This window comes from Glutamicibacter soli, from assembly GCF_003309065.1.
GTDB classification, from domain to species: Bacteria; Actinomycetota; Actinomycetes; order Actinomycetales; family Micrococcaceae; genus Glutamicibacter; species Glutamicibacter soli.
Genome location: NZ_POAF01000005.1, coordinates 282,755 through 338,551, shown reverse-complemented (window position 1 = coordinate 338,551; position 55,797 = coordinate 282,755). Strand labels below are relative to the sequence as shown.

Below are 55,797 nucleotides of genomic sequence, written 5' to 3'. Positions count from 1 at the left end.
AGGCCAGGTCGAAGAAGGAGAAGAAGCGCGAGCAGGTGTCGATTGCCCCGCCCCAGGCGTGGGAGAACTTCACCTCGCGCAGCTGAGGGAAGCTGCCGAAGAAGTGCGAGGCGAGCTTCTCGAAGGTTTCCTGGTTGGTGTCGTAGCTGGAACGCACCTTGCCGCCGAAGTGGTAAACCGCGTCGTAGCCGCCGTACAGGATGCGGAATCCGCCCTGCTCGTCGATGGTCGGGCGGGAGTAGTGGAAACGGTTGTTCATGTCAGCCAGTCCCACCATCGGATCCCAGCCGATGGCGGCACGCTGTTCTTCGGTCAGCGGCTCGGTCATCAATGCGTAGTCGTAGACCGGGATGACGTGGGCGCGGTGGCGCTTGAGCAGCGAGGGGAAGACGTTGGTGGCCAGTGCGACGTGCTTCGCGGTCACCTGTCCGTCGGCAGTCAGCGCGCGCATGGTGGCGCCGTCCTCGACCAGCTCGGTGACTTGGGTGTGCTCGTAGATCTTCACGCCAAGCTCGGTGCAAACCCGGGCAAGTTCCCAGACCAGCTTGGCGGGGTGGACCAGCGCGGAGCTGTCCTTGTCCCAGGCGCCGGCCAGGAAATCGGGGGAGTTGATGAGCGTGCGGGTACCGGCGGCATCCAGGACCTCGACGCCCTCGGATCCGGCTTCCTCGGTGACCCATTCGATCTGGTGGGGTTCGGTGGCAACGTTCAGCACGCCGTCGCGGGTGAAGTCAACGTCCATGGTGTAGCGTTCGACGGTTGCCTGCAGCTCGTCGAGGTTCTGCGCGCCAAGCTTTGCCAGCAGCGCGTTCTCCCTGGGCAGGTGGTTCTCGCCGTTGGTTTCGCCGTGGACCAGCGAGGCTTCGCAGAAGCCGCCGTTGCGTCCTGAGGCGGCCCAGCCGATGCGCTGGCCCTCGAGCAGCACGACCTCGCGTTGCGGGTCGCGCTCCTTGGCCTGCAGCGCAGTCCACAGGCCGGTGTAGCCGCCTCCGACCACCAGCAGGTCGGTGTCGACGCTGCCGTGCAGCGCGGACTTCGGCGCCGGGCGCTTGTCCGTGTCCAGCCAGTAGCTGGTGTGCTTGGCGTCGGCCAGCGAGGCGGAGATGTGCGCGCGCGAGGCCTTGGCCTCGTGGCGGTCGAATGAAATCGGGTTGGTGATAGCCATGGATGGTCCTTGGTCTGAAAGGTATGGGGTCGGGAAGGAATGCGGGTTCAGGCGCGGTGCGTGGCGCATTCCAGTGGTACGACCAGGGGACCTTGGGCCTTCGCGGTGAACTGAGCGCGGGTGATCTCGGAAGATTGCCAAGGGGCAGTCAAGGGTATCCCTCTTCTCAAGGTCAAGATCACGAATAGAATGTGATTCATTACATATTCAATCGTTCCGCGGTAGCGGTGTCAAGCCAAACCCGACCAACTGGTCGGTTTGTGACGAGCCAGTCTTTTAGCGACTTCAGATGTGCCCTGTTGCAGGCAGGCAAAAGCCCCCGGGCTGTTTCGAATGAAACAGCTCGGGGGCTTGGGTATCAAGGTCGGCTGAGCGCGGCGGGAACCGGAAGATTCGCCGCGTTGGCCGCCCCGGCATGCCGGCGGCGGACCACTAGCGCCGAGGCGAACATGAGCGCGAACTCCATGAGCGCGATCAGCAGCATCGGGACCGCATGGCTTCCTGGGTGCCCCGAGTGCCCATCGTGATGCCCGGTGAACCAAGGCATCCCGACAACCATCGCGATATGCGCCGCTCCCATGGCCGCGCACATGCCCAGCAGTTCCAGCGCGTTCCCGCCGCGCAGCACGCACCAGGCGCACTTAAGGCACCAGGCGGTCATGGCCAGCAACAGCGCCGTCCACAGCGGCGCGTGCGGGATGAGCGCCAGTACCGCCAGATGCACTACGGCCGAGCCGAGCACGGCCGCGCCCAGCACGCGGTTCCCGAGCTGCACCCGGGCCGGTGCTGCCGGGGCGGCGCTAGCCGTTAGAACCGCAGCAGCCATCGGCTTCGGTGGTGGCGCAGCAGCCGTGCTTGGCAGGCTCCGGGACATCCAGCACCGGCGAGCGGTCGAAGAAGCCCTCGGGGCGGATCTTGAAGCCGACGGTGTCCACCGGCATGATCGGCCAGTCCTCGGTGCGCGGGAAGTGGGTCAGCGCGAAGGTGTGCCACAGGCTGATCTTCTCGCCGTCGATGCTCTTGTCGTCCTCGATCCAGGAGCCGATGCCGTCCACGCCCGGGTTCTGGTTCACGAAGTCGCCGGTCGGGTAGCGGTGGGCGGCGTTGCGCTGGGTGACCCACAGGGCCTTGGAGGCGAACTGCGCGCGCTGATGCACCGAGGAGCCTTCGGCGGCCAGCAGGGTCGGCAGGCCCTGGGGCAGCAGCTTGAAGCCCACCGGCTTGCCCAGGTAGTTCTTCTTCTCCGGGTTGGTGACCACCCAGGTGCGCCCGGCGGCCTGATTCGCGTCGCGCACCGCCTGCTTCTCGGTGGCTAGCACGGTGTGGCTGCGGGTGAAGGCGTTGCCGCGCGGGTTCTCCTCGCTGATCGGCAGGCGTACCGCTTCTTCCTCGATGACCTGGCTCGGCCCGCCGTCCAGCGAAAAGTCGAGGCGGGCGCCGAACAGGTGCTGGTGGAACGGCGCACCCAGGCCCGGGGCCATCTCCGAGGCGAAGCGCTCGTCGCGCATCGCGGAGGTGAACACGATGCCGGTGGCCTTGGCCTCGAACTCGATGGTGCCGTCCAGGTACAGGTACCAGTAGAAGCCGTAGTCGTAGTTGCCCACGGTAGTGAAGAAGCTGATCACTAGGCGGCGGTTGCGGCGGGTGTACTTCACGCCCGACCAGTCGTCCGAGTGCTTGGAGAGGATCGAGGCGTCTTCCTCGTGCATGCAGATGCCGTTGGTGATTCTCTGCGCGTTGCCGTCGGCGTCGGTGATCACCGGGGAGATGTAGTGGATCTCGCCCAGGCAGTCGCAGCCCAGTTCCAGGGAGTTGGCGAAGCGGCCGACCAGGTACTCGCCGGTGTCGAAGTAGTTCTGCCAGCTGCGCACCGGCGACGGATCGCCGTAGGGGACCACCATCTCGGCGATGGACGCGCGGTCAAGGATGCGGCGGCGCTCGCCCGCATCGTCGAAGCCGATGTTGTAGAGCACCAGGCCTTCGCGCATGTCGAAGCCGATGTCCAGCGACCACTTCTCCCACTCGACGTGGTTGCCCTCGGTCACGGTGAAGCTGGCGCCCTGCGGCTGGGTGATCTCGATCGGCTTCTGGGAGGTGCGGACCGGGCCGGTCAGCTCGGGATCGGTGTAGTTGCCGTGGGTGGCAGGGATCTCGACATTGCCGAAGTCCAGCAGCTGGTCGACCTTCGCGGCGATGGTGTCGATGTAGACGACCAGGCCGTCGATCGGGTGCGCCCAGGCGGAGTCCTCGGCGAAGTCCTGGCGGAAGGCCAGGCCGCGCAGGATGCGGCGCCCGGATTCCTCCGGGTACTCGAACACGCCGGCGGACAGCGGGGCGACGCGCACCTGGTCGGTGCGCAGCCCGCGCTTGGCCAGCGCGGCGGCCCACTGCTCGTCCTCGGCCAGGATCGCTTCCATCATCTCGAATTCCTCGACCAGCACCGGCAGCTGTCCCACCGCGGCCGGGTCGAGGTTGATGACCGAAGCGACCTCGCCCCGGGTCAAGTCCAGCACCACGTCCTTGGGTTCGTTGCGCAGCTTGTCCATGAGCATGACGCGCACCAGGCGGTCGGCGTTCTGCTCGCTCGGGTCCTCAAGGCCCATGTAGGCGATGCGGGTGTGCTCGGTGAACAGCCGGTTCTCGACCAGCAGCGCCTTGGCTGCGGCGATTTCCTGCTCGGCGAGCAGGGTGAAGTTGGTGTCCACGGAGGTGGTTTCAGTCATGATGCTGGAGCCCTTCGGTGATGGGATGTGATCCACAACATTTTTTGTTCTCTGGGTGTAGAGAATACGGTGCTGTGACCCACGACGCAAGCCCTGCGGTGAAACGCGTCATTGCGCCTAGGCTTAAGCCATGCCGAAAATCGTCGACCATGACCAGCGCCGTCGCGAGATCGTAGAAGTCACGTGGAGATTCATCGCCCGCGAGGGCATCGCGAAGCTGAATTTGCGCGACCTGGCCGCGGCCGCCGGTTACGCCAACGGCGGGCTGAAAATCTATTTCCCGACCAAGGATGCGATTCTCGCGGCCACCTTCACCTACGTCGCCGAGTCCACCGATGCGCGGATCGAGCGCAGCGCCGGCTCGCTGGAAGGGCTGGCGGCCATCGAGGCCTTCGCCCACGAGGTGCTGCCGCTGGACGAGCTGCGCCGCGACGAGGCCCGGGTTGCCGTGCACTTCTGGCACCTGGCGCTGGGTGATCCGGCGCTGGCCGAGGCCAATGCCCGAACCATGCAGGGCTGGCGCGACGCTCTGGATGCCTGGCTGGAGCAGCTGCTGGGCGCCGGGCACCCGGAGGCTTCGGCGGCGCGCGATGCGCTGATCAACTTCCTGATGGGCGCCCAGGCCGGAAGCGTGCTCGACGAGCAGGCCAATACCGTGCAATCGCTGCTTGAACAGCTCGAGCACCATCTGGCCGGGCTGTCGCGGCTAGCCGAAGCCCGCTGATCTTTCCTCTACGTAGGAAGAAAAACCGTGACTTTTCGGTCTTTGTGGGCTACCCTCGAACGTGTCGCCCGGCACAGTCGCGGGCGCAGAGCACAGGGGGCGTGGATGTATCAGGTGCAGCATGTTGACTCGTTTTCCGCATGGTCGGCGCTGATCTCCGACGCCTTCGTGCAGCTGCGCAGCGAACAGGTCTCCCGCGGCCACTTCGCCGCCACGCTCGGGGCCAACATGCTTGGGGACATCGGCCTGATGCGCATCACCGCCAAGCCGCACGCCGTGCTGCGCACCGAGGACTTGAGCACCAGCGGGGACGGGGACTACTACAAGGTCTCCTACCAGCTCGACGGGCACGGCCTGCTCATCCAGGACGGGCGCGAAACCGTGCTGTCCCCGGGGGATCTGGCCATCTACGACACCCAGCGCCCCTACACCCTGTCCTTCGACAAGCCTGCCTCCGTCATGGTGGCGCTGGTGCCGCACGACCAGTTCAGGCTGTCCCCGCAGCAGGTCGGGCAGATCACCGCTGTCGCGCTGAAGCACGAGCACCCGCTGGCCGGCACCGTCACCCCGCTGCTGCGCCACCTGGGCAACAACCTGGCCGCCTGGGACGAATTCGGCGGCTACTCGCTGGCCCGCAACACCGTTGACCTGATTGCCACCGCCCTGGCCGGCGCGCTGGGCGGGGAAAACCAGGCCGACTCCAAGGCCGCGCAGCGCCAGCGCATCACCGCCTACATCGACGCGCACCTGGACGAACCCGAACTGGATCCGGCGCGCATCGCCGCCGCGCATTTCATTTCGGTGCGTTCGCTGCACGCGCTGTTCGAGCACGAGCCGCGTACCGTCGCCGCGCTGATCCGGCACCGCCGGCTGCAGCAGGCACGCACGCTGCTGCGCGATCCGCTGCTCGGGCAGGTCTCCGTGCAGCGCATCGGCGCGAAGGTGGGCATCCCCGACGCGGCGGGCTTCAGCCGCATGTTCTCCCGTGAATTCGGCCTCACCCCGGGCCGCTTCCGCCAGCAGCAGGCCGCCTGAACGCACAGGCGGCGAACCTGCGCCCAAGCGCAAGAGCGCTGCACGCAATGCCAAGGTGATCCACGCCATACCGGGGGATCCTAGAGTTACCTACTCGTAATGGGGGATCCAATGGGACTCGAACAACGCAAACTGGGCGTGCCGGCCCTGGTCGTGATGATCATCGCGGCCAGTGCACCGCTCACCGCCGTCGCCGGCGGCGTCACCACCAACTATGCGGTCACCGGCATGCAGTCCGTGCCGCTGTCATTCCTCGTGGTCGGCGCGATCCTGTTGGTCTTCAGCATCGGCTACACCGCCATGAGCCGCCACATTCCCAACGCCGGCGCGTTCTATGCCTACATCGCCCAGGGCCTGGGCCGGGCCTCCGGCGTGGGCGCCGCGATGATCGCGGTTGTCAGCTACAACCTGATGCAGATCGGCATCTACGGCATGTTCGGCTTTGCCGCTTCCTCCTTCGCGAATTCCATGATGGGCACGCAGATCCCCTGGTGGGTCATGGCCTTGGCGGCCTGGGTGCTGGTCGGCCTGCTGGGCGTGAACCGCGTGGACTTCTCGGTCAAGGTGCTGGGCATCGTGGTGGCCGCCGAGTTCCTGGTGGTTGTCATCTACAACGTGATGGCCTTCGTCATCTCCCCGGAGGCCCCGGCCCCGGGTGCCGCCTTCGACCTCTCGGACGCGATCGCACCCGGCATGGGCGCTGTCATGGCGTTCACCATCGCCGCGTTCATGGGCTTCGAATCCGGCACCATCTACAACGAAGAAGTCAAGGACCCCAAGCGCACCGCCCGCACCGCCACGATCATCGCAGTCATCGTGATCGCCTGCTTCTACGCCTTCTCCGCATTCGCGATCTCCGTGGGCGAGGGCGCCTCGAACGTGCTCGGCGCCTCGGCCGAATTCGGCCCGGATCTGATCTTCGTCTTCTTCGCCACCCACGGCCCGGCCTGATTCGTGGACCTGGCCAACCTGCTGTTCATCACCAGCCTGTTCGCCGCGCTGCTGGCGTTCCATAACGTGGTTGCCCGCTACTTCTACTCCATGGGCCGCGGCGGCGCACTGCCCGCCTTCCTGGCCGGCACCTCCCGCCGCACCCACGCCCCGGTCGCCGGCTCGCTGGCCCAGTCGATGCTGGCGCTGATCGTGATCGCGGTCTTCGCTGTCATCTCCACCGGCGAAGACCCGATGTTCATCGTGTTCACCATGTTCACCTGGCTGACCAATTCCGCGGCCTTCGGCCTGGTGCTGCTCATGGCGCTGACCTCCTTCGCGATCATCGGATACTTCGCCACGCACCGCACCAGCGATTCGCTGCTCACCCGGGTCATCGCCCCGCTGCTCTCCGGAGCCGCACTGGTCTTTATCTTCATCCAGATCGTCATCAACTTCGACGTTTTGCTCGGCATGGAAGAACCGGGCATGCTGGGGTACATCCTGATGGCCATCGTCATCGTGCCGGGCATCATCGGATTCCTGGTGACCACCGCGGCCCGATCCAAGGCCGTCATCAAGACCGACGCCGACCAAGTCCCAGTCCTCTAACCACACCACCCACGTAAAGGAGCCAAATCAATGGCCTACGCAAATGCCCAGGAACTGCTCGCGGCAATCTCGCCGGCGACCGGCGGCACCGAAGTCCTCGACCCGGCCACCGGCGAGCTTGTCGGCCGCGTGGCGGAGAAGTCCGTCTCCGACCTGGACTCCGCCGTCGCCGCGGCCCGCGCCGCCCAGCCGGCCTGGGACGCGCTGGGGCACGATGAGCGCAAGCGCCTGCTGAACGCCGCCGCGGACAACATCGAGGCCAACGCCGAGGCCCTGGCCGAACTGCTCTCCCGCGAGCAGGGCAAGCCGTTGAACGGCCCGAACGCCCGCTTCGAGGTCGGGGGAGCAGCCGCCTGGCTGCGCGCCGCCACCGCCTACGACGTGGACCCGGAAGTCGTGGTCGACGACGGTGAAACCTACGCCGCCAAGCACTACCGCGCCCTGGGCGTGGTCGGCGCCATCGGCCCGTGGAACTGGCCGATGATGATCTCGATCTGGCAGCTGGCCCCGTCCCTGCGCATGGGCAACACCGTGGTGATGAAGCCCAGCGAATACACTCCGCTGTCGGTTATCGCCCTGGGCCACATCCTCAACGAGGTCCTGCCGGCCGACGTGCTGCACGTGGTGGCCGGCGGGCGCGAGGTCGGCGAGAAGCTCTCCGCCCACCCGGACATCGACAAGATCATGTTCACCGGCTCCACCCGCACCGGCAAGGCGATCATCCGCTCCTCGGCCGACACCGTGAAGCGCCTGACCCTTGAGCTCGGTGGCAACGACGCCGGCGTGGTCATGGAGGACGCCGATCCGCAGGCCATCGCCCAGGACCTGTTCTGGGGCGCCTTCATCAACACCGGCCAGACCTGCGCCGCCCTCAAGCGCCTCTACGTGCCGGAATCCATCTACGACCAGGTCTGCTCCGCGTTGACCGAGGTCGCCAAGGCCATGCCGATGGGCGTGGGACTGGACGAGAACAACGTGCTCGGCCCGCTGCAGAACAAGGCGCAGTACGACATCGTCGCCGACCTGGTGAAGGACGCCGTGGACTCCGGCGCCACCGTGCTGCTCGGCGCCAACCCGGATGATTCGGCGGCCGGCTACTTCTACCCGACCACCCTGATCAGCGACATCGACCCGGGCAACCGCCTGGTCACCGAGGAGCAGTTCGGCCCGGCGCTGCCGATCATCAAGGTCAAGGACAGCGCCGAGGCCATCAAGCACGCCAATGCCCTGGAGGTCGGCTTGGGAGCCTCGGTCTGGGGCTCGGACCGTGCCAAGGCGTTGGAAGTTGCCGCCCAGCTGCAGGCAGGCACCGTGTGGATCAACTCCCACGGCACCATCGACCCGCGCATCCCGTTCGGCGGTGCGAAGCAGTCCGGCTACGGCCTCGAATTCGGTCTCGACGGCCTGAAGTCCCTGGCCCAGCCGCAGGTCATCAAGGGCTAGCAACCGCTGCCAGGGCGCCGCACCGCAAGGTTCGGCGCCCTGGCATTTTTTAACGCGTCATCCCCGGGGCTTCGGGTGGTAGTGGTACCAGAGGTCCTCGATGAATGGCTCGTTGCCTGCGCGGACGTCCACCCGCGCATTGCTGAAGCTCGTGCCGTCATCCAGCGTGATGTCCGCACTCATCCACGAGCCGTTGAACGTGCCGAGCTCGAGTTTCGCCGGATTGTAGAGCTGCTCGATGTTCGACTGCAGATTCCGGGCCGATGAGGTGTAGCCGAGCACCGCAAAAATGCCGAGTGCCGCCATCAGTGACAGCACCAACCCGCCAGCGACGAGTTCGGCACGGATGGAAGAGCGCAACTTGTAGGTCTGGTAGCCATCTGCCAGCTGCTCGAACTTCTTCCGACGGTACCAGCCGTGCAGCAGCAGCGGCACGCCTCCGATGAGCAGCACGGCGGCCACCCCGAAGCCCAGCACCGGGGTGATGAAATCCACGTTCAGGTATCGCTCCTCCATAACCCCACGTTATGACGGTACTTTCCCTTGTGCGACCTCATTTTGGATGATTTCTCCGCTGGCATCGAAAGTGCCCGGAGGCGATCGGACCTTTCCGGCGCGTGCCGAGCATGCCGAAGAGCTGCCGTTTCTCGGTGGCAGGCGCAGACAGCCGAGCAGCATCCGGGTTATCGGTCTTCGCGCCGTGGGGTATGGATGTTCTCACGGAATTCGAGTTCCCCGGTCGCGTCATGAACGAAGATTTCGCCCGAACCGAGCTCCTCGGCTTTTTTGCAGGCAATGTCATAGGCTTCGGCTCGTGAGTGGCAAGTTGCCAGGTGCTTCCCGCTGAGAGTCACGACCCAGGCCTCGCTGTTGGCCAGAATTTGGAAGTGGTTGGCGCTCATGCTCTTTCCTTTCTCGGGGGCCATGGGGAAGCGTTTGCTTCGATGTGAGATCTGGTCACTGGTTGGGACGGCGGAAAAGATCGGCCTTGCCTCCACCATTCCATGCTGATTTCCGGGCTTCCAGATGGTTCAGGGAATATCCAGAGTAGACCCCTCGCGCGATGATCGGGGATTCTGGATATTTCCTCTGATATCCAGATCGGGCATGAACTGTCTCGCTTTCCGTCCTACATTGAGCACATCACCGTTCGGTCGCTACTGGACGGCACGAGAAGGAGAGAAAGTAGTGCGGGTTAAGACAAGGACATTGCAGAAACTCCTACCGGGCATGGCCGTGCTGCCCTTGCTGGCCGGCTGCGGCGCACAGATTCCCGTGGATCCCGAGGGAACGCTTGAGGACGTCAGATCGGGGACCATCAGCGTCGGAGTATCACCGAATGCGGACTTCGTGGAGGTTTCGAACGGGCCGTTGCAAGGTTCCGAAATCCAGATCATTCAGAATTTCGCCGAAAACCTCGATGCTGAGGTGGAATGGACGGTGGGAGGCGAGGAACAACTCGTCGAAGCTTTGGAAAACGGTGATCTGGACCTCGTGGCCGGAGGGATCAGTTCCAAGACTCCGTGGGCCGAACAAGTCGGGATGACACGGCCCTATACGACTCACGTGGATGTTGATGGCAAGGAAAGCAAAATCGTGATGCTGGTGCCGCCCGGCGAGAATGCTTTCCTCTTTGAAGTGGAACGCTTTCTCGACCGGACACAGATGCCATGAATAGCTCGCCCGGAACCCATTTGCCCGAGGAACAGAAGCGACTGATGCGCCGCGCCGCCAAGCTGGAGTGGATCAGCGTTGGATACGCGGCTTGCACGATCACAGTGGTCGCCCTGGTTGTTGGGAATTCGCAGGCTATGAGGACGGCTTGGGTTGAGGACATGCTCTCGGTGCTTCCGCAGCTTGCCTTCCTCATCGCTCTGCGCTGGACGCGCAAGCCACGCAAGCCACGCCAGCCGTACGGCTATCACCGTTCCATGGGTGCCGGACATCTCGTCGCAGGCGTGGCGTTGCTGGTGGTAGGCGCCATGCTGGCCTACGAATCGATTACCGCGTTGGTTAAGACGGAACATCCCACCATCGGAACGGTCAATCTGTTCGGCCACACAATCTGGCAGGGGTGGCCGATGATTGCGGTGATGACGGTTATTGTCATCCCCGCGCTCATCCTCGGTCGGCTGAAGATCAAGGTCGCCAAGCCACTGCACAACAAGCTGCTGTACGCGGATTCAAAGATGGCCAAGGCCGACTGGCAGACCAACGCGGCTTCCATCGTGGGCGTTGCCGGAATTGGTCTGGGAATCTGGTGGCTGGATGCCGTGGCCGCACTGGTCATCTCGCTCGGAATTCTCAAGGACGGCTGGGACAGCACCCGCTCAGCGACCTCCGACCTGCTCGACAGCCGAGCATCCGACCTTGACGGCACCGATCCGCATCCGCTGGTGTCGCGGATCGAGGAGCAGCTGGCCCGAATGAATTGGGTCGAGGAATCAGCGGTCAGGGCTCGTGAACTAGGCCAGGTTCAGCACATCGAGGTTTTCGTGGTTCCGCATTCGGGGCAGGTCGGTGTCAAGCAGGTCGCTGAGGCCTGTGCTGAGCTGGAGGAGCTCGATTGGCCGGCCTACGACGTAGTGATGATCCCCGTGAGTTCGATCCCGGACTATTTAAGCGAGGCTCCGGCCAGGGTGTGAAGCCCTGCTAATGGGCACCCGTGGCACGAATGCCGTGGTCCTGCAGGGCGGCGAACGCGGCATGCCAACCGCCCATGCCGTGAACGCCCCCTCCTGGGGGCGTGGACGAGGAACAAAGATACAAGCCGTCCGGGGCCAGACGATAGGGATTGAGGGAGACGGTAGGTCGCAGGAACTGCTGCAGTCCGCGCAGCGAGCCTCCGCCGATATCGCCGCCGACGAGGTTCGGATTCCAGCGCTCCAAATCCGCTGGGCTGCTCTCGCGGCGCGAAATGACGCGGTCGGTAAATCCCGGGGCGAAGCGTTCGATCTGCGCATCGATAAGAGCACCGGCACGGCCTGCATAGCCATTGGGCACGTGCGCGTACGACCAGACGACGTGCTTGCCCTCGGGAGCGCGGGTGGCATCCGCGCTGGAAGGCTGGACAACCATCACGAACGGCTTGTCCGGCATGCGTCCCCGGTTGACCTCTCCCTCCGCCCGGGCGATCTCGGGTGCATCGCCGCCGACGTGCACCGTGCAGGCTTGTTGTGTGCGCTGATCGGTCCACGGAATTGGTCCGTCCAGCAGATAGTCGACCTTGTATACGGCAGTTCCGTATCGCCATCGGGACAACTGTTGGGCATAACGCGCAGGCAACCTGTCGCGTGCGATCGACAGGATCTGTCGCGGTGTCAGGTCCATGATCGTGATGTCCGCGGGCGGAAGCTCGCCGAGACTCCTGACTTCATGACCGGTATGGATGCGTACCGAGCGGGATTTCGCGGCGCGGCCCAGGGCTTGGATAATCGATCCGGTGCCGCCATGCGCTACCGGCCAGCCCCAACTTGAGCCCAGCGACCCGAAGATGATCCCGAACCCCGAGGTGAATGGATGGGATTGGGGAAGCATGGAGTGCGCACTGGTTCCGGAGAAGAGGGCCCGGGCTTGTCGGCTGCGCAAGACGCTGGAGGCCATGACGGCCGTTGGAGGTAGTGAGCGCAGACCGAAGCGTGCCATCAGCACAGGGTTCGGTGGCACGCGCAACAGCGGGCCGGTCACGTTGTCCAGCAGCTGCTGCGCACGCTTGACGAAGGGGCCGTGCAGGGCCGTCCAGATTTTCCGATCCGCTGCGAATTGGGCGGTGGTAGCCGCGAGCGTTTGGTGCAGGAGCACGCTCGGTGCGTCATCGAGCGGATGAGCCAGCGGCATGTCGTGGAAATCCCAGCTCAGGCCGTGGCTTTGCAAGTCCAAGTGCCGGAACGCCTTGCTGCCGTAGGCAAAAGGATGGGCCGCCGCACCCAGATCGATCAAGGCCTCGCCATCAAATGCCCGGGCGCTTGCGGCGGCACCCCCGATCTCCTCGTTCCGTTCGTAGACATCCACTTCGATTCCGTTTTCGGCAAGGATCGCAGCGGCGGTCAGGCCATTGGGGCCGGAGCCGATAACATGGGCGCGCAGTGTCATATAACTTGTTTCCGTATCTCAGTTCGGTCAAACTCAGCGAAAGCGCTCGGCCCATGAACTGTCGCTGAACTCCGATAGTTGGCGAATCTGCGATTCGGCACGCAACTTCAGATCGCTCAGCAAGGCTTGGTCCAGCGTCGGCTCTTCACCAACCATGAGCAGCAGGGTGCGCCACATGCTGTGCTTGGCATTCAGCAGGCCGGTCAGCACATCGAGCTGTGTCTGAGCCAGCGTCTTGCGGCGCTGCCGCAGGGGATTGAGCAAGTTGATCTTGCCCAGAAGCTTAGCCCATGGCTCGGCAAGCAATGCAAGGCCGTGGGGCTCACGGCCCAGCTTTTGCAAGATGCGCTCGAGATCCTGCTGGTCTTCCTTAACCTGCAACCAGAGGGAGTGGAAGACGTCCGCATGTTGAGTATCGGCCCACATCCGTTTGGCGCTGGCGAAATGTTCCAGCCCGGCAGCGGAACCCAAATGGTGTTCACTGAGGTATTTATGCAATTTCTCGTGATCAATTGGCTTCTTCACTACGTGGCATCCTCAAGAAACTAGGCGATTTCATCCACCCGGAAAGCTTTTAATCCGGTCCCTTGTGCACCAGCGTAGGGAGAGTCCGGTGGCGATGTTATGCATGCGACGCGAACTCATGGGAAATCACCAGAAACCCGTGGCAGCTCTGGTGGAATTCGGGCGATGTGGAGGAAGACGCAGTTCGCGGAAATGTTGCGTTCTTCTTTGCGTTTCCTGTGATTCGGAGCCGGCATGCCGAGCCGAGCCGCAAGCCCGCATAAACTCCAGCTGAAGCAGAATCGACATCCCGGAAGGATAGTGCATGCCCAGAACTTTCGGGATCGAGGAAGAGTTTTTCCTCGTGAATCCCCAGACCGCGACTTTGGCCACGGTCCCGCCCGGCTTACTGGGGGATCTGCAGGGCGAGAACCTGGCTGGGGCAACGCTTGTCCCGGAGCTCCTCCGTCCCCAGGTGGAACTTGTATCCGGAATTTGCACCAGGGCATCCGATGCCTTGGAAAGCTTGCTGTTGGGTCGACAGAAGCTGCAGGAAGCGTGTGCGGGTGCAGGCCTGGCGGCAGTAGCAACTGGCACGCCGCCCTTCCTTCCCGGAGCGACGGAGGTGTCCGAAGGGCAGCGTTACGAGGATATCCGCCAGTTCGTGCCGGGGATCGTGCGCGAGCATTACATCAACGGGCTGCATATCCATGTGCATATCCCTGACGCCCCAACCGGGCTGCAGGCCATGAACGTGCTGCGCCCGTGGCTTCCAGCACTGACTGCCATTGGGGCGAACTCGCCGGTCTGGAACGGTGAGCTTTCCGGATTTGAGTCCTGGAGGATGGTGCATTACCGCCGTTGGTCCGTGATAGGCGTTCCTCCGGCGTTCGACTCCATGGAGCACTACCAGCGGATGCGCCGGATAATGCTCGATTCCGGCGCCCTGCTCGACGCTGGACATATCGGCTGGGCCGTGCGCCTGTCCGAGCGCAACCCCACCATAGAGGTGCGCACGGCCGACGGGCAGTTGACGGCCGACGAATCGGTGGCCATAGCCATGCTGGTTAGGGCTCTGGTGGATACCGGTCTCGCGCAGGGAGGCGTGGCCAAGACCGTGGAGGACCGGCTGCTGGATCTCGGTCTGTGGCATGCCTCCAAAATGGGCCTGTCAGGACCGCTATTCGATGCGGGAACCGAAACCAGACTGGAGCCGGAGCAAGTGCTGGGGCAATTGCTCGACTATGCCGGCGAACATCTGGCGGACAACGGCGATCTCGATTTCGTGCAGAACTACTTCGCGCGGATCACCTCTGTCGGGAACGGCGCGCAACGGCAGCGCGCAAGCTGGGCACGCGGGGGAGGCACGGCACTCGTCCACTACGCCCAGCAGGAATTCGCCCGGGAAACGATTTCGGAACTCCGCAGCAACCCATGACTGGCTGGCGCGTTTCGAGCTGGCTCGAATGCCTCGTGTGAATTCTCTGGTAATCCGTACCCCGGCCCGGTCAACCGGTTGGCCATTGCCTATAGTCGTTTTTTCAGTATGTGTGCATTAAGGAGCAGGTGGAGAAGTGGAGCTTCCAGAAGACCGCGGCCGGATCAGCGAATCTCTTTTCGAGGTGCTGAGAACCTACGACCCCGATGTCGATCTGTCAGGTTTGGAACATGAGGCCTTCAAAGTCCTGGACTCGGAAGACATCCTCCATAGCGAGGACATCCAGATTGTCCTATTCGTCCTCTACGAACTGCACTACCGCGGGTTCGATGGCATCGATGCACGCTGGGAATGGAACCCGCCTCTGCTGGGCCTTCGGGCAAAGATCGAAGAACAGTTTGAGGCACGATTGCGGCAGATCGCCGGGGATCCAAGTTTCTCGCTCGGATCTGCCCAGGATACGGCTCGACAACTTTTCGCCCTTGCCAGCGCGGACGACGGACCATCGGTCTCGACCTACATATCCCGGCATGCGACGGTTGAGCAGGCGCGTGAATTCCTGATGCACAAGTCCATCTACCAGCTCAAGGAAGCCGACCCGCATTCGTGGGCGATTCCACGCCTGACAGGGCGCGGAAAGTCCGCATTGATGGAGATCCAGTTCGACGAGTACGGGGCAGGCAGGCCCGGCGCCATGCACTCCGAGCTGTTCGAAACCACCATGCGGGGGCTGGGGCTCGACTCCGAGTTCGGAGCCTATATCGAGTCGTTGCCTGCCATCACGCTGGCGTCGGTCAACATGATGTCGTTCTTCGGCCTGCATCGTCGATTGCGCGGCAGCATCGCCGGCCACCTTGCCATCTACGAGATGACATCGTCGATCCCCAATGCCAGGTATGCACGCGGATTCCGGCGCCTGGGCTTCGACTCCCCGGTGACAGACTACTTCGATGAGCATGTGGAAGCCGATGCGGTCCACGAGCAGATCGCCGGTCGCGATCTGGCGGGCGGATTGATCGAGCAGGATCCCAGCATCGCCGAAGCGGTGTTCTTCGGCGCGCAGGCGGCTTGCGCCATCGACGCGCTGGTGGGAGCCCACCAGCTTGAGGCGTGGGGCCGGGGCCGTTCGTCCCTGCGCCAGCCGAAAGTAAAGGTCGAGGCATGAGCGCGGAGGGAGCGCAGATCGTGGTCTGCCCGCAGGGGCCGCTGATTCTCCGTGGCGACTTCGAGATTCTCGACGCGGAGGGCGAAGCTGTTCCGACAAGCCGTGAAACCGTGGCGTTGTGCCGTTGCGGAAGCTCGGCCATCAAACCGTTCTGCGACGGCACGCACAAACTCAAGAAGTTCGAAATGCCACGTGACTGACGGCGAGTCCCCTCCAAGCCCGACGGAGCTGATGCGGCCAGATCGATGGAGCCGGAGGACTCGGAGCGCAAAAAACATCTTTAATGCCCCGGGGTCGCTTGCAGCCGCCGTATATTAGGTGAAGACCTCGTCCCCCCGACTCCGGAAGAGCTCTGCATGCCCATCCTGAATAAAGACATGACCCTGTGCATCTCGCTGTCCGGCCGGCCGTCGAATATCGGCACCCGCTTCCACAACTACCTGTACGAGGAACTGGGGCTGAACTTCATCTACAAGGCGTTCTCCACCGACGACTTGGCCGGTGCGATTGCCGGCGTCCGCGCCCTGGGCATCCGCGGCTGCTCGGTGTCCATGCCTTTCAAGGAGGACGTCATGGCGCTGGTGGACACCATCGAGCCTTCGGCGGCGGCCATCGACTCGGTGAATACCATCGTGAACACCGACGGCCACCTCAGCGCCTCCAACACCGACTTCGAGGCGATCGCCACGCTGATCGGGCGCCACGAGCTGGACCCGTCGGCGAACGTGCTGGTCCGCGGTTCCGGGGGCATGGCCAAGGCGGTGGTCGCGGCATTCCGCGATGCCGGCTTCGAGAACCTCACGGTGCTCGCGCGCAACATCGCCGCGGGAGGGGCGCTGGCGCAGAAGTACGGCTACGCATTCATCGATGCCGATCCGGAACCGGGCCACCAGGTGCTGGTCAACGTCACGCCGCTGGGCATGGACGGAGAACAGGCCGCTATCCAGTCATTCAGCGATGCGCAGATCGCCGCGGCGGAAACGGTGTTCGACGTGGTCGCGTTCCCCAGCGAGACCCCGCTGGTCGCCGCCGCACGGGAGCACGGAAAGCAGGTCATCACCGGGGCCGAGGTGATTGCCCTGCAGGCCGCCGCGCAGTTCGAGAAGTACACGGGACATGGGCTCAGCGAGGATCAGGTCATCCGCGCCTCCGAGTTCTCCCGACAGTAGGAACTGAAAAACCCTGCACCGCGCGTGCGGTGCAGGGTTTCCCTGTAATAGGCGTTTTCTAGCCGCGCAGGGTGACTTCGACTTCTTCCATCGCCTGCCCGGCAGGGTACTGCCCGTTGAACATCTTGGAGCCGTCTTCAGTCACCACGGCCGAGAACCGGGTTCGGGTCATGCCCATGGCGTGCGAAACTCCGGTCTCGGTCAGTTCCGCGATGGCAGTGCGGCCCTCGGGGGTGTCGATGGTCAGGAAGATCGACTCGCCCTGGTTCTCGATGCGCGGTTCGTTCAGCTCGAGCTTCATCATCCCGCCGTGGCCCGAGAAAGACACGCGCCCGTTGAACCAGATCTCGTTGTCGGGAACGTCCACCGCCGGGTGCACGGGGAAGGCCAGCGCGTTGCCGACCTGCCACACGCCATTCGAGGCCTCGATGCGGCCGTCAGCCAGCGATGCAATGTATCCAACGAACGAGGCCTTGACACCCCACTGAAGATGCGGCTGGAAAGCGTCGCCTGCCATGAGTTCCTCCATAAAGATTTGCGGTTGACCCCAGTATTTCACAGCACCAGCGGGAGCCTGCGGCCCATTCATCTGCCAGCGAATTGTTAATACCGAATATTAAAAAGCACAGCTGGCAGGGGGATTCCTGCCAGCTGTGCGGGGTCGGCTACTTGACGAAGCCGTCGGCGACGACGAGCGCCTGTTCCAGCTTGTCCAGCGCCTCGATGAGCACGTCGTCCGGGATGTTCAGCGCCGGCACCACGTGCAGGCGGTTGAAGTTCGCGAACGGCAGCAGGCCTGCGGCGCGGGCCGCGGCGATGACCTGGTTCATTTCCGGCGAGCTGCCGCCGTAGGCGGCCAGCGGTTCGCGGGTTTCGCGGTTGGTGACCAGTTCGATCGCCCAGAACACGCCGGTTCCGCGCACGTCGCCCACCGACGGGTGGTCGGCCTTGAACTGCGCCAGGCGCGGGCCGATGATCTCATCGCCCAAGCGCTTGGCATTGGCAACCAGGTCCTCTTCCTCCATCGCTTCGATGGTGGCAACCGCTGCCGCGCAAGCCAGCGGGTGGCCCGAGTAGGTCAGCCCGCCCGGGTAGACGCGCTCGCGGAAGGTCTCGAAGATCTGCGGGGAGATCGCCACGCCGCCCAGCGGCACGTAGCCGGAGTTCACGCCCTTGGCAAAGGTCATCAGATCCGGAACAACGTTCCAGTGGTTCACCGCGAACCATTCGCCCGAACGGCCGAAGCCCGCCATGACCTCATCGGCGATGAACACGATGCCGTACTTGCGGGTCAGCTCGCGCACGCCTTCCATGTAGCCTGCCGGCGGCACGTAGATGCCTGCGCTGCCCGGGATCGACTCCAGGACCAAGGCGGCGATGTTCGATGCACCCTCGAGGATGATCGTGTCTTCCAGGTGCTTCAGCGCGCGCTGGGTCTCTTCGGCCTCCGTGGTGGAGTTGAAGTAGGAGCGGTACGGGTAGGCGGGGAAGAAATGCACGACGCCGTCGGAGGCGTTGTCCGAGGCCACGCGGCGCGGATCGCCGGTGACGTTCACCGCCAGGTGGGTGCCGCCGTGGTAGCTGCGGTACGCGGAGAGCACCTTGTGCTTGCCGGTGTGCACGCGGGCCATGCGGATGGCGTGCTCGTTGGCGTCGGCGCCGCCGTTGGTGAAGAAGATCTTGTCCAGGTCGCCCGGGGTGTGCGAGGCGATCAGCCGCGCCGCCTCGGAGCGAGCGTCGTTCACGTGCTGCGGGGCGATCGTGGCGATCTTGCCCGCCTGCTCGATGATCGCCGCGACGACCTTCGGGTGCTGGTGGCCGACGTTCGTGTTCACCAGCTGGCTGGAGAGGTCGATGAGCTTGTTGCCCTCGCCGTCCCACACGTACGAACCCTCGGTCTTCAGGATCGTCATCGGGTTGAACGGGCCCTGCGCCTGCCAGGAGTGGAAAACGTGCTCGCGGTCAAGTTCGTGGGCACGCTGGCCGGCTGCGATCTGCTCGCTGGTGATGTCGCTGATTTCGGTAGTCATTGGTCCTAGTCGTTCTGTGGGAAGCCGAGGTTGATGCCGCCGTGGCTCGGGTCCAGCCAGCGCTTGGTGACAACCTTGTTGCGGGTGAAGAACTTGAAGCCCTCCGGGCCGTAGGCGTGCTGGTCGCCGAACAGCGAGGCCTTCCAGCCGCCGAAGGAGTGGTAGCCCACCGGTACCGGGATCGGCACGTTGACGCCGACCATGCCCACCTGGATGCGGTTCTCGAAGCGGCGGGCGGCGCCGCCGTCGTTGGTGAAGATCGCGGTGCCGTTGCCGTACTTCGAGGAGTTGATCAGCTCGACGCCCTCGTCGAATGACTCCACGCGGACCACGGACAGAACCGGGCCGAAGATCTCGTCGGTGTAGATGCTCATGTCGGTGGTGACGTTGTCGAACATGGTCGGGTGCAGGAAGAAGCCTTCGCCGTCGGCGTCCACCGTACCGGTGCGGCCGTCCAGGGCCAGGGTGGCCCCGGCGGCGATGCCGGCGTCGATGTAGCCTGCGACCTTGTCGCGGTGCTCGCCGGTGATCAGCGGGCCCATGTCGCAGCCGCGGGTGCCATCGCCCACGCGCAGGGTCTTGGCGCGCTCGGCGATCTTGGCGACCAGCTGATCGGCGATGCCCTCCAGCGCAACGACCACGGAGATCGCCATGCAGCGCTCGCCGGCGGCGCCGAAGCCGGCGTTCACCGCCATGTCGGCTGCCAGGTCAAGGTCTGCGTCGGGAAGCACCAGCATGTGGTTCTTCGCTCCGCCGAAGGCCTGCACGCGCTTGCCGTTGGCAGTGCCGGTGGAGTAGACGTACTGGGCGATCGGGGTCGAGCCCACGAAGGAGACCGAGGAAATGCGCTCGTCGTTCAGCAGGGTGTCGACCGACTCCTTGTCGCCGTGCACGACGTTCAGCACGCCGGCAGGCAGGCCTGCCTCGGCGAACAGCTCGGCCATCCAGTTGGCGGCCGACGGGTCCTTCTCCGAAGGCTTGAGCACCACGGTGTTGCCCGAGGCGATGGCCACCGGGAAGAACCACAGCGGCACCATGGCTGGGAAGTTGAACGGGGAGATGATGGCCGAGACGCCCAGCGGCTGGCGCATGGACTGCACGTCGACGCCGGTCGAGGCGTTCTCCGAGTACTCGCCCTTGAGCAGGTACGGCGCGTTGCAGGCGAGCTCCACGACCTCCAGGCCGCGGGCGACCTCGCCCAGCGCGTCGTCGAGCACCTTGCCGTGCTCGGCGGTGATGATCGCCGCCAGCTCGCCCTTGCGCTCGGTGAGCAGCTCGCGGTAGCGGAACATGATGGCGGTGCGCCGTGCCAGGGAGGTGTCGCGCCAGCCCGGGAAGGCTGCGTGCGCGGAGGCGATCGCTGCCTCGGTGGTTGCCTTGGAGGCCAGTGCCACCTCGCGGGCGACCTCGCCGGTGGCAGGGTTGTAGACCTTGCCGGTGCGGTCGTCTGCAACGTAGTTGGCGTTGTCGATCCAGTGCTGCAGGGTTGATGTCAGCGTCGTGTTCATCGTGGCTCCTTGTTGTCCTCGAATGGATTCCTGAATTCATCATCGGGCACGAACATGGCCTGCGACACAGGCAGTATGTAATGATTTATCGTGACGCTGCGACGATGTGTAAAGGTGCGAGGATGCTGACTGTCAACGACGTGCTGGCCCTGCCGGTGGTGCAGGAGGCCGATCCGCAGCTGCTGTGCGCCGACGGGCTGGACGCGGAGCTGCGCTGGGTGCACGTCACCGAGTCGGAATCCAACGTTGACCTGCTCTTCGGCCGCGAGCTGGTGCTCACCACGCTGCGCAACGTGACCGACGTTCGCGGCTTTTTGGAACAACTGCGCGACGCCGGCGCGGCGGGCGTGATCATCGAGGCACCGGGCGAAGCGGAACTGCAGGTGGCAGGGCTCGGGTTCCCCGTCATCAGGCTGCGCCGCAAGGTCCGTTTCGTGGCCATCACCGAGGTCATCCACCAGAAGCTGGTCGCCCAGCAGCTGGCAGACCTGCAGTTCTCGCGCAGCGTGCACGAGATCTACACCGAACTCTCGCTCTCAGAGGCCGACGAGCAGGCCATCGTCGAGCGCACCGCCGAGCTGCTTGACGCTCCGGTGGTGCTCGAGGACGTGCGCCACCTGGTCCTCGCCCACGCGAACGCGGATCTCGACGACTGGATTTCCCGCTCCCGCTTCGTCGGCTACCTGGAGCACACCGGGCGCTCGGCGGGCGCCGAGAACTGGCTGCAAACCCCGGTGGGGGCGGCCCGCCGCCGCTGGGGCCGGCTCATCGTCCCGGCCGCGCTGGAGGACGATGCCAACGCCGCGCTGGTGCTGGAGCGCGCCGGCCAGGCGCTGACCATCGCCCGGCTTTCCGGGCGCGACGACCGCGAACTGCTCTACCAGGCGCGAACCTCGATGCTGCACGAGCTGCAGGCCGCGCACGGCTACGGCGACAAGGAGATCGCGGTGCGCGCCCAGTCCCTGGGCTTGGACGCCGCGCCCTACTACGTTCCGCTGGTGCTCTCGCTGGCTGCCGGGGAGCGCACCCCCACGGAGACCCAGCTGGCCGAGCGCGCCGCGCTGGAAGTCATCGAGCAGCTGGCCGACACCCTGCACCTGGGGGTGCTCGCCGGGTCGCTGAAACCCGGCTACCTGGCGGTCATCCTGCCGGTGCGCGCCCGCGAGCTGGTGGACTCCGCGTTGCAGGGCTTCACCCGCCGGCTGGCCGAGCAGCTGGCCGAGCCGGTGGCGATCGGCGTCGCCGCGGAGGGACCGCTGGCCGCCTGCCTGGCCCGGCTGGACGAGGCCGCCCACGTCGCGCACATCGTCCCGCACCTGCCCACCCGCGCCCAGCCCTACTACCGCTTCGCCGACCTGCGCCTGCGCGGGGTGCTCTCCGCGATGGGCGCCGATGCCAGGCTGCGCGCCTTCGCGCACACCGAGCTGGACGGCCTGCTTTCCCCGCTCGACGAGGACGGGCTGCAGCTGCTGGAGCTCTACCTGGCCCACGGCGGCAACAAGTCCGCCCTGGCCAAGGCCGGCTATTTCTCGCGCCCCACGCTCTACGCCCGGCTGGCCAAGCTGGAGGACAAGCTCGGGGTCTCGCTGGAATCCGCCGAGTCCCGCGCCAGCTTGCAGGTGGCGCTGCTCTGGTACCGCATGCACGGCTAAGCGTACGTGTCCAAGCCCGCACGCCTGTTACAGGGCGAGGCACGCCGGAAATCACCGTGCACCGGTTTATCCCCACCGTGCAGTACTGTCGCCCCGAGCCTGCCGCCGCCCGGGCACGCTGGATCCATGAGCACCAGCAGCGAAGCACTGATGAACCTGTCCCAGGCGGACAGGCTGCTCGGATCGGCGGTGAGCGCCCTGTCCGACCCCGACGTCCCCGCTGGGCACGCCGCCTATGCGGCGCTGCTCATCGAGCACCTCGCGCAGCAGCTCAGCCGCGCCCAGCTGCGCGCCGCGGAAGCCGTGCGCCGCACCGGCGCCCACAAGCTCGACACGGACTCGCTGCAGGCCATCGCCGACGGGGGCCTGGAGCCCACGCCCCAGGACGTCGAGGCCGCCGCCGGCCGCACCACCGTCGCACGCACCCACTTCAAGAAGGCGCTGGACCTGCTGGCCGGCTGGCTGAACGTGCCGGTCTCCACCGCCCGCGACCGCCTGGCCGCCGCCGACAGCCTGATCGCACAGGTCACCGACGCCGGCGAGCCGGCCGGCCCCGCGCTGCCGGTGCTGGCCGCAGCTTTCGACGATCCGGACACCGACCCACGCCTGGTCATCTCCGCTGCCCGCAAGATCAGGGCCGCGGACAAGGACCTGGGGACCGGGCCCGAGGCGGAGCAGACCCGGGCCGAACTCCAGGAGCTCTCGCTGGAACTCATCCGCAGCCAGCCGGCCACCGCGCGCAAGCACATCTCCGCGCTGGTCGCCCAGGCGGTGGGGGAGCGGCGCCCGCCCGAGGCCCTGCTCTCGCAGATCGGTGTCTACCCGCTGGGCATCCGCAACGGGCTGGAGCGCTTCCTGGTCAAGCTGCTGCCCTCGCAGGGCGAAACCATGCACGCCATCTTCCGCGCCGTCGACAACCCTAAAACCATGGCCGGCAACCGCGACGCGCTCGCCGAGCAGGCCGCCGCGCTCACCGACGACGACTCCGCCCCCGGCTGGGACGACGAGTCCACCATGCCGGACTGGGCCAAGGCCGGCTCCGCAGCCGACGACTCCGCTGACGACGACCCCACCGGCGACCACTCCGCCGGCGACCACTTCACCGACGGCACCGGAGACGAAACGCCCGACGACGACTGCCCCAGCGGCTTCGATGCGGATATCTGCCCCGAGGATGACGACAACGAGTGCGGAAACCGCCGGGAAGCAGACCGCGAACCCGGCACGGACGCCGAGGCACCTTCCGGAACCCCGCCCGGCGCAGTTGGCGGCACGGCGCGAACGGCTGCGAATGACGCGGCGGTTCCCGGTCCCTTCGAGGATCTGCGCCCTGAATTGCGGCATCTGCTGGGTCTGATGGCGGTGCTGCAGGCCAACGGACCGGGCGCCCTGGCGGCCGACGGCCACGCGGTGATCACCCCGCAGATCGGTGTGCTGCTGGACTACGACAAGATGCTCGAAACCGGCCGGGACTTCGCGGTCAGCACCTCAGGCATCCCGATTCCGGCGGGCCAGGCACGCGCCATGGTGTGCAACGCCGGGCTGTACCCGGTGGTGCTCAACGGCAAGAGCCGCATCCTGGATCTCGGGCGCACCCAAAGGCTGTTTTCCAAATCCCAGGCCCGGGCGATCCGCGCCGCCTACCGCGGCTGCGCCTATCCGGGGTGCAGCATGCCGGCGCACCGCTGCGAGCTGGACCATCTGGACAAGTGGGAGCTCGGCGGCCGCACCGACATCGAGACCAGCGACCTGTATTGCGAAATCCACCATATCGCCCGGCATTGCGGGCTGTTCCACGCGGTGAAGGTCAAGGGCTCGCGTCCCATGGTGCTGCTGCCCAGGGAGCTGGACCCAGAGCAGCGCCTGCAGTTCAACACCTACTTCTTCTCGCCCTCTGAAGCCCTGCGGTTGGCCGAGTGGGCGCGGCAGGCCACGGTGCTGTGGCGGGCGGGCAGACTGGACGCCAGCATCGCTGACCCGTAGGTCCTGAAAGGATCGCTGACGTTGGCCCCGCAACGGAACCGGGGTTGCACGGCCGGACTCGGAAAATCCCGGATCAACTTTTCAGAAGGGACCCGGCGCTCGTGGTCATGCCGGTGCCCTCGAACCCGTCCAGCCATTCGGGGGAATGCCCGTGCACGTCGTCCGGGCGTAAATTGGTCCGACGTCGCGGCAGTGAATCGGTGCACGAACACATCGCGCCCAGCTACCGCCCCGGCCGAGCAAAGTCGAAGGCGCAAAGCTTGACCGGCTTCGAAGGGCACAACAGCCCGCATGGCAGTGGGTGTGGATACCATCGACGGTGCGACCCCAAACGCCGTCTGGAAGCCCGAAGCGGTAGAAGCTGCCGATTCGGTGAGTGCGGTGCTAGTCGGCCGCAAGACGCTCTCAGTCAGTGCAAACCTTGCTACGGAGCGGGCATCCCGAATAGATCGTTCGATTGCCGGACACGGGCATATGCTCCTGAAGACGGGACGATGGCAGTGATCCGAGGCGCCCCCGGGAGAACGTGACAACTCTGGCGAGAACCGAATCATCCAGCGAAGCAATGACGATCAAGGAAAGTCGCGCGAGCGGAGAACCGCTAACCTGCCTATTCCCGCCGGTAGCTCGCACAAACGGACACCGACCCACTATCTTGTTTTTCTGAAAAGTTTACTATTCCGATCAGATGGCGGCTGGTTAGAACTACGGGGTGACCGCGTCCCAGGCTGTGGCCAAGGCATTCGTTAGTGGTTCGCCGAGCCCGGCCGAAGATGTTCCACGGCCATGGCGGTCCAGCTTTGCGCGGTGAGAACCGCCAGCCGTTCCTCATTGACCGGCGTGCCGAACGCCCGTCGCCGGAAAGCAATGAACAGCGGTGCCATGAAAACCATGGCCATGGCGTCGGCGGTCGATTCATCGGGGCACACCTCGGCATCGACCAGGGCCCGGGCCAGCGGCTTCGAGCCGGGAAGAGTCTCCGGCAGCAGCTGTTTGGCCAGCATCCGGTCCTGGTCTGCGGCGTCGAAGACCGGGCGCATCAGTACCGCTGCTTCGGACCAGCGGGACAATCCCCGGAGCAGCCACTGCTGGATTTCTTCAACCCGGGGATCGCGCAGCAGCGAAACAAGTTTCCGGTAGTCAGGTTCGAAATCTTGTTCCGCTCGGTGTCTCAGCTCGAAAAGCAGATCGCTCTTGCGGCGGAAGTGCAGGTAGAAAGTCGCCCGGCTTGTTCCGGCGCAGGAAGCCACCTCGTCGATCCGGCTGTTCTCATAGCCCCTGGCAGCGAAAACCACCACTGCCGCGTCGATGATCAGCTCACGGGTCGCTGCCTTCTGGCGTGCGCGCAGGGACGGAGTCGCAACGGCATTTCGGTACGGTGACATGACCCCATGCTAGACAAATTCCGGTTTTCGTCTAGTCACTCGACGCCGCGCCGGGTGGATTGACCGTGTCTCAGGTGGATGGTTTGGTGGAACACACCCCGTGCCCGGACGTGCGGAACCGGGAGACGGCGGGCGTCCTTCCCGCTGCAGGGTTTTCCGGTGCCGCCAAGGACCGGACGGGCGCCGGGCCTTCCCTCCGGAACGACGGCAACTCCACACGGAAAGAAGCAACGCATGAGACTTGCAGGAAAACGCGCACTGATTACCGGAGCGGCTTCGGGGATGGGTGCCGCGCACGCACGCGCCTTCATCGCGGAAGGCGCCACCGTGCTGCTCGCTGACATCAACGACGAAGCAGGACGTGCGCTGGCGGCCGAGCTCGGAGACCGCGCCAGCTACGCGCACCTGAACGTGGCGGACGCCGGGGACTGGGAGGCCGCGGTGGCGCAAGCCGTGGCGGAATTCGGCGGGCTGGACGTGCTGGTGAACAACGCCGGTATCCACGACGACGCGCCGCTGGAAGACACCACGCTGGAAAGCTGGAACCGGGTCATGGACATCAACCTGACCGGCGCCTTCCTGGGCATGCGCGCGGCGGTGCGCGAGCTGAAGAAGTCAGGAGCTTCCTCGATCGTGAACGTGTCATCCACCGCCGGACTGGAAGGCTACCCGAACCGGCACGCCTACTGCGCGTCGAAGTGGGGCCTGCGCGGGCTGACTAAGTCCGCGGCGCTGGAACTGGCCGACTTCGGTATCCGGGTCAACTCGGTGCACCCCGGCGCGGTCGCGACGGCGCTGACCCAGGCGCTGCGCCCGCTCACCGAGGAGGACCTGGCCGGCAACTCGCTTGAGCGCTTCGCCCGGCCGGAAGAGGTCAGCGGCCTGATCCTCTTTTTGGCCAGCGACGAATCGAGCTTCTGCACCGGCGGAGAGTACGCGGTCGACGGAGGCATCTCCGCCGGGACCAGGTACTAGCCGGCCAGGGGCGTGGCAGCTAGTCCGCCGTTCCGTAGAGACGGCGGACGTCCGCGCGCCCGGACTCGGACCACGGCGCAATCCATGGGCCGGTGCCCTCGGACACGTCGCGCACACCCTCCTCAAGCCAGAGGTAGGCCCCGTCGAGCAGGTCCTCGGCGACCTTGTCGTCGTGCGAGGTGCCGTCCCACAGGTGCTCGAAATGGTCCTCGCAGCGCCGGGTGGCCTGTTCGCAGAACGCCTGCGCCAGGGTCTCGGCGGAGAAGCGCTCGGGGGCGGTGGAATCCAGCAGAGCTGAGGTCTTGGCGATTACCGCTGCCATGGCGAACAGCTCGGCTCCGATGTCCACGATGTGCCCCAGGAACACCTGCTGCTTCTCCAGCCCTGCCTGCCAGCGCGCCATGCCGGCGAAGGTCTGCCGGGCCAGCTTGCGGCTGGTGCGCTCGATGTAGCGCAGATGCTTGGCCAGCGGGCCGTGCTCCGAGTAGGTGCCGGGCAGGCTGCCGGCGCCGGCGACGAGCTTGGGCAGCCAGCGGGCGTAGAATCCGGAGGCCTCGCGCGCCGCGGCGGCCTTTTCCGCCAGCGTGGAGTCGGCCACCGCCAGCGCGCCGGCGGCCTGCAGGTGCGCGTCGACGGCTTCGCGGGCGATGAGCAGGTGCATGATCTCGGTGGAGCCCTCGAAGATGCGGTTGATGCGCAGATCGCGCAGCAGCTGCTCGACCGGGACCGCGCGCTCGCCGCGGGCGGCCTGGGAGGCGGCGGTCTCGTAGCCGCGCCCGCCGCGGATCTGCACGAGCTCGTCGGCGATCCGGCAGGAGACCTCGGAGGAGTACAGCTTGGCCAGCGCCGCCTCGATGCGCACGTCCTTCATGCCCGCGTCCGCCAGCAGCGCGCTGACCTCGAACACCGCCTCCAGCGCGTAGGTGCTGGCGGCGATGTAGGCGAGTTTGGAGGAGACGGCCTGGTGCTCGCCGATCGGGTGGCCCCACTGCACGCGGGCGGCGGACCATTCGCGCGCGATCTTCGTCGCCCACTTGCCGGCGCCGGCGCACATCGCGGGGATGGACAGGCGCCCGGTGTTCAGGGTGCTCAGCGCGATTTTCAGGCCAGTGCCCTCGCGCGAGAGCCGGTTGGCGGCCGGCACGCGCACCTGCGCGAAGCGGGTCACGCCGTTCTCGATCCCGCGCAGGCCCATGAACGCGTTGCGGTTCTCCACGGTGATGCCCGGCGCGTCGGCCTCCACGATGAACGCGGTGATCCCGCCCTTGCCGGCCGGGACCTCGCCGCAGGCCTCGTGGGGTTCGACGGCGGCCATCACCACCAGCAGCTCGGCGACCACCCCGTTGGTGGTCCACAGCTTCGCGCCCTCCAGGGTGTAGTAGGCGCCGTCCTCGCTCAGCGTCGCACGCGTGCCCAGCCGCGCGGGGTCCGAGCCCACGTCGTTCTCGGTGAGCAGGAAGGCGCTGATCGCCCCGGCGGCGCAGCGCGGCAGGTACTCGCGCTTCTGCGCCTCGGTGCCGAAGGACTTGACTGGCTCGGGCACGCCGATGGACTGGTGGGCGGAGAGCAGGGCGCCGACCGCGGGGCTGACCGAGCCCACCCGCATCAGTGCGCGGCCGTAGTCCAGCAGGCTCAGCCCCAGCCCGCCGTACTCGGTGGGGATCTTCATGCCGAACGCGCCCACCTCGCGCAGCTGAGCGATGTATTCGTCGGGCACCCGGGAATCCGCCTCGATGCGCCCGGGGTCGAACCCGTCCAGCACCGTCTCCAGCTCGGCGATGAAGGCCGCGCCGCGGGCGGCGGCTTCCGGATCGGGGGCGGGCAGCGGTTCGATGAGCGAGAAGTCGACCTCGCCCATGTAGATGCCCTTGGCGAAGCTCGGCCGCTGCCAGCCCTGTTCGCGGGATTCTTCGGCCAGTTCGCGGGCCTTGGCGGCGTTGATGTCCATGGCAGTACCCTTTCGAGACCGGGCGGCAGGCCACCGCCTGGAATGCCCAGCCTAGTCCGGGCAGGCATGCACCGCTAGGGTGGCGCCCGCGCTAGGACAGCGCGCGCAGGTGACCGGGCATGCCCCGCGGCGCGGCGTCCCGCAGCCCCGGCAGCACCATGAAGGCGTGTCCGAAGGTCAGCTCGTGCAGGGTGCGGGCAGGCACCCCCAGGGTGTCGGCGATCCGCGCGGTATCCAGCCGGTCTTCGCCGCGCAGCGACGGGAACACCAGGGAGAACACCCGCGAGGCCAGCGGGGCGCGGCGCGGCGCCGGTTCCAGCGCCAGTTCCTGCACCAGCCAGCTGTAGCTGGCGTCGCCGAGCATGCCGCATTCGCGGGCGTGGGACAGGATGATCCGGGCCGGGACGCCGAACAGCTCCTGCAGGTCAAGCAGCTGCGGCAGTTGCAGGGTGTCGCCCATGCGCGCCTGCAGCGATAGCGCCGGCAGCAGCAGGCGCGCGGCGAACTGCTCCGCCTCGGCTTCGGCCGCCGCATGCCCGTCGGCTCCCAGCGCGCTGTGCAGCAGCAGGTGGCCCAGCTCGTGCGCCAGCTGGTGGCGCTGTTCGGCGCGGTCCCCGGCGGCCAGGAAGATGAACGCCTGCCCCTCTTCCCAGAAGCTGAAGCTGGTCCCGGATGCCAGGCTGAGCACCCGCACGCCGCGCGATTCGAGCACGTAGATCAGGTCGGGCACCGGCCCGCAGCCCAGGTTCCAGTCCAGGCGCAACTGCGCGGCGGCGGCCTCCGGGTCGAACCCGGTGTAGTCGGGCACCTCGGTGTCCGGCAGCGTGTAGTCGGCGGTGATCAGGTTGTAGAGTTCGACCCCGGTGCGGCCCAGCGCCGAGCAGGCGGTTTTCTGCGCCCGGCTGATGCGCCGCGGGGTGCGGAAGAAGATGCGTTCGACATCGATCCCGGCAGCCGGCGGGCGGTGGAAGTAGCCCGGGGCGCAGCCCAGCGCGCCGGCCAGCTGCCCGGCCAGAGCCTCGGGGGCGCCGCAGGTTTCGTAGCGGCGGACGGTGGATTCGCCGACCTGAACCAGGCGGGCGAGATCCAGGGTGCTATACCCCGCCGCGTGGCGGGCGAGCGTGATTCGGGTCGGTTCCAGCATGACGTTCCTGCTTCCATGGCTGCTTAATCCACACAGTAGTGTCACAGGCCACAAAGCACCAATCGGGCGCAGCCAGGTTACACCGGCCGCGCCCGAAGGGTGTGGAAACTAGATCTTGCTGGACGCCTCGGAGAGCACCGAGCGCAGGATCGACTCGATCTGGTCGAACTCGGGCTGGCCGATGGTGATCGGCGGCGCGAGCTGGATGACCGGGTCGCCGCGGTCGTCGGCGCGGCAGTACAGGCCTGCCTCCCACAGCGCCGGGGTGAGGTAGTCGCGCAGCAGCCGCTCGGATTCCTCGTCGTTGAAGGTTTCCTTGGTGGACTTGTCCTTCACCAGCTCGATGCCGTAGAAGTAGCCGGCGCCGCGCACGTCGCCCACGATGTCGATGTCCTTGAGCTTCTCCAAGGTGGACTTGAAGGCGTCGGCGTTGCGATGCACGTTGCCGTTCAGGTCCTCGCGTTCGAAGATGTCGAGGTTCGCCATCGCCACCGCCGCGGCCACCGGGTGACCGCCGAAGGTGTAGCCGTGGTAGAAGGTGGTGTCGCCCTTGGTGAACGGCTCGAACAGCTTCTCGGAGGCGATCATCACGCCCAGCGGGACGTAGCCGCTGGTCAGCGCCTTGGCGGAGGTGATGATGTCAGGGGTGTAGCCGAAGTCGTTGCAGGCGAACATGTCCCCGATGCGGCCGAAGGCGCAGATGGTCTCATCGGAGACCAGCAGCACGTCGTACTCGTCGCAGATCTCGCGCACCCGGTCGAAGTAGCCCGGGGGAGGCGGGAAGCAGCCGCCGGAGTTCTGCACCGGCTCCAGGAAGACCGCGGCGACCGAGTCGGCGCCCTCGAATTCGATGGCCTCGCGGATGCGCTCGGCGGCCCACAGCCCGAAGTCCTTCTCGTTCTCGGAGAACATCTCCGGCGCGCGGTAGAAGTTGGTGTTCGGCACGCGGAAGGTGCCGGGAACCAGCGGCTCGAACGGGGTCTTCATCCCCGGCAGCGAGGTGATCGCCAGCGCGCCTTGCGGGGTGCCGTGGTAGGCCAGCGCGCGGGAGATGACCTTGGTCTTGCCCGGCTGGCCCTTGAGCTTGAAGTACTGCTTGGCTAGCTTGAACGCGGATTCCACCGCCTCGCCGCCGCCGGTGGTGAAGAAGACGCGGTTCAAATCGCCCGGGGCGTAGCCTGCCAGGCGCTCGGCCAGGTCGATGGCCGGCTCGTGGGCGTAGGACCATAGCGGCATGAACGCCAGCTTCTCCGCCTGCTTGGCCATGACCTCGGCCAGCTCGGCGCGGCCGTGGCCCGCGTTGACGACGAACAGCCCTGCCAGGCCGTCGATGTAGCCGCGGCCGGCGTCGTCGTAGATCATGTGTCCCTCGCCGCGCGAAATGATCGGCACCTTGCCCCCGTTGTGCAGGCCGGAGTGCCGGGCCATGTGCATCCAGAGGTGGTCGCGGGCGGCTTGCTGGCGGTCGGTGCCAAGTGGAGTATTCATCGTGTTCCCCAGTTGTATTCCTGTTTTTTGAGTGAAAGGTAGGTGAAGGTGTTGGTGCTGAGCACACCCTCGATGCCGCGGATGGTGCTGATAACCCGCAGAAGGTCTTCGTCGCTGGAGCAGATCACCTCGGCCAGGATGTCCGCATTGCCGGCGGTGACCACGCAGTAGTCGACCTCGGGCAGTTCGGCGATCCTGTCGGCGGTGGAGCTGATGTCCGATGCGGCGACGATGCTGATCATCGCCTGCCGGGTGAAACCCAGCTCCAGCGGGTTGGTGACGGCCACGATCTGCATGATCTGGCTGTCGGCGAGCTTCTGCACACGCTGGCGGACGGCCGCCTCGCTCAGGCCCACCGCCTTGCCGATGGCGGCGTAGGAGCGGCGTCCGTCTTCCTGCAGCTGCTCGATGATCTCCTTGGAAATCTCGTCGATGCCGGCGCTCGCCGGTGGCGGCAGTGTCATGATCATCCTCGTCTCAACAGCGTTAGCCACGACACTACCGCCACCGAATCAGTTGCGAAAGGGGTTTATCAATAAAGTTTTCGACGCTATGGGGAGGATTTTAATGTGGAATCTTTTGCCGGAGTCTTGTCAGCGCCACCTCGACCTGACAGGATGTTCCTCAACACGAATCGTGTGATCGATCGCACATGCAGCGATGAGAAATGGGGGAGATGGTCCGATGTCGCACTCGCACAAGACGCCGCAGGATCCACAAATTCGAGCACTGGTCAACGCCATGAGCCAGCGCAGCCTCAGCCGCCGTTCGGTGCTCGGCGCCGCCGGCGCACTGGGCCTAGGCGGGCTGCTTGCCGCCTGCGGCACCGGTGGCGGCGGAGGTGCCACGGCGGGCCCTGCTCCGGCCGTGACCGACGTATCCGCATCGGATCCGACGCTGAACTGGGCCAACTGGACGCTCTATCTGGACTACGACGACAAATCCAAGACCTATCCGACGCTCGAAGCCTTCAGCAAGCAGAGCGGCATTACGGTGAACTACTCCGAGGACGTCGACGGCAACGACACCTACTACGGCAAGGTGCAGGCCCAGCTGAAGGCGGGGCAGGACATCGGCCAGGACATCTTCACGTTGACCGACTGGATGGCCGGGCGCGTGATCCGCCAGGGCTACACTCAGGCGCTGGATCTGGCGAACATCCCCAACAGCTCCAACCTGCTGCCGAGCCTGCAGGGCGTGGACTTCGATCCGGGCCGCGAGCACTCGCTGACCTGGCAGTCCGGCTACGCGGGCATCGCCTGGAACAAAGCGAAGTACCCCAAGGGACTGAAGAGCGTCTCGGATCTGTGGGATCCGGCGCTGAAAGGCCGGATCACGGTGCTCGACGAAATGCGCGACACCATGGGCCTGCTGATGCTGCAAGACGGCGTGGACATCTCCGGCCAGTGGGGCCAGGACGAGTTCCAGAAGGCGCTGGAGGTGCTGCGCGCGAACATCGACAGCGGCCAGATCCGACAGGTCAAGGGCAACTCCTACAAGGAGGACTTCATCTCAGGAGACGCCATCGCCGGCATCGTATGGTCAGGGGATCTGGTCCAGATGAACTTCGAGAACGACGACCAGTGGGAATTCGTGATCCCCGAGGCCGGCGGCACGCTGTGGAGCGACAACCTGATGGTTCCCGTCGGCTCCCCGCGCAAGGCGAACGCGGAGAAGCTGATGGACTACTACTTCCAGCCGGAGATCGCCGCCCAGGTGGCGGCCTATGTGAACTTCATCTGCCCGGTCACCGGAGCCAAGGAGGCGATGGAGAAGATCGATCCGTCGCTGATGAAGAACCCGCTCATCTTCCCGGCCGAGGAGGATCTGGCCAAGGCCCACGTCTTCCGGTCGCTGGAGGCGGACGAGGAATCGAGTTTCGCCGCAGATTTCCAAAGTGCCATCGGCGCATGATTCATAGGAGCATGGCATGACGCGCCAACGCGCTATCAATAACCAGCGCCGACGGCTGTTGCAGGGCATCGAGCAGGCGCAGGCTTCGCGCCGCTCGGTGTTGGCAGGAGCGGCGGGCCTGGCCCTGGCCGGGCTGCTGTCCGCCTGCGGGACCAAGGGCACCAGCTCGGGCAACGCCGCGGCGCTGGCCCCGGCCACCGACCTGTCGGACAGCGAAGCCGTGGTGAACTGGGCCAACTGGACCCTGTACCTTGACTACGACGAGAAGGCCAAGAACTACCCGACGCTGCAGCGCTTCATGAAGGAAAGCGGGCTGAAAGCAAAGTACGCGGAGGACATCGATTCGAACGACTCCTACTACGGCAAGGTGCAGGCCCAGCTGGCCGCCGGGCAGGACATCGGCCAGGACCTGATGGTCTTCAGCGACTGGATGACCGAACGCATCATCCGCCAGGGCTACGCCCAGGAGCTGGACCACAACAACATCCCGAACATCAAGAACCTGCTGCCGGCGCTGCAGGAGGTGCGCTTCGATCCGGGGCGCAAAAAGTCCCTGACCTGGCAGTCCGGCTACACCGGCCTGGTCTGGAACAAGGAGGCGTTCCCCAAGGGGCTGCGCAACGTCGAGGACCTGTGGGATCCGGAGCTCAAGGGACGCATCTTCATGCTCGACGAGATGCGCGACACGATGCCGATGCTGATGCTCGACGACGGCGTGGACATCGCCGGGTCCTGGGGACAGGTCGAGTTCGGCCGCAGCCTGGAAGTGCTTGACCGTAATATCCGGAACGGGCAGATCCGCCAGGTCAAGGGCAATGCCTACAAGCAGGATTTGATCAGCGGCGACGCGATCGCCGGCCTGGCCTATTCGGGGGATATCACGCAGCTGAACTTCGAGGAGGGCGGCAAGTGGGAGTTCGCGCTGCCCGAGAGCGGCGGCCTGCTGTGGAGCGACAACTTCCAGGTGCCCATGGGCTCGCCGCACAAGAAGAACGCGGAGAGGCTCATGGACTTCTACTACCAGCCCGACGTGGCCGCGGAGGTCGCCGCCTACGTGAACTACCTCTGCCCGGTTCTCGGTGCCCAAGAGGAGATGGAGAAGTTCGATCCCGAGCTCGTGGAGGATCCGTTGATCTTCCCGACCGAAGAATTCCTTTCCAATACCAGCTCCGAGCGCGAGCTGTCGGTGGAGGAAGAAACAGATTTCCAGAACCAATTCCAGGAAGTGATCGGGGTATGAACGCCAATCTTGCACCCACCCTGCCAGAAACCCGCACCTCGGGGGCGGACCTTGAGCTGCGCGGCATCACGAAGCGCTTCGCCGAGTTCGTCGCCGTCAAGGACCTGGACCTGCTGGTCCCTTCAGGCACGTTCTTCGCGCTGCTGGGCCCCTCGGGCTGCGGCAAGTCCACCACGCTGCGCATGATCGCCGGCCTGGAGGCACCCAGCGAGGGCAGCATCTCGATCGGCGGCGAGGACGTCACCTCGCTGCCCAGCCACAAGCGGCCGGTGAATACCGTCTTCCAGTCCTACGCGCTGTTCCCGCACATGAGCGTGCTGGAGAACGTCGCGTTCGGGCTGAAGCGCAAGAAGGACCCCGAAGCGATGGCCAAGGCGCAGGCCGGGCTGGAAATGGTGGAGCTGGCGCATCTTGCCAACCGCAAGCCGGCCCAGCTCTCCGGCGGCCAGCAGCAGCGAGTGGCCCTGGCCCGCGCGCTGGTCAACCGCCCGCAGGTGCTGCTGCTCGACGAGCCGCTGGGCGCGCTGGACATGAAGCTGCGCCGGCAGATGCAGCTGGAGCTGAAGACCATCCAGACCGAGGTGGGCCTGACCTTCATCCACGTGACCCACGACCAAGAGGAGGCCATGACCATGGCCGACACCGTCGCGGTCATGAACGAGGGGCGGATCGAGCAGATGGGCCCGCCGCGCGAGCTCTACGAGCTGCCGCGCACCGCGTTCGTCGCGAACTTCCTGGGCAAGTCGAACCTGATGCGCGGCGAGGTCACCGGCAAGCGCGCCGGGCTGCTGGAGGTCGACGTCGCCGGGCACAGCGTGCTGCTGCCCGAGGACCGCGCGGTGCAGACCAGCGGGCAGGTGGTCGTGGGCGTGCGCCCGGAGAAGATCACCATCGACCGCACCTCCTCCGGGGCAGCGCACAACGAGCTGTCGGGCACCGTGATCGACGTGTCCTTCACCGGCACCACCACCGAATACCTGGTGGACGTGCCGGGCATCGGGCGCATCGGCACCTTCTCACAGAACCGCGGGCAGCAGCCGGCGGCCGTGGGGGACACCGTCTACCTGTACTGGGAGGCCGACTACTCGTTCGGCCTGGCCGGCGACGAGCGCATGGACGCGGGGGTGGAGCAATGACGCAGACCATCAGCAAGTCGGGCCTGAGCGACCTGCGCAGCAAGGATGAGATCCGCGCCGAGCGCCGCAAGGGGCGCACCGGCATCTACCTGGTGGCCCCGGGGCTGCTGGTGCTGGCGCTGTTCTTCGCGCTGCCGGTGGTGGTGCTGCTGGCGATGAGCCTGTACGTGAAGCCGCCGGGAGCTGAGATCGGCGAATTCGTGCCGGGCTTCGAGATCGGCAACTACATGACGGTGCTCTCGGCCTACTGGCCCGAGCTGCTGCGCTCCTTCTGGTTCGCGCTGATCGCCACCGTGCTGGCGCTGCTGATCGGCTTCCCGATGGCCTACCTGGTGGCGGTGCGGCTGCGCGAGAAGCCGCTGCTGCAGGGCATCCTGCTGGTGCTGCTGATCGCCCCGTTCTTCTCCAGCTTCATCCTGCGCACGCAGGCGTGGAAGCAGATCCTGGCCGACGAGGGCTTCATCGCCCAGGCGCTGAAGTTCGTGGCGATCCTGCCAGCCGACGGGCACCTGACCGCGACGCCCTTCGCCGTCGTCGCCGGACTGACCTACAACTTCCTGCCGTTCATGGTGCTGCCGATCTACGCGAACCTGGGCCGGTTGGACACCCGATTGCTGGAGGCCGCGGGCGACCTGTACGCCAGCCCGATGAACTCCTTCTTCAGGATCACGCTGCCGATGAGCGCCCCGGGCATCTTCGCCGGCACGCTGCTGACCTTCATCCCGGCGGCCGGCGACTACGTGAACTCCGCACTGCTGGGCAACAACCGCAATACGACGATGATCGGCCAGGTGATCGATTCCAGGTTCTTCAAGGTCATCGACTACCCCGGGGCGGCGGCGCTGAGCTTCGTGCTCATGGTCTCCATCCTGGTCCTGGTCACGATCTATATCCGGCGTTTCGGCACCAAGGAGCTGATGTAAATGAAATTGGGACGCTGGTTTGTTCCCGTCGTCGGAGGCCTGGCCTTCGTCTACCTGCTGGTGCCGATCGTCTACATCTTTGTGTTCTCGTTCAACGATGCGGGCCGCACCAACCTCGAATGGCGCGGTTTCACCTGGGATAATTGGGCGAACCCGTGCGGCGCCCCGGCGGTATGCGAGTCGCTGGCCAACTCGCTGCAGGTCGGCATCGTCGCCACCCTGATCGCCACCGCGCTGGGCACCTGCATCGCGCTGGGCCTGGTGCGCTACAAGTTCCGCTTCCGCAAGCTGACCGACGTGCTGATCATCCTGCCGCTGGCCACCCCGGAAGTAGTGCTCGGCGCCTCGCTGCTGGCGCAGTTCCTGAACCTTGGATGGGAGCTGGGCTACTGGACCATCGTGATCGCGCATACCGTGTTCTGCATGTCCTTCGTGATCGTCACGGTCCGCGCCCGGGTGTCCTCGCTGGATCCGCGGCTTGAGGAAGCCGCCGCCGACCTCTACGCCTCGCCGCGGCTGGCGTTCTGGAAGGTGACCTTCCCGCTGCTGCTTCCGGGCATCGTGGCCGCCGCGCTGCTGAGCTTCGCGATGAGCTTCGACGACTTCATCATCACGAACTTCAACTCCGGCAACTTCCAGACCTTCCCGAAGTTCATCTACGTTTCGGCCACCCGCGGCATCCCCGCCCAGGCCAACATGATCGGCTCGGCGATGTTCATCGTCGCCCTGCTGGTGGTGATCATCGGGCAGATCATCAGCTACCGCAAGAAGAAGCAACTGGAAAAGGTCTAAACACGCCTGCTCCAGAGGGAACCTGGCACGCCCGGGTTCCCTCTGTGGCGTCCCGGCGAGAATCTGTCGTTGTTCTGCGCTGTCACCCGAAGAGAAATTCGCATACTATGGAGCCCTCAGCACCGTTCTTTCCAAGAGAGTGACAAAATGCTTCCCCCTTAGTGTGAGGTGCTTCGCATCCTTGGAATGTTGGAAGGGCTGCTGTGGGTCGCTTGCGGCCCGCAAATTAATACCGTCGCACCGCTGATGCTGCGGGAGCGATGCACGACCAAAGATGGGACAACTTCATGGGCGAGACGCCGGTTTGGCTTTCGGAGCAGGAGCGCGAAGCATGGCTGGGGCTGAATGCGGTGTTGACGCTGCTGCCTGCCGCCCTCGATTCGGACCTGCAGGTTCTGGATGGCATTACCCTTTTCGACTACCACATGCTCGCGATGCTCTCGGAGTCCACGGGGCGAAAGATGAGCATGACCAAGCTGGCATCGCGCACCAGCGCTTCGCTCTCGCGCTTGTCGCACGTGGTGAAGAAACTGGAGGTCCGCGGTTGGGTGGCACGCGAGCAGTCCGAAGAAGACGCCCGTGTGAAAATCGCCTCATTAACCGACGCTGGTTGGCAGGCTGTGGTGCGCATGGCACCCCACCATGTGGCAACTGTCCGTGCGCTGCTCTTCGAATCTCTGAGTGACAAGGACATTAACGATCTTCGACGAATTACCCGCAAGTTGACCGCGGGGATGGACCCGGAGCATTGGATCCTGCAGGACCCTTCCAAGGATTTGGAACCCTGAGAAATTCTCGATAAGCTTATCTGGCGTTAATCGCGCATGCCGTAATGCCATCATTTGGGATCTTGGCATGCACGAATAGCCCGTAATACCGAATGTCGCAACCCACTGAGTACGGGGAAAATGCTCGATCGGCTGCGAAGTTCACCGTCTTACATACTTTAAGGCTCTTCGGTTGGTTCTCACCCAGCCTGGTTTCTTCCTAGTGTGCAGTAATAACGGTGTTTCACTGGTTGGCGGGACTCATAACGCAGATGTGCTGTCGATATTCACTTATGGGCAGCACGCGCGAGTACCGTCGAATTTTTACTACTAACTAACTGAGGAGTGATCATGGCAGCTGTTTGCCAGGTAACCGGTACTACTCCGGCCTTCGGACATAGCATCTCCCACTCGCACCGTCGCAACAAGCGTCGTTTCGATCCGAACATCCAGAAGAAGACCTACTACGTGCCTTCGCTGCGCCGTAAGGTGACCCTGACCCTGTCGGTCAAGGGCATCAAGGTCATCGATGCCCGCGGTATCGACGCTGTTGTTGCAGACCTGATTGCGAAGGGTGTGAAGCTCTAAAAATGGCAAAGAAGGATAAGGACGTACGTCCGATCATCAAGCTGAAGTCCACCGCCGGCACCGGTTTCACTTACGTAACCCGTAAGAACCGTCGTAACGACCCAGACCGCATGGTTCTGAAGAAGTACGACCCGGTAGTCCGCAAGCACGTAGAATTCCGAGAGGAGCGCTAAGACATGGCCAAGAAGTCCAAGATCGCAAAGAACGAACAGCGCAAGGTCATCGTCGAGCGTTACGCTGAAAAGCGCCTCGAACTGAAGAAGACCCTGATCGATCCAAACGCCACCGACGAGGCTCGCGAAGCAGCCCGCGTTGGCCTGCAGAAGCTGCCACGCAACGCTTCCCCAGTGCGCGTTCGCAACCGCGACGCCATTGACGGCCGCCCACGCGGTACCTTCCAGAAGTTCGGTATCTCCCGTGTTCGCTTCCGCGACATGGCACACCGTGGTGAGCTCCCGGGCATCACCAAGTCTTCCTGGTAAGACCTGCAAGTCTTCTGACTTAGCGAAAGCCGCACTCCTTCGGGAGGGCGGCTTTCGCCGTTAAGCCCGCTTCCTGCGTTGCCACCAGCGGCGCGTGGCCTGGTCGGGCTGTTCCTCATGGGCCGGGGCGGCGGCGCGACGTCGCTGCTGCCAGGCAAGGACCTCGGCGGTGGCATCGCGCAGGGCGGTGATCACCGGAGGGCCGCCCAGCAGCTGGCGCCGGGCCTCGATAACACGCTGGTTGAAGTCCTCGATATGTTCGCGCACCGCCGCCTCGGTAGGCAGCTGGTCCAGCGTCTGGTCCATATGCTCGTCCTCCACTCGTAGCGTCAGCGCCGGCGGGCCGAGACCGGAGATCTTCTCGCGGTGCATCATCGACTTCAGCCACCAGTCCGGATCGGTGGTGTTGGTGATGTGGTCGATATTCTTTCCCGCCAAGGCGAGGTTGTCGAAGTCGCCGCGAGCAAAGGCCTCGTCCAGCACGGAGTTCGCGACCTCCCAGGCCTCGTCCTCGGCGTAGAACTGCAGGGGAGTGCTCGGAGCCTTGTCCACCGGGGCCATGCCGGTGGCCTCGGCGTATTCGTCCACCGGCAACTGTTCGCCAGCCGATTGGCTCAACTTGTAACGGGCGGCGTTCAGTGCCGCATTCTCGTCAGGTTTCGGGGCACCCATGGCTCTATTTTCCCACCGTGCCACCGCGTGTTCAAGGATGACCCCTGCGCCGTGCGGGCGGGCATGGCGTATTCACAGCCGAACCGGCCCGAGCCTTCCGGAACCCGCAGCGGGCGCATAGTAGCGTGGAAGCCATGCAGCAAGCCACCGGTAGACATTCAGCACCCCAGTACACGCAACCGCTGGGCGACGTCCATGCAAACCGCGGCCGCTGGGCCGGCCTGGGCCGAGGCAGGACCGCGGTAGTCACCGGGGCCAACGCCGGGCTGGGCTTCTTCACCGCGCTGGCCCTGGCCGAGAGCGGGGCCACCGTGCTCATGGCCTGCCGCAACCAGGCGCGGGCCGAACACGCCGCCGCGCAGATCCGCCGACGCGTGCCGCAGGCGCAACTCGAATTCATGCAGTTCGACGCGGACTCCATGGCCTCCGCGGTGGGTCTGGCCGCCGAACTGCGCGGCCGCACCATCGACGTGCTGGTCGCCAACGCCGGCATCATCCACACCCCGCGCACGCGCCAGCCCGGGCTGCTCGGCTACGAGCAGGTGATGACGACCAACGTGCTCGGCCATGCGCGGCTCGTGGGGGAGCTCGCCGCAACTTTCGCGTCCCACCCGCTGCGCTTCATCGCGCTGGGCTCGATGTCCACCCTGATGCTGCAGGCCGACCTGCAGAACCTGAAACTCGAGCAGGACTACCACCCCTACCGGGCCTATGCGCAGTCCAAGGCCGTGCTGCAGGGGTTCGGCTTGGCTCTGGACCGGCGCCTGCGCCAGCTGTCCTGGCCGGCACGCTCCATCACCGTGCACCCAGGTTATTCGGTGTCCGGGCTGACTCCGCAGATCGCCGGCGTCAACGAGCCCGGCTACGCCAAACGCCTGCAGGGGCAGCTGCAGGCCGGTTTCGCGCAGGGCAAACACGAAGGCGCGGTCGCCATCGTCGAGGCGGCGCTGAACCCGGACCTCGGCTCCGCACCGACCGGCGTGTACTTGGGGCCCAAATACGTCTCGAAGGGCCCGATTACACTGGCCAGCCCCGCAAAGAGCACCCGCAGCAAGCAACTGCAGCAGCGCGCCTGGCAACTGTTCACGGCGGCTAACGACGGATTCGACCCGTTCGCACACGGCTGATTTCGTGAACTTTCACACCTCGAATGGCAGGAGAAACTCCATGCAATCCGCGGATTGATGCAGGAATTGACGGTTATTGCTGGTAAGTTCATCTCTGATAAGTCCGTGCGACCGCGCGGCGTTCGAGGTCTGAACCGGGCCTTGGACCACTAGTCCAGGAGGACATACATTGGCTATGAACCGTAGCGAACTTGTTGCCGCTGTTGCAGCGAAGACCGAAAACTCCCAGGTTGCCGTCAACGGTGTTCTGGATGCTGTTTTCGACGTTTTCGTTGAGCAGATCTCGCAGGGCGAGAAGGTTTCGATCCCAGGCTGGCTGGCAGTGGAGCGCACCGACCGTGCAGCTCGCACCGGCCGCAACCCGCAGACCGGCGAAGCCATCGAGATTCCTGCCGGCCACTCGGTGAAGCTGACCGCTGGTTCGAAGCTGAAGGCCGCTGTCGCCAAGAAGTAGTACCCCGATCCTTCCCGCAGCCGCCCGCCGGAACGAAGCTCCGCTTCGGCCCGGCGGGCGGCTTCGTTAAGCGTTTTAACGCCGTTCGGGTCAAGAATTGCCGCCTTTGGGCCCAAAAAATGGGCAATAGCTGAAAAAATCCCGGAGAATACGCTGTTTTCGGGCGTTTCTCTCCCTCAGGTTTGGTATGTTCTTGACTGATAAGTCCGTGCGACCGCGCGGCGTTCGAGGTCTGAACCGGGCCTTGGACCACTAGTCCAGGAGGACATACATTGGCTATGAACCGTAGCGAACTTGTTGCCGCTGTTGCAGCGAAGACCGAAAACTCCCAGGTTGCCGTCAACGGTGTTCTGGATGCTGTTTTCGACGTTTTCGTTGAGCAGATCTCGCAGGGCGAGAAGGTTTCGATCCCAGGCTGGCTGGCAGTGGAGCGCACCGACCGTGCAGCTCGCACCGGCCGCAACCCGCAGACCGGCGAAGCCATCGAGATTCCTGCCGGCCACTCGGTGAAGCTGACCGCTGGTTCGAAGCTGAAGGCCGCTGTCGCCAAGAAGTAAGCACCGCAAGCTTTCCTGAAGGCCCGGTTCCACGCGATGTCGCGGACCCGGGCCTTTGGCATGCCCCGGACTTTGAGGCAATCTTCTACTTCGCGTAGAATCAGCGGTGATCACCTACCCGTCGACGAACGGCTGAACCACGTGCCCAAGAACCCAGCGATCCGCGTTGTGCGCGGTTGGCTCGCGGCTTCAGTGTGCACCTGGACCGCGTTCGCCGCCCACGCGCACCAGGCACCGACCAAGATGTCGCTGATGGTAATGCTGCTGATCACCTGCGTCTCGGCCGTGATCGCCATGGCCATGCTGGGACGCAAATTCTCGCTGTGGGCCACCAGCCTGGTGGTTATGCTCAGCCAAGGGCTGTTCCACTTGTCGCTGTCGGTGATGAGCCATGGCGAGACCGGGCCGCTGGCCGCAATGGAACACGCGGCCCATCACGGTCCCGTGGATCTCTCGGGCCAGATCGTCGAACAATACGCCCAGGTGCAGAGCGAATCGATGCTCTACGCCCACGTGCTGGCCGCCGCAACCAGCATCCTCGTGCTGAACGGCGCCGAGCGGTTGCTCGTTCCGCTGCGCGGGGTGCTTACCCTGGGATCTGCCCGACTGCTCCTGTCCTTGATCCGCATTCCGGTCCCGGAACTGCGCCCGATTCCCGGCTACTACCCGCTGCGTTTCCAACTCAAGCTTGCGCAGCTGGGCAGGTTGCCCGAACGGCGCGGACCGCCTTCCTTCGTATTGAGCGCCTGAACCCCATCAATACGTACTCCCCCGGACCCCGGGGACCTGGAAGGACCACTGTGAAACTGCGTAACAACATCTCCCGACTGATCGCCGGCGCGGCGGTCGCACTGCTGGCGGCCTTGGGAACCGTCGGGGCGGCCAACGCCCACGACTTCCTCACCGGCTCCAGCCCGGAGAACGGCGCTAGCGTGAAGAGCTCGCCGAAGGAGATCACGATGACCTTCTCCGCGGAACTGCAGCAGCTCTCGGGCACCGACTCGACCGTCGTCGCCTTGAGCCAAGCGGGCAAGAAGGTCGCGACCACCGCCAGCACCAAGGGCACCACCGTCACCGTGGTGCCGGACGCCGAGCTTGCCTCCGGCGAATACACCCTGGCCGTGCGGGTGATCTCCTCCGATGGGCACCCGGTGGAGGACTCCATCAACTTCACCGTCGACGCACCTGCCTCTGCCGTGCCGAGCGCAACCGTTTCGGAAAGCGCTCCAGCGTCGCCGAGCGCGGATCAGCCCACCGTACAGCCGGTCCAGCCGGTGCAGGACCTGGGCGCCGGGATGAACCCGGTCGTCTGGATCATTGCTGGCGTCGTGGTGCTGGGCGGCGTCATCGCCGTACTGGTCAAGTTCATGCGCAACACCAAATAATCTTCCCCATTCCTAACCGGCGCGCCCGACGTGCCGTGATTGCGCACGCCGGAAAATCGTGCCGCCGGTTGCACACCGAAAGCTTGAGAAACCCATGAACACCAAGAACACCCTGAAGACCACCGCCGCCCTGCTCGGACTGGGACTGCTGCTCACCGGCTGCGCCCAGGACGGCGCGAACGCCACCGGGGCGGCGGCTTCCGAAAGCCCGGCCACCCAGGCATCTTCCCTGCAGGCCAGCGAAACCTGGGCCAAGGCAGCCCAGACGGGCATGACCGCCGCCTTCGGCGTGCTGCACAACGCCGGCAGCACCGACATCGAACTGGCCAAGGTCGAGGATCAGGCAGGCAACGTCATCCAGATCCACGAAACCACCGGTACCGGCACCGACGCGAAGATGTCGCAGCTGGACGGCGCGCTGAAGATCGAGGCCGGCAAGGACGCAGTCCTTGAGCCCGGCGGAACCCACCTGATGTACATGGACTTGAAGGCCCCGCTGGTCGCCTCGGAAACCGCGTCGCTGACCCTGAGCTTCAGCGACGGATCGAGCACCGAGGTGCCGTTCGAAGTCCGCAACTTCACCGGCGCCAAGGAGAGCTACGAGAATCACGGCGGCATGGACCACGGCTCCATGGATCATGAATCGATGAACCACGATGGCTAATGCACCAACCCGCCGGATGCTGCTGGGCACCTCGGCGGCCGCGGCGCTGGGCGGCGTGCTCGCCGGCTTCGGCACCTCGCAGGCCGTGGCCGGGCCAGCCACTGCCGCGGCGCCCGCGCAGCAGGGCCCGCAGTACCTCCCGTTCCACGGGAAGTACCAGTCCGGGATCCTGGATGCGCCGCAGGCCCACGCGGTCTTCGTCGGCTGGAACCTCAACTGGCGAGACGGCGGCAAGAAGGACCAGCTGCGCTCGCTGCTGAAGATGATCACCGACGACGCGCAGCGGCTGACCGCCGGGCGCGGAGTGCTGGCTGACACCGAGGCCGAAATGGCAGCCGGCCCCAGCGACCTGACCCTCACGGTCGGGGTCGGCCAGAGCCTGCTGGATGTCATGGGCGGCGCAAAGGTCGGCACGCTGCCGGGCTTCGCGGGGGACAAGCTGCACAAGCGGTACGGGCAGAGCGATCTTCTCATCCAGTTCTGCGGCCAGGACCCCACGGTGCTGGCCCACGCGGTGCGCGCGGTGTCCAAGAACCTGCGCGGGCTGGCGGACAAGCAGTTCATCCAGCGCGGATTCATGCACCAGCGCGGCTCCGGCGACACCTTCCGCAACCTGTTCGGACAGGTCGACGGGGTCAACAACCCCCAGGGGGAGACCCGCGAGCTGGCAGTGTTCGGCACGCCGGATCAGCCCAGCTGGATCGCCAATGGCACCACGCTGGCGCTGCGCCGGTTCGAGATGGACCTGGAAGGCTGGGACGAGGTCGCCACCTCGGGGCGCGACTTCGCGCTGGGGCGCCGGCAGTCCGACGGCTCGCCGTTGACCGGCAGCGTGCCGGAGGATCCGGTGGACCTGGATGCCGTGAACGAGGTGGGGCTGCCGGTGATCGGTGCGAACTCCCACGTGGCGCTCGCGATGCCGCGCAGCGCGCAGGAGGCGATCCACCGCCGCGGCTATAACTTCGTCGACGTCGAGGCCTCCGGGCTGCTGTTCGCCAGCTACCAGCGTGATCCGGCGACCAGCTTCATCCCGCTGCAGCGTCGGCTGGCCGAGGCGGACTTGCTGAACACCTGGCTGACCCCGAGAGGATCGGCGCTGTACGCGATCCTGCCGGGCATCGAACCGGGCATGTACCTGGGCCAGCAGCTGCTGGGCTAGGCCGCTGCCGGCCGGCGGTGTGAGATGCACCGCCGACCGGCAGAAAACCGCCCAGCGGCCTCCGCTCCGGCGCGGGCAAGTGAGATGATGGAAAGGTTATGGCCATAGATACTGCACAGCGCGAGAGCGCGCCAAAAGTCACCCGCTTCATCCTGCCGGGGATCCTGGCGATGGCACTCACCTTCGTGGTGGCGGTGCTCCTCGCCGGAATCGCCGCGCCGAGCCTGCTGGGAGACCCCGGGCCGTTCGTGCGTTGGGCGCTGCCCGCCACCCGAGCCATCCACCACACCTCCATGGCGCTGGCCGTGGCGGCGCTGGTCTTCGCGGCGGCCATTGTGCCGCGCGCGGTGAAGACCAAGCGCGCGGCCGCCGGCGAGGCCGAGGACCAGACCCACGACCACCCGGCCTTCACCCGCTGCATGAACATCGCCGCGGGCGCCGGCGTGGTGTGGACGCTGTCCGCCGCCGGGGTGCTGATGCTGACCTTCTGGGACCTGGCCGGCATCCCGATCAACCTGCGCCCGGAGTACTCCGTGGCGATGCTGGACTACATCATGGGCATCACCACCGGCCGCGCCTGGGCGTGGATGGTCGTGATTTCCGCGATCACCACCTCGCTGGCGCTGGCAGTGCGCTCCAAGACCGGGGTGGGGCTCGCCGCGGTCTTCTCGATGTCCGGCATCATCCCGCTGGCGTTCATCGGCCACGCCTCCGGGGGCGACGACCACTTCGCCGCGGTGAACTCCATCGGCCTGCACCTGCTGGCCGTGGTCCTGTGGTTCGGCGGCATCATGATGCTCGGCCTGCTTGCCCCTGCCATGGGCGGCGAAGCCCCGGGCCGGCAGCGCGGCCAGCTGCTGGCTGGCGTGGTGCTCAAGCGCTTCTCTGCGGTCGCCACCGGCGCGATCTTCCTGATGATCGGCTCCGGCGTGGCCTCCGCGGTCATCCGTGTGACCGAGGTCGGCCAGCTGTTTTCCACCTACGGCTTCCTGCTGATGGGCAAGGCGCTGCTCACGCTGATGCTCGGCGCGCTGGGCCTGATGCACCGCAGCCGGGTGATCCCGAAGCTGCTGGCGGGCGACTACAGCGTCCTGAAGGCCGCCTGGAGCGTGATCGCCGCAGAGGTCGCCATCATGGCCGCGGTGATGTCACTGGCCACCGTGCTGGCCCGCACCGCGCCGCCGACCAGCGACGAGGCCCCACCGGTGGTGTCCCCGGCGCGGCTGCTGACCGGGTACGACCTGCCCGAGGCGCCGACCATGTCCAGCTGGTTCACCGTCTGGCGCATGGACTGGATCTGGGTGGCGGTGTGCCTGTTCGGCCTGGCCTTCTACCTCTGGGCGTTCATCACGCTGCGCCGCCGCGGCGACAAGCCGAGCATCCTGCGCCTGGCCAGCTGGATCGTCGGCCTGGCCGCGCTGTTCTACGTGACCAGCGGCGCCGTCGCGGTCTACGGCAAGGTGCAGTTCTCCACGCACATGATCGACCACATGTCGCTGACCATGATCGTGCCGATCTTCCTGGTGCTGGGCATGCCGGTGACGCTGCTGCTGCAGGCGCTCACCCCGCGCACCGACGGCACCCGCGGGCCGCGCGAATGGATCAACTACGTCATCCACTCGCGCTACTCGAAGGTGATCACCCACCCGATCTTCGCTGCGGTGAACTTCGCCGGGTCGATCGTGATCTTCTACTTCTCCCCGGTGCTGGAACCTGCCATGGTCTACCACGCAGGCCACGAGCTGATGAACCTGCACTTCCTGCTCACCGGCTACCTGTTCGCGCTCTCGCTGATCGATGCGGACCCGGTCCCGAAGCGCTACCCGTACCCGATCCGCTTGGTGGCGCTGCTGGCCACCGTCGCCTTCCACGCCTTCGTGGGCGTCGCGCTGATGAGCACCACCCAGTTGCTGGCCCCGGACTACTTCGGCAACATGGGCCGCACCTGGGGCGGCAGCGCCATCGCCGACCAGGAGCTGGGCGCCGGTTACATGTGGGCGATCGGCGAGGTCCCGACCCTGGTGCTTGCCATCATGGTCGCGGTCTCCTGGCTGCGCCAGGACAACAAGGACACCAAACGCTACGACCGCAAGGCCGACCGCGACGGCGATGCCGAGCTGGAAGCCTACAACCAGATGTTCGAGCGCTACAAGAAGATCGATGAGAAGGAAACCCGTGGCTAAGAAGTTCACCGCACTGATGGCAGCGGGCCTGCTGCTCACCCTCAGCGCCTGCGCGGCCGAACCGGCCGAGATGCCGCAGGACCAGACGCACAAGATCGCCTCGGGGGAGTCGGCCACCCAGACCCCGGAGGTGCCGGACCTGAGCACCGCCGAGGTCGCCGCCACCGCAGGCGCCGTGATCGCCGCCAAGCTGGGCTTCCCGAACTCCGCGAAGATCCAGGGCGAGGACCTCAAGGCGCTGGCCGAAAAGCCGACCGATACGCTCAAGGACATCGTGGTGCTGCCGGGCAGCTGCGCGGCCCCGGTCGACGACTTGAACTGGTCCCCGGTGCAGCTGGGCACCGAGGCGGCCCGCACCGACTTCACCAACGAGTCGCAGAACATCACCGGTTCCATCGAGGTCGCCAAGCTGGAGAACGACCAGGACCGCCAGGAGCTCAAGGAGCACTTCGCGAACGTGTCGGCCATCCTGGCTGACTGCCGGAGCGTGAAGATCAACGGGCTTGACTACTCCGAGACCCTGAAGTTCTCCGACCCGAAGGTGGACTCGGTGGATTCGGCGCTGTACTACACGCGCAACGGGAAGTACCCGCAGGATTCGCTGGTGCTGATCTCCGCCACCGGGAACTACGCCGGCATGGTCTCCTTCGTCTCCTCCCAGCCGCTGGAGGACAAGACCTTCAACCAGGTGGCCACCAGCATCCTGGACACCGCGATGACCCAGGTGCAGTAGCGCCGCAGGCGCGCGGGGAATACCGCCGGGCGCGCGCGGGTTACACTGCGCAGGAGTCGAATCCGGCGCCTGCCGGGGCGGCACTCAACGTTGCTTAACACCTTTAGTCCCCACCGGTGCGGTGGCGGATAATTGAAGACAATCTGCCACACCCAGGCAACTGCGAAAGGATGCCCATGAGCGCCACTTCCGATTCGGTCCGAGCCAACTACAAGGTCCGCGCCAGCGAACTGCTGGGCCGCAACTGGCTGAATACCGGCGGCAAGCAGCTGGACCTCGAAGCCCTGCGCGGCAAGATCGTGATCCTGGACTTCTGGACCTTCTGCTGCATCAACTGCCTGCACGTGCTCGACGAGCTGCGCCCGCTGGAGGCGCAGTACTCCGACGTGCTGGTCACCGTGGGTGTGCACTCCCCGAAGTTCGAGCACGAAGCCGACCCGGAGGCGCTGGCCGCCGCCGTCGAGCGCTACGAGATCCACCACCCGGTGCTGGACGACCCGGAGCTGGTGACCTGGCAGGCCTACGGCGCGCGCGCCTGGCCGACCCTGGTGGTGCTGGATCCCGAGGGCTACATCGTCGCGCACCTTTCCGGCGAGGGCCACGCCCAGGGCCTGGGCTCGCTGATCGAGGAACTGATCGCCGAGCACGAGGCCAAGGGCACCCTGCACCGCGGCGACGGCCCCTACGTGGCGCCCGAGGCCCGCGAAGGCGACCTGCGCTTCCCGGGCAAGGCCATCTCGCTGGGCAACGGCAACTTCTTGGTGGGAGATTCGGGCCACCACCGCCTGGTGGAGCTGACCGCCGACCTGCAGCTGGTGCGCACCATCGGCGCCGGCGTGAAGGGCTACGCGGACGGCGACGCGGACACCGCGCAGTTCAACGAGCTGCAGGGGCTGACCGCGCTGCCGGCGGAGCTTGCCGCAGAAGTTGGCTACGACGTGATCGTCGCCGACACCGTGAACCACCGCCTGCGCTCGGTCAACCTGTCCACCGGCGCGGTGGGTACGCTGGCCGGCAACGGCGTGCAGCGCCTGCTGGATGCGGACACCGCGCGCAGCGCGCAGCAGCCCACGCAGCTGGGCACCGACGCGCTGAACATTTCGCTCTCCTCCCCGTGGGACGTGCTCTACCACCCATCGGGCCTGGTGGTCATCGCGATGGCCGGCACCCACCAGATCTTCGCCTTCGACCCGCGCACGTGCGCCGTGTCGGTCTTCGCCGGCAGCGGCCTGGAGGGCTTGGCCGACGGCGAGCCCACCGAGGCGTGGTTCGCCCAGCCTTCGGGCCTGGCCCTGGCCGGGGCGGACGTGTGGGTGGCCGACTCGGAGACCAGCGCGCTGCGCCGCATCGAGATTTCCGAAGGGCACGCCGTGGCCGTGCACACCGCGATCGGCGCGGGCCTGTTCGACTTCGGCTTCCGCGACGGCGCAGCCGAGCAGGCGCGCCTGCAGCACCCGCTGGGCGTGGCGGTGCTGCCGGACGGCTCGATCGCGATCGCCGACTCCTACAACGGCGCGGTGCGCCGCTTCGACCCGTCGACCAACACCGTCTCCACCCTGGCCAAGGGCTTGAAGGAGCCGGCCGACGTGCTGGTGGACGCTTCCGTGGACGGCGACCCGGTGCTGCTGGTGGTGGAGACCAACACCCACCAGCTGGTGCGCATCCCGATCCCCGCCGAGGCGCTGGTCATCGACGAGGGCGCCAGCCAGACCCAGCGCCCCAAGACCCGGGTGCAGGCAGGGGCCCACGCGATCCAGGTGCGCTTCGCCGCGCCGAAGGGCCAGAAGCTCGATGACCGCTGGGGAGATCCGACCCAGTTGAAGATCTCCGCCAGCCCCGAGGAGCTGATCCTCGACGGCGCGGGCACCTCCACCGGCCTGACCCGCACGCTGAGCCTGAACCCGCAGGTTGCCGAGGGCGTCCTGCACATCACCGCCCGCGCGGCCGCCTGCGACGGCGAGCCAGGCGGCGAGATCCCGGACCACGCGGCCTGCCACCTGTACCAGCAGGACTGGGGCATCCCGGTGCTGCTGGACGCCGAGGGCGAGAACGAGCTGCAGCTTGACCTGCGCGGCGTGAACTAGCCTGCCGCCAGGCTCCCAGGCCCGTCCCGATGCCGGCCCCGCTCACCGCGAGCGGGGCCGGCATCGGGCATTCAACGGGGTCCCGGTGGTTGCCCCGCAAGCGCCCCGGAAGAGAAATATGAGGAAACCTCAGCAAGTCCGGCGCACGCATGGCTAGACTGGATGCGGGAGGCGCCGGAGGGATCCGGCAGATACTGATGGCATCGCAAATGTTCCGGGCTCTGGAAATACCCAACTACCGCAACTGGGTGGCGGGCGCGCTGGTCTCCAACATCGGCACCTGGATGCAGCGCGTGGCGCAGGACTGGCTGGTGCTCACGGTCCTCACCGACAACGACGGCACTGCCACCGGCATCACCACCGGCCTGCAGTTCCTGCCGATCCTGCTGCTCGGTCCCTATGCGGGGCTGGTCGCCGACCGCTTCAACAAGCGTCGGCTGCTGATCATGACCCAGGCGTTCATGGGCCTGTGCGCGATCGTGCTGGGCCTGCTGGTGGTCACCGAGACCGCGGCGCTGTGGCACGTGTACATCCTGGCCACCCTGCTGGGCATCGGTTCAGCGTTCGACGCCCCGGCCCGCCAGGCCTTCGTCTCCGAGATCGTCCCGGGCACCCATCTGGCCAACGCGGTGGCGCTGAACAGCGCGAACTTCAACCTGGCCCGGCTTGCCGGCCCCGGCGTGGCCGGCGCGGTGATCGCCACCTTCGGCACCGGCCCGGCGTTCTTAGTCAACGGCGCCTCGTTCCTGGCGGTGATCTCCTCGCTGGTGTTCATGCGCAAGGGCCAGCTGCACCCGGCCAAGCCGGTCAAGCGCGAGCGCGGGCAGGTGCGCGAGGGATTCCGCTACGTGAAGGGCCGGCGCGACCTGCTGCTGATCTTCGGGCTCGCGTTCGTGATCGGCACCTTCGGGCTGAACTTCCAGATGACCAACGCGATGATGGCCACCGAGGCCTTCGGGGTGGGCGCCGGCGAATTCGGCATCCTGGGCAGCATCATGGCGGTGGGCACCTTCGGCGGCGCGCTGCTGGCCGCCCGGCGCTCCAGCCCGCGCTGGCGCTACCTGATCGGCGGCGGCATCGCCTTCGGCATTTCCGCGCTGGCCAGCGCCTGGATGCCGAACTACGTGCTCTTCGGCATCATGCTGGTGCCGGTGGGGCTGGCGTCGCTGACCTTCCTAAACAGCTGCAACACCATGGTGCAGACCTCGGTGCCGGCCCAATACCGGGCGCGCGTGCTGGCGCTGTACCTGATGGTGGTCATGGGCGGCACCCCGATCGGCTCGCCGCTGATCGGCTGGCTGGCCGAGGAGCTGGGGGTGCGGGTGGCGGTGTCCATCGGTGCCGGGCTGTCGCTGGCCGCGAGCATCGCGGCGCTGGTTGCCTGGCAGAAGTTCCGCCACGACGCGGTGCCGCTGCGCGCGCAGATCCGCGAAATGCTGAACCTGCGCTAGCTGCCGCGCGCTGGCCGCCGGCCGGGCCGCAGGCTAGCGGGCGGCCTGCTCGCCGCCGGCCACCGGGGACACGGAGACCTCGGTGGTGCTGGTGGTCAGGTGCGCGGTGAAGGAGAACTTCTCGGTGACCTTCTTCGCTTCCTTGGCGCCGGTGCGCAGGTCCTGCTCCACCAGATTCACGCTGGCCTTGACCTCCAGCGGGGCCAGGATCCAGGCGCCGTTGTAGTAGCTGACATCGATGGTCGGGTATTTGTCGATGGACCACTTGATCGAGGAGGAATCCACCCGGGCGGTGGTGTTGTAGGCGAACGGGCAGCCCGAGGGCATGAGCACCTGCTGCGTGGCGCAGCCGTCGAGGTACTTCTTGACCTTGGCGCTGATGGAGGCGATGAATTCCTTGGTCGGCTGGGTCTTCAGCGCGATCTGCACCGGCTGCTTGCCGACCCCGGTGACCACCACGCCGCGGGTATCCGCCTCGAAGTTCTTGGTGCTGAAGCTGGCGTCGAGCACCGCCGGGTAGAACACCGGCAGCGTGCTGGTGCCGGCCTTCAGCGGGATGGCCTGCTGGTTGACGTTGACCTCGTTGACAGTGTTCGCCTTGATCTGCACCGTCGGCAGCGTGGATGGCTCGAAGGCCCAGGTGTCGAAGAACAGCCAGTTCTTGCCGGTGTGGCGCAGTGTGTAGGTGGACTCCTTCTCCACCCCGGCGGCCTTGTAGTGCGCGGTGACCTGGCGCAGATCCGGATCCTGCTCGCTGGGCACGGCGGCGTCGACGGTGAAGTCGGTGATGCCTTCCTGGGTGCGCTTGAGCACCTCGCCGTCCAGCGCGACCGCGTCGCCCTGGGGCACCGTGGCCTGCATGAGGCCCAGCGCATGGGCGCCGTCGCCCGCGGCCAGGTACTGCTGCAGCAAGGCGACCTGCTTTTGCGGGGAGAAGAGCAGGCGGTTGGCGGCCAGCGCGCCGCCGACCAGCAGGGCTATGACGACAACGGCGGCAATGGCCCACCGCACGGCGATGCGCGAAGCGGTGACGGGCGCTGAGGTACGAGAATTCATCACGTCTCAGGCTATCGGTTTTCACCGCCGACCCTGAAACCGGGCTACTTATTGCGGTGTTTCACCGCCGTTTGCGCTTGCGGGTGCCGAACATGCCGCGCAGCACCTCGCGCCCGAGCATGTTCGCCGCATCCAACGCGAAATCCATCAGCTCGCTGCTCTGCGTGCGCTCGGCAGGGCGCCGCGAGGAGGTCGAGTCCTGCGGTGTCGAATCCTTGCGGCGGGAGCGCGGGGCAGGTTCGGGCTCCGGGCCCTGCTGGTAGTCCGGCATCGGGAAGTCGCTGGCCGGCACCGTGGTGGGTTTGCCCAGGATGGACTCGGCGATGCGCCGGGCTTCCTCGTCGATGTCAGCGCTGGTCGCCGGCCCGCCCTGCGAGCTCGCGGACGCCGGCTCCGGGGTGCCGGGCTGGTTGGCGGGCTGCGCGGCAGGCTGCGCTTGGGCCGGTTGGGCGGCAGCGGGCTGCCCGGTGAGCATTTCATGGGCCGAATCGCGGTCCAGCGCGGTGGAGTACCTGGCCGCCAGAGCGGAAGCGGCGATGATGCCGGAGACCACCGAGGCGTCGGCCGGGCCGATGCGCGAGCCCGGGGAAGACAGCCGCGTCCACGCGGCGGGGGTCGGCACGCCCTTCTCGCCGAGCACCGTGATCACTGCCTCACCCACGCCTGCCTGGGTGAGCGCGGTCTTCAAGTCCAGTTCGCCGGCCGGGAAGGTGCCCATGACCTCCTTGAGCGCTTCGGCGTCCTTGGGAGTGAACACGCGCACCGCGTGCTGCACCCGGGTACCCAGCTGCGCCAGCACCTCGTCGGGCAGGTCGGCGGGGGACTGCGAGATGAAGAACAGGCCCACACCCTTGGAACGGATCAGCCGGACGGTGGAGATGACGGCCTCGGTGAAGGCCTTGGAGGCCCCCTTGAATAGCAGGTGCGCCTCGTCCAGGAAGAACACCAGCTTGGGTTTGTCCAGGTCCCCGGCTTCGGGCAGCTCGTCGAACAGGTCAGCGAGCAGCCACATGAGGAAGGTGGAGAACAGCAGCGGCTGGCGGTTCGGCGCGGGGAGCTCCAGCACGCTGATGATCCCGGTGCCCTCGCTGCGCAGCAGGTCTGCGGTGTCGAATTCGGGCTGCCCGAAAAACGGGTCCATGCCCTGGGCCTGCAGGATGGTCAGCCCGCGCAGGATCACCGAGGCGCTGGCTGGGGAGACCCCGCCCAGCGAGCGCAGGTCTTCCTTGCCTTCGGGACCGAGCAGGAATTCCAGCACCGACTTCAGGTCCTTGAGGTCATCCAGCGGCAGCTTGCGGGTGTCGGCGTAGTGGAACACCAGTTGCAGGACCTGCTCCTGGGTCTCGTTCAGCTCCAGCACGCGGGCCAGCAGGATGGGGCCGAAGGAGTCCACAGTGGCGCGCACCGGGATGCCGCCGGGGCCTTGGCCCAGGACCAGGAATTCGACCTTGTTGGACCGGGCGGTGAAGCGGTGCCCGATGCCGGCCAGGCGCTCGTCGAGCTTCGCGCTGGGTTCGGCCGGCTGGGCCAGGCCGCTGAGGTCGCCCTTGAGGTCGGCCAGGAACACCGGTACGCCGGCGACCGCCAGCTGCTCTGCCATCACCTGCAGGGTCACGGTCTTGCCGGTGCCGGTGGCTCCGGCGATCAGGCCGTGGCGGTTGAGCATCGACAGCGGTACGCGGACCTGTGCCTCGGGGCGCGCGGCCCCGTCGACGATCGCAGCGCCCAGCTCCAGGCAGTCGGTGGTGAAGGCGTACCCGTTGATCAGGTTTGTCAGCAGCGCGGATTCCATAGCCATAGCCTAATGCAGAAATTCCGCGGCTGGCATGGGAACCGGTGAGCCTCTAAAAGGGGTGCAGCAGACGCTGGACGAAGGCCTGGGTGCGCGGGTTCTGCGGCGCGGCGAGCACCTGGGAGGCGGGCCCGGTTTCCACCGCGACCCCGCCGTCCATGAACACCACGGTGTCCGCGACGTCCCGGGCGAAGGCCAGCTCGTGGGTCACCAGCACCATCGACCAGCCTTCCTGGGCCAGCTCCTTGATGACCACCAGCACCTCGCCGACCAGCTCCGGGTCCAGCGCGCTGGTCGGCTCGTCGAAGAGCAGCAGGTCGGGCTTGAGCATCAGCGCGCGCACGATGCCCACGCGCTGCTGCTGGCCGCCGGAGAGCGAATTCGGGTAGGCCTGGGCCTTGTCCGCCAGCCCGACGCGGGCCAGCAGCGCCGTGGCTTGCTCCATGACCTCGGCGCGCGGGCGCTTCTGCACCTCCAGCGGGCCGACGGTCACGTTCTGCAGCACGCTCAGGTGCGGGAAGAGATGGTGGCCCTGGAAAACCATGGCCGAGCGCTGGCGCAGGATCTGCGCCTGCTTCGGCTTGAAGCCCGCGCTGAAGGCGACCTCGGGGCCGCCGGCGAAGGCGACGGTGCAGGCATCCGGGATCTCCAGTCCGTTCAGGCAGCGTAGCGCGGTGGTCTTGCCGGATCCCGAGGGCCCGATCAACGCCACCACCTCGCCGGTGTGCACCGTGAAGTCGATGCCCTTGAGCACCTGGTTCGCCCCGAAGGACTTGTGCAGGCCGGTGACGGTCAGCAGGCTTGCGGCCTGGTTACTTGGCGACATGCTTTTCAAGCCTTCCTTCCAGTGAATTCTGCAGGGCGGAGAGCAGCAGGCAGATGACCCAGTAGATGCCGGCCGCGGTGCAGTACAGCAGCATGAATTCGAAGGTCACTGCGGTGATTTCCTGCGCCTTGCGGAACATCTCGCCGACCAGGATGATCGAGGCCAGCGAGGTGTCCTTGACCAGGGAGATGAACGAGTTGGATAGCGGCGGCACCGCGACGCGGGCGGCCTGGGGCAGGATGATGCGGTACAGCGTGCGGGTGCGTGACATGCCGACGGTGTAGCCTGCCTCCCACTGCCCGGCCGGGACCGAGAGGATTGCGGCGCGCAGGATCTCGGCGCAGTAGCCGCCGGTGTTCAGGCTGAACACGATGATGGCGCTGGGCCACGGGTCGATGGTCAGCCCGATCGAGGGCATGCCGTAGAAGATCACGAACAGCTGCACCAGCAGGGGAGTGCCGCGGATGATCGAGATGTAGACGCGGGCGACCGAGGAGAGCACCTTGCTGCCGCTGATCCGCATCAGCGCCATGAGCAGCGCCACGGCCAGGCCGATGGCGAAGCTGATGACGGCCAGCGGAATGCTGGCGGTGATCGCGGCCTGGGTCAGCGGCCAGAGCGAGTCGAGGAACAACTGCCAATTCGAGTCCATGGGTCACCTTTTGCGAAAAATGAAACCGGCTCCACGCGTGCTACGTG

At 65.9% G+C, this 55,797-nt stretch carries 54 protein-coding genes (1 of these 54 running past the window's edge); 34 read left to right on the top strand and 20 right to left on the bottom strand.

Going from position 1 to position 55,797, the window contains the following annotated elements; all coding sequences use genetic code 11:
* The 3 genes from C1H84_RS12390 to C1H84_RS12380 form a co-directional block, all read right to left on the bottom strand.
* Positions 1–1,165 carry the 5' portion of an NAD(P)/FAD-dependent oxidoreductase gene (locus tag C1H84_RS12390; protein WP_047119938.1) on the bottom strand. It extends 281 nt beyond the left edge of the window, so the window shows 1,165 of its 1,446 coding nt (coding positions 1–1,165); it begins with the start codon at positions 1,163–1,165; the stop codon falls past the left edge of the window.
* A gap of 358 nt (positions 1,166–1,523) precedes the next feature.
* Positions 1,524–1,991: a hypothetical protein gene (locus C1H84_RS12385; RefSeq protein WP_146956053.1), complete on the bottom strand. Its 468-nt coding sequence runs from the start codon at positions 1,989–1,991 to the stop codon at positions 1,524–1,526.
* Positions 1,966–3,888 (bottom strand): primary-amine oxidase, encoded by a 1,923-nt coding sequence (locus tag C1H84_RS12380; protein ID WP_113607538.1) that lies wholly within the window; start codon positions 3,886–3,888, stop codon positions 1,966–1,968. The genes C1H84_RS12385 and C1H84_RS12380 overlap by 26 nt, the downstream gene beginning before the upstream one ends.
* Positions 3,889–4,018: 130 nt before the next feature.
* Between C1H84_RS12380 and C1H84_RS12375 the strand changes: the two genes are divergently transcribed.
* From C1H84_RS12375 to C1H84_RS12360, 5 genes are all read left to right on the top strand, one after another.
* Positions 4,019–4,612: a TetR/AcrR family transcriptional regulator gene (locus C1H84_RS12375; RefSeq protein WP_047119935.1), complete on the top strand. Its 594-nt coding sequence runs from the start codon at positions 4,019–4,021 to the stop codon at positions 4,610–4,612.
* 105 nt (positions 4,613–4,717) lie between these two features.
* Positions 4,718–5,647: an AraC-like ligand-binding domain-containing protein gene (locus tag C1H84_RS12370; RefSeq protein ID WP_047119934.1), complete on the top strand. Its 930-nt coding sequence runs from the start codon at positions 4,718–4,720 to the stop codon at positions 5,645–5,647.
* A 111-nt stretch (positions 5,648–5,758) separates the two neighbouring features.
* Positions 5,759–6,598, top strand: coding sequence for an APC family permease (locus C1H84_RS18545; protein WP_244910896.1), 840 nt, complete (start codon positions 5,759–5,761; stop codon positions 6,596–6,598).
* Positions 6,599–6,601: 3 nt separating this feature from the next.
* Complete coding sequence (locus C1H84_RS18540) at positions 6,602–7,189, top strand: APC family permease (RefSeq protein ID WP_244910895.1); 588 nt, start codon at positions 6,602–6,604, stop codon at positions 7,187–7,189.
* Positions 7,190–7,219: 30 nt separating this feature from the next.
* Complete coding sequence (locus tag C1H84_RS12360) at positions 7,220–8,632, top strand: aldehyde dehydrogenase family protein (RefSeq protein WP_047119932.1); 1,413 nt, start codon at positions 7,220–7,222, stop codon at positions 8,630–8,632.
* A gap of 57 nt (positions 8,633–8,689) precedes the next feature.
* Here the strand turns inward: C1H84_RS12360 and C1H84_RS12355 are convergent, their stop codons facing one another.
* Both C1H84_RS12355 and C1H84_RS12350 read right to left on the bottom strand, forming a co-directional pair.
* Positions 8,690–9,148 (bottom strand): hypothetical protein, encoded by a 459-nt coding sequence (locus tag C1H84_RS12355; protein ID WP_047119931.1) that lies wholly within the window; start codon positions 9,146–9,148, stop codon positions 8,690–8,692.
* 167 nt (positions 9,149–9,315) lie between these two features.
* The gene (locus C1H84_RS12350) at positions 9,316–9,534 is read right to left on the bottom strand and encodes a DUF2188 domain-containing protein (RefSeq protein ID WP_146956051.1); all 219 of its coding nucleotides are present in this window, start codon (positions 9,532–9,534) and stop codon (positions 9,316–9,318) included.
* A 328-nt stretch (positions 9,535–9,862) separates the two neighbouring features.
* On the opposite strand from C1H84_RS12350, the gene C1H84_RS12345 reads away from it, so the two are divergent.
* Both C1H84_RS12345 and C1H84_RS12340 read left to right on the top strand, forming a co-directional pair.
* A complete protein-coding gene (locus C1H84_RS12345; RefSeq protein WP_047120885.1) occupies positions 9,863–10,306 on the top strand; it encodes a transporter substrate-binding domain-containing protein in 444 nt (147 codons plus the stop codon).
* Entirely contained in the window at positions 10,303–11,277 is a 975-nt protein-coding gene (locus C1H84_RS12340; protein ID WP_113607536.1) for a cation diffusion facilitator family transporter, read from the top strand. The genes C1H84_RS12345 and C1H84_RS12340 overlap by 4 nt, the downstream gene beginning before the upstream one ends.
* A 7-nt stretch (positions 11,278–11,284) precedes the next feature.
* Here C1H84_RS12340 and C1H84_RS12335 read toward each other — a convergent pair whose 3' ends face one another.
* Complete coding sequence (locus C1H84_RS12335; protein WP_113607535.1) at positions 11,285–12,724, bottom strand: phytoene desaturase family protein; 1,440 nt, start codon at positions 12,722–12,724, stop codon at positions 11,285–11,287.
* 33 nt (positions 12,725–12,757) lie between these two features.
* On the bottom strand, positions 12,758–13,249 hold the full coding sequence (locus C1H84_RS12330; protein WP_047119927.1) for a hypothetical protein: 492 nt from the start codon (positions 13,247–13,249) through the stop codon (positions 12,758–12,760).
* 304 nt (positions 13,250–13,553) lie between these two features.
* Between C1H84_RS12330 and C1H84_RS12325 the strand changes: the two genes are divergently transcribed.
* From C1H84_RS12325 to C1H84_RS12310, 4 genes are all read left to right on the top strand, one after another.
* Positions 13,554–14,666, top strand: coding sequence for a carboxylate-amine ligase (locus C1H84_RS12325; RefSeq protein ID WP_113607534.1), 1,113 nt, complete (start codon positions 13,554–13,556; stop codon positions 14,664–14,666).
* 136 nt (positions 14,667–14,802) lie between these two features.
* Complete coding sequence (locus tag C1H84_RS12320) at positions 14,803–15,831, top strand: iron-containing redox enzyme family protein (RefSeq protein ID WP_047119926.1); 1,029 nt, start codon at positions 14,803–14,805, stop codon at positions 15,829–15,831.
* The gene (locus C1H84_RS12315) at positions 15,828–16,031 is read left to right on the top strand and encodes a CDGSH iron-sulfur domain-containing protein (protein WP_047119925.1); all 204 of its coding nucleotides are present in this window, start codon (positions 15,828–15,830) and stop codon (positions 16,029–16,031) included. The genes C1H84_RS12320 and C1H84_RS12315 overlap by 4 nt, the downstream gene beginning before the upstream one ends.
* 156 nt (positions 16,032–16,187) lie before the next feature.
* Positions 16,188–17,000, top strand: a complete 813-nt coding sequence (locus C1H84_RS12310) for a shikimate 5-dehydrogenase (RefSeq protein ID WP_047119924.1) — start codon at positions 16,188–16,190, stop codon at positions 16,998–17,000.
* Positions 17,001–17,058: 58 nt separating this feature from the next.
* On the opposite strand, the gene C1H84_RS12305 is transcribed toward C1H84_RS12310, so the two are convergent.
* From C1H84_RS12305 to C1H84_RS12295, 3 genes are all read right to left on the bottom strand, one after another.
* Positions 17,059–17,517 (bottom strand): HtaA domain-containing protein, encoded by a 459-nt coding sequence (locus tag C1H84_RS12305; RefSeq protein ID WP_052772469.1) that lies wholly within the window; start codon positions 17,515–17,517, stop codon positions 17,059–17,061.
* 148 nt (positions 17,518–17,665) lie between these two features.
* Complete coding sequence (locus C1H84_RS12300; RefSeq protein WP_047119923.1) at positions 17,666–19,030, bottom strand: aspartate aminotransferase family protein; 1,365 nt, start codon at positions 19,028–19,030, stop codon at positions 17,666–17,668.
* Positions 19,031–19,035: 5 nt separating this feature from the next.
* Positions 19,036–20,538: a CoA-acylating methylmalonate-semialdehyde dehydrogenase gene (locus C1H84_RS12295; protein ID WP_047119922.1), complete on the bottom strand. Its 1,503-nt coding sequence runs from the start codon at positions 20,536–20,538 to the stop codon at positions 19,036–19,038.
* 122 nt (positions 20,539–20,660) lie between these two features.
* On the opposite strand from C1H84_RS12295, the gene C1H84_RS12290 reads away from it, so the two are divergent.
* Complete coding sequence (locus tag C1H84_RS12290; protein ID WP_052772468.1) at positions 20,661–22,190, top strand: PucR family transcriptional regulator; 1,530 nt, start codon at positions 20,661–20,663, stop codon at positions 22,188–22,190.
* 126 nt (positions 22,191–22,316) lie between these two features.
* Positions 22,317–24,173: an HNH endonuclease signature motif containing protein gene (locus C1H84_RS12285; RefSeq protein ID WP_047119921.1), complete on the top strand. Its 1,857-nt coding sequence runs from the start codon at positions 22,317–22,319 to the stop codon at positions 24,171–24,173.
* Between the two features lie 746 nt (positions 24,174–24,919).
* Here the strand turns inward: C1H84_RS12285 and C1H84_RS12280 are convergent.
* Complete coding sequence (locus tag C1H84_RS12280) at positions 24,920–25,558, bottom strand: TetR/AcrR family transcriptional regulator (RefSeq protein ID WP_052772467.1); 639 nt, start codon at positions 25,556–25,558, stop codon at positions 24,920–24,922.
* A 234-nt stretch (positions 25,559–25,792) separates the two neighbouring features.
* On the opposite strand from C1H84_RS12280, the gene C1H84_RS12275 reads away from it, so the two are divergent.
* Complete coding sequence (locus tag C1H84_RS12275; protein WP_047119920.1) at positions 25,793–26,533, top strand: glucose 1-dehydrogenase; 741 nt, start codon at positions 25,793–25,795, stop codon at positions 26,531–26,533.
* A gap of 19 nt (positions 26,534–26,552) precedes the next feature.
* Here the strand turns inward: C1H84_RS12275 and C1H84_RS12270 are convergent, their stop codons facing one another.
* The 4 genes from C1H84_RS12270 to C1H84_RS12255 all read right to left on the bottom strand — a co-directional run bounded on the left by C1H84_RS12270 (position 26,553) and on the right by C1H84_RS12255 (position 31,577).
* Positions 26,553–28,481 (bottom strand): acyl-CoA dehydrogenase family protein, encoded by a 1,929-nt coding sequence (locus C1H84_RS12270; RefSeq protein WP_047119919.1) that lies wholly within the window; start codon positions 28,479–28,481, stop codon positions 26,553–26,555.
* Positions 28,482–28,572: 91 nt separating this feature from the next.
* Entirely contained in the window at positions 28,573–29,625 is a 1,053-nt protein-coding gene (locus C1H84_RS12265) for an XRE family transcriptional regulator (protein ID WP_047119918.1), read from the bottom strand.
* Positions 29,626–29,733: 108 nt separating this feature from the next.
* Positions 29,734–31,113, bottom strand: a complete 1,380-nt coding sequence (locus C1H84_RS12260) for an aspartate aminotransferase family protein (protein ID WP_113607533.1) — start codon at positions 31,111–31,113, stop codon at positions 29,734–29,736.
* Positions 31,110–31,577, bottom strand: a complete 468-nt coding sequence (locus C1H84_RS12255) for an Lrp/AsnC family transcriptional regulator (RefSeq protein ID WP_053799458.1) — start codon at positions 31,575–31,577, stop codon at positions 31,110–31,112. Before C1H84_RS12255 ends, C1H84_RS12260 begins: the two co-directional genes overlap by 4 nt.
* Before the next feature lie 220 nt (positions 31,578–31,797).
* On the opposite strand from C1H84_RS12255, the gene C1H84_RS12250 reads away from it, so the two are divergent.
* The 9 genes from C1H84_RS12250 (at position 31,798) to rpsN (ending at position 38,955) form a co-directional block, all read left to right on the top strand.
* Positions 31,798–33,027, top strand: a complete 1,230-nt coding sequence (locus C1H84_RS12250; RefSeq protein WP_113607532.1) for an ABC transporter substrate-binding protein — start codon at positions 31,798–31,800, stop codon at positions 33,025–33,027.
* 16 nt (positions 33,028–33,043) lie between these two features.
* Positions 33,044–34,267 carry an ABC transporter substrate-binding protein gene (locus C1H84_RS12245; protein ID WP_113607531.1) on the top strand — a complete coding sequence of 408 codons (1,224 nt, stop codon included), beginning with the start codon at positions 33,044–33,046 and terminating at the stop codon, positions 34,265–34,267.
* A complete protein-coding gene (locus C1H84_RS12240) occupies positions 34,264–35,403 on the top strand; it encodes an ABC transporter ATP-binding protein (protein ID WP_113607530.1) in 1,140 nt (379 codons plus the stop codon). The genes C1H84_RS12245 and C1H84_RS12240 overlap by 4 nt, the downstream gene beginning before the upstream one ends.
* The gene (locus tag C1H84_RS12235; protein ID WP_113607529.1) at positions 35,400–36,326 is read left to right on the top strand and encodes an ABC transporter permease; all 927 of its coding nucleotides are present in this window, start codon (positions 35,400–35,402) and stop codon (positions 36,324–36,326) included. Before C1H84_RS12240 ends, C1H84_RS12235 begins: the two co-directional genes overlap by 4 nt.
* A complete protein-coding gene (locus C1H84_RS12230) occupies positions 36,327–37,118 on the top strand; it encodes an ABC transporter permease (protein WP_113607528.1) in 792 nt (263 codons plus the stop codon).
* Positions 37,119–37,405: 287 nt separating this feature from the next.
* The gene (locus C1H84_RS12225) at positions 37,406–37,906 is read left to right on the top strand and encodes a MarR family winged helix-turn-helix transcriptional regulator (protein ID WP_053799457.1); all 501 of its coding nucleotides are present in this window, start codon (positions 37,406–37,408) and stop codon (positions 37,904–37,906) included.
* A 330-nt stretch (positions 37,907–38,236) separates the two neighbouring features.
* Positions 38,237–38,473, top strand: coding sequence for a 50S ribosomal protein L28 (rpmB, locus tag C1H84_RS12220; protein ID WP_047119910.1), 237 nt, complete (start codon positions 38,237–38,239; stop codon positions 38,471–38,473).
* A 2-nt stretch (positions 38,474–38,475) separates the two neighbouring features.
* Entirely contained in the window at positions 38,476–38,646 is a 171-nt protein-coding gene (gene rpmG, locus C1H84_RS12215; protein ID WP_022874359.1) for a 50S ribosomal protein L33, read from the top strand.
* Positions 38,647–38,649: 3 nt separating this feature from the next.
* A complete protein-coding gene (gene rpsN, locus C1H84_RS12210) occupies positions 38,650–38,955 on the top strand; it encodes a 30S ribosomal protein S14 (protein WP_047119909.1) in 306 nt (101 codons plus the stop codon).
* A gap of 60 nt (positions 38,956–39,015) precedes the next feature.
* On the opposite strand, the gene C1H84_RS12205 is transcribed toward rpsN, so the two are convergent.
* Entirely contained in the window at positions 39,016–39,627 is a 612-nt protein-coding gene (locus C1H84_RS12205; RefSeq protein ID WP_047119908.1) for a DnaJ family domain-containing protein, read from the bottom strand.
* A gap of 134 nt (positions 39,628–39,761) precedes the next feature.
* On the opposite strand from C1H84_RS12205, the gene C1H84_RS12200 reads away from it, so the two are divergent.
* From C1H84_RS12200 to C1H84_RS12155, 11 genes are all read left to right on the top strand, one after another.
* A complete protein-coding gene (locus C1H84_RS12200; protein WP_113607527.1) occupies positions 39,762–40,754 on the top strand; it encodes an SDR family NAD(P)-dependent oxidoreductase in 993 nt (330 codons plus the stop codon).
* 169 nt (positions 40,755–40,923) lie between these two features.
* Positions 40,924–41,208: an HU family DNA-binding protein gene (locus tag C1H84_RS12195; protein ID WP_047119907.1), complete on the top strand. Its 285-nt coding sequence runs from the start codon at positions 40,924–40,926 to the stop codon at positions 41,206–41,208.
* Positions 41,209–41,480: 272 nt separating this feature from the next.
* Positions 41,481–41,765, top strand: coding sequence for an HU family DNA-binding protein (locus tag C1H84_RS12190; protein ID WP_047119907.1), 285 nt, complete (start codon positions 41,481–41,483; stop codon positions 41,763–41,765).
* A gap of 141 nt (positions 41,766–41,906) precedes the next feature.
* Positions 41,907–42,515: a hypothetical protein gene (locus C1H84_RS18280; RefSeq protein WP_181728123.1), complete on the top strand. Its 609-nt coding sequence runs from the start codon at positions 41,907–41,909 to the stop codon at positions 42,513–42,515.
* A gap of 50 nt (positions 42,516–42,565) precedes the next feature.
* Positions 42,566–43,150, top strand: a complete 585-nt coding sequence (locus C1H84_RS18275) for a copper resistance CopC family protein (protein ID WP_181728122.1) — start codon at positions 42,566–42,568, stop codon at positions 43,148–43,150.
* A gap of 94 nt (positions 43,151–43,244) precedes the next feature.
* On the top strand, positions 43,245–43,814 hold the full coding sequence (locus tag C1H84_RS12180) for a copper chaperone PCu(A)C (protein WP_047119904.1): 570 nt from the start codon (positions 43,245–43,247) through the stop codon (positions 43,812–43,814).
* Entirely contained in the window at positions 43,807–44,973 is a 1,167-nt protein-coding gene (locus C1H84_RS12175) for a Dyp-type peroxidase (RefSeq protein ID WP_113607525.1), read from the top strand. The genes C1H84_RS12180 and C1H84_RS12175 overlap by 8 nt, the downstream gene beginning before the upstream one ends.
* 98 nt (positions 44,974–45,071) lie before the next feature.
* Positions 45,072–47,156, top strand: a complete 2,085-nt coding sequence (locus C1H84_RS12170; protein WP_244910893.1) for a bifunctional copper resistance protein CopD/cytochrome c oxidase assembly protein — start codon at positions 45,072–45,074, stop codon at positions 47,154–47,156.
* Positions 47,149–47,889: a hypothetical protein gene (locus tag C1H84_RS12165; protein ID WP_113607524.1), complete on the top strand. Its 741-nt coding sequence runs from the start codon at positions 47,149–47,151 to the stop codon at positions 47,887–47,889. The genes C1H84_RS12170 and C1H84_RS12165 overlap by 8 nt, the downstream gene beginning before the upstream one ends.
* Positions 47,890–48,065: 176 nt before the next feature.
* Complete coding sequence (locus C1H84_RS12160) at positions 48,066–49,973, top strand: NHL domain-containing thioredoxin family protein (protein ID WP_113607523.1); 1,908 nt, start codon at positions 48,066–48,068, stop codon at positions 49,971–49,973.
* Positions 49,974–50,170: 197 nt separating this feature from the next.
* Entirely contained in the window at positions 50,171–51,424 is a 1,254-nt protein-coding gene (locus C1H84_RS12155) for an MFS transporter (RefSeq protein ID WP_244910892.1), read from the top strand.
* Between the two features lie 33 nt (positions 51,425–51,457).
* On the opposite strand, the gene C1H84_RS12150 is transcribed toward C1H84_RS12155, so the two are convergent.
* The 4 genes from C1H84_RS12150 to C1H84_RS12135 all read right to left on the bottom strand — a co-directional run bounded on the left by C1H84_RS12150 (position 51,458) and on the right by C1H84_RS12135 (position 55,750).
* Entirely contained in the window at positions 51,458–52,480 is a 1,023-nt protein-coding gene (locus C1H84_RS12150) for a hypothetical protein (protein WP_113607521.1), read from the bottom strand.
* Between the two features lie 61 nt (positions 52,481–52,541).
* Positions 52,542–54,278, bottom strand: a complete 1,737-nt coding sequence (locus tag C1H84_RS12145) for a helicase HerA-like domain-containing protein (protein WP_113607520.1) — start codon at positions 54,276–54,278, stop codon at positions 52,542–52,544.
* 46 nt (positions 54,279–54,324) lie between these two features.
* Positions 54,325–55,098 (bottom strand): amino acid ABC transporter ATP-binding protein, encoded by a 774-nt coding sequence (locus tag C1H84_RS12140; RefSeq protein ID WP_113607519.1) that lies wholly within the window; start codon positions 55,096–55,098, stop codon positions 54,325–54,327.
* On the bottom strand, positions 55,085–55,750 hold the full coding sequence (locus C1H84_RS12135; RefSeq protein WP_047119895.1) for an amino acid ABC transporter permease: 666 nt from the start codon (positions 55,748–55,750) through the stop codon (positions 55,085–55,087). Before C1H84_RS12135 ends, C1H84_RS12140 begins: the two co-directional genes overlap by 14 nt.
* Positions 55,751–55,797: the final 47 nt, after the last annotated feature.

Coding starts and splice junctions, on each gene's coding strand:
- C1H84_RS12385 (WP_146956053.1), bottom strand. CDS start 1,991: ATGGCTGCTGCGGTTCTAACGGCTAGCGCCGCCCCGGCAGCACCGGCC.
- C1H84_RS12380 (WP_113607538.1), bottom strand. CDS start 3,888: ATGACTGAAACCACCTCCGTGGACACCAACTTCACCCTGCTCGCCGAG.
- C1H84_RS12375 (WP_047119935.1), top strand. CDS start 4,019: ATGCCGAAAATCGTCGACCATGACCAGCGCCGTCGCGAGATCGTAGAA.
- C1H84_RS12370 (WP_047119934.1), top strand. CDS start 4,718: ATGTATCAGGTGCAGCATGTTGACTCGTTTTCCGCATGGTCGGCGCTG.
- C1H84_RS18545 (WP_244910896.1), top strand. CDS start 5,759: ATGGGACTCGAACAACGCAAACTGGGCGTGCCGGCCCTGGTCGTGATG.
- C1H84_RS12360 (WP_047119932.1), top strand. CDS start 7,220: ATGGCCTACGCAAATGCCCAGGAACTGCTCGCGGCAATCTCGCCGGCG.
- C1H84_RS12355 (WP_047119931.1), bottom strand. CDS start 9,148: ATGGAGGAGCGATACCTGAACGTGGATTTCATCACCCCGGTGCTGGGC.
- C1H84_RS12350 (WP_146956051.1), bottom strand. CDS start 9,534: ATGAGCGCCAACCACTTCCAAATTCTGGCCAACAGCGAGGCCTGGGTC.
- C1H84_RS12345 (WP_047120885.1), top strand. CDS start 9,863: ATGGCCGTGCTGCCCTTGCTGGCCGGCTGCGGCGCACAGATTCCCGTG.
- C1H84_RS12340 (WP_113607536.1), top strand. CDS start 10,303: ATGAATAGCTCGCCCGGAACCCATTTGCCCGAGGAACAGAAGCGACTG.
- C1H84_RS12335 (WP_113607535.1), bottom strand. CDS start 12,724: ATGACACTGCGCGCCCATGTTATCGGCTCCGGCCCCAATGGCCTGACC.
- C1H84_RS12325 (WP_113607534.1), top strand. CDS start 13,554: ATGCCCAGAACTTTCGGGATCGAGGAAGAGTTTTTCCTCGTGAATCCC.
- C1H84_RS12315 (WP_047119925.1), top strand. CDS start 15,828: ATGAGCGCGGAGGGAGCGCAGATCGTGGTCTGCCCGCAGGGGCCGCTG.
- C1H84_RS12310 (WP_047119924.1), top strand. CDS start 16,188: ATGCCCATCCTGAATAAAGACATGACCCTGTGCATCTCGCTGTCCGGC.
- C1H84_RS12305 (WP_052772469.1), bottom strand. CDS start 17,517: ATGGCAGGCGACGCTTTCCAGCCGCATCTTCAGTGGGGTGTCAAGGCC.
- C1H84_RS12300 (WP_047119923.1), bottom strand. CDS start 19,030: ATGACTACCGAAATCAGCGACATCACCAGCGAGCAGATCGCAGCCGGC.
- C1H84_RS12295 (WP_047119922.1), bottom strand. CDS start 20,538: ATGAACACGACGCTGACATCAACCCTGCAGCACTGGATCGACAACGCC.
- C1H84_RS12290 (WP_052772468.1), top strand. CDS start 20,661: ATGCTGACTGTCAACGACGTGCTGGCCCTGCCGGTGGTGCAGGAGGCC.
- C1H84_RS12285 (WP_047119921.1), top strand. CDS start 22,317: ATGAGCACCAGCAGCGAAGCACTGATGAACCTGTCCCAGGCGGACAGG.
- C1H84_RS12280 (WP_052772467.1), bottom strand. CDS start 25,558: ATGTCACCGTACCGAAATGCCGTTGCGACTCCGTCCCTGCGCGCACGC.
- C1H84_RS12275 (WP_047119920.1), top strand. CDS start 25,793: ATGAGACTTGCAGGAAAACGCGCACTGATTACCGGAGCGGCTTCGGGG.
- C1H84_RS12270 (WP_047119919.1), bottom strand. CDS start 28,481: ATGGACATCAACGCCGCCAAGGCCCGCGAACTGGCCGAAGAATCCCGC.
- C1H84_RS12265 (WP_047119918.1), bottom strand. CDS start 29,625: ATGCTGGAACCGACCCGAATCACGCTCGCCCGCCACGCGGCGGGGTAT.
- C1H84_RS12260 (WP_113607533.1), bottom strand. CDS start 31,113: ATGAATACTCCACTTGGCACCGACCGCCAGCAAGCCGCCCGCGACCAC.
- C1H84_RS12255 (WP_053799458.1), bottom strand. CDS start 31,577: ATGACACTGCCGCCACCGGCGAGCGCCGGCATCGACGAGATTTCCAAG.
- C1H84_RS12250 (WP_113607532.1), top strand. CDS start 31,798: ATGTCGCACTCGCACAAGACGCCGCAGGATCCACAAATTCGAGCACTG.
- C1H84_RS12245 (WP_113607531.1), top strand. CDS start 33,044: ATGACGCGCCAACGCGCTATCAATAACCAGCGCCGACGGCTGTTGCAG.
- C1H84_RS12240 (WP_113607530.1), top strand. CDS start 34,264: ATGAACGCCAATCTTGCACCCACCCTGCCAGAAACCCGCACCTCGGGG.
- C1H84_RS12235 (WP_113607529.1), top strand. CDS start 35,400: ATGACGCAGACCATCAGCAAGTCGGGCCTGAGCGACCTGCGCAGCAAG.
- C1H84_RS12230 (WP_113607528.1), top strand. CDS start 36,327: ATGAAATTGGGACGCTGGTTTGTTCCCGTCGTCGGAGGCCTGGCCTTC.
- C1H84_RS12225 (WP_053799457.1), top strand. CDS start 37,406: ATGGGCGAGACGCCGGTTTGGCTTTCGGAGCAGGAGCGCGAAGCATGG.
- rpmB (WP_047119910.1), top strand. CDS start 38,237: ATGGCAGCTGTTTGCCAGGTAACCGGTACTACTCCGGCCTTCGGACAT.
- rpmG (WP_022874359.1), top strand. CDS start 38,476: ATGGCAAAGAAGGATAAGGACGTACGTCCGATCATCAAGCTGAAGTCC.
- rpsN (WP_047119909.1), top strand. CDS start 38,650: ATGGCCAAGAAGTCCAAGATCGCAAAGAACGAACAGCGCAAGGTCATC.
- C1H84_RS12205 (WP_047119908.1), bottom strand. CDS start 39,627: ATGGGTGCCCCGAAACCTGACGAGAATGCGGCACTGAACGCCGCCCGT.
- C1H84_RS12200 (WP_113607527.1), top strand. CDS start 39,762: ATGCAGCAAGCCACCGGTAGACATTCAGCACCCCAGTACACGCAACCG.
- C1H84_RS12180 (WP_047119904.1), top strand. CDS start 43,245: ATGAACACCAAGAACACCCTGAAGACCACCGCCGCCCTGCTCGGACTG.
- C1H84_RS12175 (WP_113607525.1), top strand. CDS start 43,807: ATGGCTAATGCACCAACCCGCCGGATGCTGCTGGGCACCTCGGCGGCC.
- C1H84_RS12170 (WP_244910893.1), top strand. CDS start 45,072: ATGGCCATAGATACTGCACAGCGCGAGAGCGCGCCAAAAGTCACCCGC.
- C1H84_RS12160 (WP_113607523.1), top strand. CDS start 48,066: ATGAGCGCCACTTCCGATTCGGTCCGAGCCAACTACAAGGTCCGCGCC.
- C1H84_RS12155 (WP_244910892.1), top strand. CDS start 50,171: ATGGCATCGCAAATGTTCCGGGCTCTGGAAATACCCAACTACCGCAAC.
- C1H84_RS12150 (WP_113607521.1), bottom strand. CDS start 52,480: ATGAATTCTCGTACCTCAGCGCCCGTCACCGCTTCGCGCATCGCCGTG.
- C1H84_RS12145 (WP_113607520.1), bottom strand. CDS start 54,278: ATGGCTATGGAATCCGCGCTGCTGACAAACCTGATCAACGGGTACGCC.
- C1H84_RS12140 (WP_113607519.1), bottom strand. CDS start 55,098: ATGTCGCCAAGTAACCAGGCCGCAAGCCTGCTGACCGTCACCGGCCTG.
- C1H84_RS12135 (WP_047119895.1), bottom strand. CDS start 55,750: ATGGACTCGAATTGGCAGTTGTTCCTCGACTCGCTCTGGCCGCTGACC.